Below are 55,877 nucleotides of genomic sequence, written 5' to 3'. Positions count from 1 at the left end.
CCGCTGCGCTCGCTCCGGGACGCCGGGGTGGAGCTCGCCTTCGGCTCCGATGCCCCCGTCGCCTCCCTGGACCCCTGGCTCGCCATCGAGGCTGCCGTCCGGCGCAGTGGCGACCGACGCGCGGCCTGGCACGCCGAACAGAAGCTGACCGTCTCCGAGGCGCTCCTGGCGTCCACCCGTGGGGTGAAGTCACTGGTGGTCGGGGCCGAGGCGGACATCGTGCTGCTGGACCGCAACCCCTTCGAGGTGAACGAGACCGAGTTGCGCCGGGTGCGTCCGGTGTTGACCATGGTCGGCGGGCACATCACCTGTGACAAGCTGTAGGGCATGAAGAAACTCGGCCTGGTGCTGCTGTCGGTCGTGCTGATGTTGGCGGGTTGCACGTCGGACGAGCCGCGCATCGACGGTTCCTGGGGAGCGGTGGAGATCACCTCGCAGCAGGCCGCGCCGCGAGTGGAGATGGTGGAGTTCAACATCCTGGGCAAGGAGCTCACGGGCAGCGACGGCTGTGGCCCGATCAAGGCTCGCGTGGAATTGCGCGATGGGAAGCTCCTCGTCGGACCCATCGCCACCGATGGCAACACGTGCTCAGGTGACGCCGCGCAGACCGCCCAGGTCGTGCAGGAGCTGCTCAGGGCCCAGCCGGAGGCGTCCGTGGTTGAGGGCGTGATGCGGCTGAAGGCGGGTGGCACCGAGTTGGTGCTGGAGAAGCGCTGAGCATGGAGCCGATGCTGGCGACCCACTCCCCCACCGGACGGATTCCCCCCGGGGAGCAGTGGGTGCACGAGGTCAAGTGGGACGGCATCCGGCTGATGGCAGATGTCCGTAGTGGTGAACTGCGTCTGACGAATCGGCGCGGGATCGACGTGACCGTGGCCTACCCCGAGCTTGGCTGGGCAGGTGGGATGCCCGAGGACGTGCTGCTGGACGGCGAGGTGGTGGCGGTCAACCCGGATGGGACCTCCAACCTCAAGGCGATTGCGCCCAGGATCCACCTGCGTGACCCCAAGCGCATCGCCCAGATCGCGGCAGCGCGTCCGGTGCAGTACATGGTCTTCGACGTGCTTCGGCTGGAGAGCCGGGACCTCACTCGTCTCCCCCTGGGCGAGCGCCGGGAGCTGGTGGAGGGCTTGGGGCTGGAGGCCAATGGCTCGTCCTGGCAGGTCCCTCCGCAGTACGACGACGGGGAGCTGCTCAGCCAGGTCACCCTCGATGCGGGCCTGGAGGGTGTGATCTCCAAGCGCCGCGACTCCCCCTACCTGCCCGGCACGCGGTCAACGAATTGGCTGAAGGTCCCCCACCGCACGGAGTTCGTGGGCGTGATTGGCGGCTGGGTTCCCGAGACCGATAACCCGAAACGCCTCGGCGCCCTGTGGATCGGGCATCCGCACGACGAGGAGTCCTTTCCGACAGACGGGCTCCTCTACCCGATCACGCGCGCCGGCTCGGGGCTCTCGAGCGCCGTGCGCGACGAACTGCTCGGCGTGCTGACGAGCATCGAGGTGGACGCCTGCCCGTTCGTGCCGCGCCCGACCGGCCCCGAGCTCAAGAGGGCGCACTGGGTCGAGCCCATCCTCTGCATCCAGGTCCGCTTCCTCGGCCAGCCCGGCTCCTTCAGCCTCGACAACGCCGCCAGTGCACCGGAGGCTGGACAGCTGCGCCAACCCGTGCTGAGGAGACTTCGCCCCGACGTGACGCCGCTGGAGGCGCCGTATGTGGAGGTCGAGGAGCCGGTCTAGGACTCGTTTCCGGCCAGGGGCCAGCTCGTCCCGGCCCCTGACCGACGGAGGGTTAGAAGCCCAAGCGATTCAGGAACTTCGGGTCCCGCTGCCATTCCTTCATGACCTTGACCTTCACGTCCAGGTGCACCGGGGTCCCCAGCAGCGCGCTGATCTGCATCCGCGCGTTCGTCCCGATCTCCTTGAGGCGGCTGCCCTGGTGGCCGATCACGATGCCCTTCTGCGAGTCCCGCTCCACGACCATGGACGCGAAGATGTCGAGCAGCGGCTTGTCCTCCGGGCGTCCCTCGCGCAGGCCCATCTCGTCGATCACGACCGTGATCGAGTGCGGCAGCTCATCGCGGACGCCCTCGAGCGCGGCCTCACGGATCAGTTCTGCCACCAGCGTCTCGGTGGGCTCGTCGGTGATCTGCCCCTCCGGGTACCAGGCCGGCCCTTCCGGCAGCAGGCTGACCAGGACGTCCTCGACGTCGTCGAGCTGGTCATTGCTGACCGCGCTGCAGGGGACGATGTGCTCCCAACGGATGCCGAGTTCCTCCTCGAGGCCGTGGATGGCCAGGAGGTGTTCACGGAGGCGTTCCTTGCTGATCAGGTCGGTCTTGGTGGCCAGTGCCACCAGCTTGGGCCGCTTGCGGAGCTTGGAGATCTCCCGGACCAGGAAGGTGTCACCCGGGCCGATGCGCTGGTCGCTGGGTAGGCAGACACCGATGATGTCGACCTCGTCCCAGGTGGAGCGAACCAGGTCATTGAGGCGCTCGCCGAGCAGGGTGCGCGGTTTGTGCAGGCCGGGGGTGTCGATGATCACCAGCTGGGCGTGCGGCCGGGTGACGACGCCGCGGATGGCGTGGCGTGTGGTCTGCGGCTTGGAGGAGGCGATCGCGATCTTCTCCCCCACCAGCGCGTTGGTCAGCGTCGACTTGCCGGCATTGGGGCGTCCGACGAAGCAGACGAAGCCCGAGCGGAACGGGACCTCCTCAGGCTGGCCCTGGTGGTCGTGGACGTCATTCTGCATCGGCCGTCTCCTCGGCGTCGGGGTCGAGCTCAGGTGCCGGACGGACCAGGCAGGTGTCGATCTGGTGTCGGCGTCCGGTGGCCTTCTCGGCGGTGATCTCCAGACCCTCCCAGATGATCTGGCTTCCGGGGATGGGGACGACCGACAGCAGCTTGGCCATCAGGCCTCCGACGGTTTCGACATCATCATCGTCGGCCTGCTTGCCGAAGAGTTCAGCCATGTCATCCACCGGCATCCGAGCACTGATCCGGTAGGTGCCCTCACCGAGGTCATCGGTGTGGGTGGGTTCGGCGTCATATTCGTCGACGATCTCGCCGACGATCTCCTCCAGGATGTCCTCGATGGTGGCGAGTCCTGCGGTGCCGCCGAACTCGTCCACGACCAGCACGATGTGGTTGCGGTCGCGCTGCATCTCCTTGAGGACCTCATCCACCGGCTTGGAATCAGGCACGAAGCTCACCGGACGCACCAGTTCACCAACCGTCTCGGAGGTGGCGGCCTGGGCGTTGTCGAAGATGCGGCGGGTGATGTCCTTGAGGTAGACGATGCCCTGCACCTCATCGAGACCGTCGGCCCCCACGACCGGAATGCGGCTGAATCCGGAGCGCAGCGCCAGCGACTGGGCCTGGCGCAAGGTCTTGTCGGAGCTGATGAACACCACATCGGTACGCGGGACCATGACCTCCTTGATCAAGGTGTCGCCCAGCTCGAAGACCGAGTGGATCATCTTCCGTTCGCCGGCCTCGATCAGGTCGGTCGCCTCGGCGATGTCGACCATCTCGCGTAGTTCGGCCTCCGACGAGAACGGTCCGTCGGCGAAACCTCGGCCCGGGGTGAGCGCATTGCCCAGCAAGATCATCAGCTGGGGGATGGGACCCAGGACTGCATTGAGCGCGGCCAGGGGGCCAGCAAGGGACAGGGCCACCCCGTCGGCTCGTTGGCGTCCCAGGGTGCGGGGGGCGACCCCCCACAGGATGAAGGAGACGATCACCAGCACACCGATCGCCACCAGCAACTCCACCCACAGGACGTCGAGGTGGTCGAAGACGACCATGCTGGTGAGCGCGATCGTGGTGGTCTCACAGACCGTGCGCATGAACATCGCGGTGTTCACATAGGGGGCGGGGTCCTCCGCGATACGGAGGACGCGCACAGCACCGCGCTTGCCCTCTTCGGCGAGCCGTTGGGCGCGGGAGCGGGACATCGACTGCAGCGCGGAGTCGGCCGCGGCGAACAGACTGGCGAGGATGGCGCTGACCAGTGCGATGGCCAGCAGGGTCCATTCCTGGACGGTCACTGGTCAGGCACCTGGCCTCTCGCGCTGCCAGGCAGCAATGATCTTGTCGTTGAGGCCGAACATGACCGCCTTCTCCTCCGGCTCGGCATGGTCGTGGCCGAGCAGGTGCAGCAGACCGTGGATCAGCAGGTACTCGGCTTCCTCCTCAGGGCGGCGTCCGTTTTCGGCGGCCTGGCGATGGGTGACCTGGGGGCAGATGACGATGTCGCCGAGCATGCCCAGGGCTGGGTCGGCGTCCGGATCGGGGCTGCGCAGCTCATCCATGGGGAAGCTCATCACGTCCGTGGGGCCCGGCAGGTCCATGAACCGCTCGTGGTAGTTCGCCATGGTCGCTTCGTCGACCAGCAGGATCGACAGGTCCGACTGCGGGTGGATGCGCAGCTGGTCCATCGCGAACCGTGCCAGCGCGACCAGCCCCTGCTCGTCGGCGACTTCACCGGACTCGTTGTTGATGTCGATCATCGGTGGCCCTCCTGACCGCGTCGCGCGCGGGGTTCGTGCGGGCGGGGGGTGGCGTCGATCTCGTAGTTGTCGTAGGCCTGGACGATGCGACTGACCAGCTTGTGGCGGACCACATCGTGGTTGGTCAGCTGGCAGAAGGCGATGTCGTCGAGCCCGTCGAGGATGCGCTGCACCTCGCGCAGGCCGGACTTCTGCCCACCGGGCAGATCGATCTGGGTGACGTCGCCGGTGACCACCATCTTCGCCCCGAAACCGAGACGGGTCAGGAACATCTTCATCTGTTCCATCGAGGTGTTCTGGGCCTCGTCGAGGATGATGAAGGCGTCGTTGAGCGTACGCCCGCGCATGTAGGCCAGCGGGGCGACCTCGATGGTGCCGCTGGTGAGCAGCTTGGGAACCGACTCCGGGTCGACCATGTCGTGCAGCGCGTCATAGAGGGGACGCAGGTAGGGGTCGATCTTGTCGTTCAGCGTGCCCGGCAGGAAGCCCAGCTTCTCCCCGGCCTCGATGGCCGGGCGCGTGAGGATGATCCGGTTGACCTGCTTGGCCTGCAAGGCCTGGACGGCCTTCGCCATGGCCAGGTAGGTCTTGCCGGTACCGGCCGGACCGATGCCGAAGACGACCGTGTGCAGGTCGATGGCGTCCACGTAGCGCTTCTGGTTCAGCGTCTTGGGGCGGATCGACTTGCCGCGGGTCGAAAGGATGTTCTGGGTCAGCACCTCGGCGGGGGCGATCTGCTCAGGTGTGCCGGTCATGGAGACGATGCGCTCGACCAGTTCTGCGGTCAGGCCCTGGCCCATGCGCAGGATGGTAACCATCTCGGTGAGCACGTCGACAGCGAAGCTGATCTCCTCCGCGCTGCCCTCGAGGGTGACGATGTTGCCGCGAACGTGGATGCTGGCGTCCAGTTGCTTCTCGAGCAGGCGCAGGAATTCATCGCGCGGGCCAAGGACGTTCACCATGGGGATCGAGGTCGGGATCTCGAATTGTCGGGTGCTCAGGGTGTCCTCCGTGTCTGGGTGTGCGTCCGATTCTATGCGACCTGTCGCACAGCCGGGTCGAGCAGGTAGCCTCGCGGGGTGCCCGCTCGCCTCCGATCGATTCTCGCCGACACCAGGCCACTCCAGCACCCCGATTTCCGGCGTCTGTGGTTCGCCTACATCATCACCACGATCGGCGCGCAGCTGACGGTGGTCTCGGTACCGGCGCAGATCTGGGCGATCACGCGGGATTCGGGCTATGTCGGGCTGACCGGACTGTTCGGGCTGGTGCCGCTGGTCGTGTTCGGCCTGTGGGGCGGTGCCATCGCGGACGCCTTCGACCGGCGGCTGGTGCTGCTCGTCTCGACACTCGGCCTGATCGTGCTGCAGTTCCTTTTTGCCGCGCAGGCCTTCTTCGAGTGGCACAACGTCTGGGTGATCCTGGGGCTGTTCGCCGTGCAGCAGGCCTTCTTCGGGCTCACCTCCCCTGCGCGGATGGCGATCCTGCCCGCCCTGGTACCGCGTGAGCTGCTACCCGCCGCGAACGCCCTCAACACGACGGTGATGACCTTTGGCGGGATCGCCGGCCCCCTGGTTGGGGGCATGCTCATCCCGGTGCTGGGCTTTGCGCTGCTCTACTTCGTGGATGGGCTCTTCCTGCTGGCAACCCTCTACGCCGTGATGAAGCTGCCACCCATGCCGCCGATGGCCTCCGACAGTGGGGCGAGGCGCTCGGTCGGGATGCGTTCGATCGCCGAAGGTCTGCGCTACACGCTGGCGAATCGGATCATCCTGATGAGCTTCGTGGTGGACCTGATCGCCATGATCTTCGGCATGCCGCGGATCCTGATCCCGCAGATGGCCGACGTCGACTTCGGGGGCCCGATCGAGGGTGGGTGGCGCCTGGCAGTGCTGTTCGCGGCGATGCCGGCCGGCGCCTTCCTGGGTGGCGTCCTGTCGGGATGGGTGTCGCGAGTCGAGCGCCAGGGCAGGGCCGTGACGGTCGCGATCGTCGTGTGGGGCTTGACCATGGTCGGCATGGGCTTCGCTGTCTGGCAGGCACAGGGACGCATCTGGCCCTGGCTGTGGGTGGCGGTCCTGTTCTTCGCGCTGGGTGGAGCGGCGGACATGGCCTCGGCCAGTTTCCGGCAGACGATGCTGCTGACTGCCGCGACCGATGAGGTGCGCGGACGCATCCAGGGCGTCTTCCTGGTGGTCGTGGTCGGCGGGCCGCGCATCGCGGACCTGATCCATGGACGCCCCGCAGCCAGCATCGGCGCGGGCCCCACCACGATGTGGGGCGGTGCGCTGGTCGTGGCGGGGACGATCCTCGCGGTGGCGCTGGTGCCGGCCTTCTGGCGCTACCGCACGAACAGTCCGGCGCGGGTCTCCCAGGACTGATCAGGCGCTGAGGAGTATTCGGGCCGATCAGTATTCGGGGTCGTCGCCGTCGACGTGGGTGTCGTCGATGATGTGCATCGCCGCTTCCTCAGCGCAGGCTGCGCCACCGTCGAGGCCGACGTCCCGGCCGATGGACTCCGGCTCGTGGTCGGGGCTGTCGTAGCCGTCCGCGTGGCCGATCAGGCGTCCCGCACGCTTGGCGCCGACCTCACGGCGCTCGCGGAGCGGGTTCCAGTCAGCGTCAGGGTCGGGGAGCTCACGGTCGGGTTGCTCCTGCTTGATGCGCATCTCGAGGGTCTCACCCTCCCGCATCTCACGAGGAGTGTTGCCGAAGCCCTGCAACGGCGAGTACTGGTCGGGGGGAATGATCCCCTCGTCCAGCAGGTCGTCGACGCCCCTGTCAACCAGGGTGTCGGACGCCTGGAGCTGGTCGACCTCGCGTTCACTGCCGAGGTCCGGGATCTCGAAGTCAGGTGCCATGCAGAGATTCTGCCACCCGCCCCGGCACCGTGGAAGAAGCCCCGCTGCTCAGCCCTCCGAAGGGGTGTCATAGGGTGGGTGCATCTGGGCCTGTTGACCCTGAGATCGGTCTGATGAGGCCTCGGCACGGGTGTCGGCCCTACACTGCTGCGGTGACCCAGACCGTTGAGGCCCCCCACCAGTCCCCCGCCTACGCCAGCCGCGGATCGTCCCATTTCGACATCCTCGTCGCGCTGATGGCGGTGGTCATCGTGCTGTCGAACATCGGCGCGTCCAAGGGTGTCGTCCTCGGCCCGATCATCACCGACGGCGGTTTCTTCCTGTTCCCGATCGCCTACATCGTCGGCGACGTGATCAGCGAGGTCTACGGCTTCAAGGCGGCGCGGCGGGCGACGCTGATGGGCTTCGGCGCAGCTCTGTTCGCGGTGGTCTGTTTCTGGATCATGATCAAGCTCCCCGGCTTCACCGATGACTACGGCGTCGCCAAGCAGGCCGCCCTGGAGGGCGCCCCCGGGCCTGTCTGGCAGATCGTGCTGGCCAGCGTGCTCGGCTTCGTGGCGGGCCAGCTCTCGAACGCCTGGGTGATGAGCCGCCTCAAGGCCCGCACGCACGAGCGCGGGCTGGTGCTGCGGCTCATGGGTTCGACCGGTGTCGGCGAGGCGCTGGACACGATCATCTTCTGCACCATCGCGGCCAGTGCGATCGGCATCACCAGCTTCGGGCAGTGGGCCAACTACACCTTCTTCGGTTTCCTGTGGAAGACGCTGGTGGAGTACGCCTTCGTGCCGGTGACCCGGCTGGTGATCGGCTGGCTGAAGCAGCACGAGCCGAGCTACCAAGAGGCCTTGGCCAGTGCCTGAGCTGCCCCCGTTGCCGGTGATGCTGCACGATGCGGATTGCGGCTTCTGCTCGCGGTGTGCGCGGCTGGTACCCCGGCTGGGCTGCCGGATTCGGGTGTCCTCGCTGCAGTCGGAGGACTTGCTGGCGCTGGGTGTTGACCCGGAGCGGGCGATCGTGGAGATGCCGGTGGTGCTGTCGACCGGGCGGGTGGCGTGGGGTCACCAGGCTTGGGCCGAGATCCTTCTCACCGGCACCCTGCCTTTGCGAGTGATTGGACGCGTGCTAGGTGCGCGGGTGATGCGGCGTCCCGCGGCGGCGGTGTACCGATGGGTGGCGGGCAATCGTCACCGGATGCCGGGCGGCTCGGCGGCGTGTGCGCTGCCGGTCGAGCGTCCGTGACTGCCCATCAACAGTCCTTGACTCGCAGCCGTACCCATCGGGAGTCGCCGCGCCGCTTCACGGTGAGCTCGCATCTGGGGTCCTCCCCCTTGACCTCGTGAATTGGCGCTCCGCGTGAGGCCACCGTGGACGAACCGTCAGGCCAACTTCCCCGCCAGATGGCAAAAGCCTTGTCCTGGATCGCCACGATGTCGCAGGTCACCTCACCCAATTTGGCACCGGGCGTCGGAGGCTCCTGCCCCTGTTCCCAGAAGTAGGTCCTTCCGCCCCAGTAGAGCAGTCCGCTGTAGCTGGCCAGAGTCTTCTCGCCATTGGGAGGAGGCGTGGGAGTCGGGCACACCACCCCTGAGGTCGACGTCCCCGATACCGCTGGCGATGTCGCCGGGGTGGCTGGGACGGCATCGGGCCGATTCACCCACCAGTAGCCAGTGGTGCCACCGACCACCACGGCGAGGGCAGCAGCCAGCCCGCCCTGGATGGCTGTTGCCCGGCGGCGTCGCCGGCGTCCCTCGCGCATCACCTCATCAAGGTCGACGGGGACGATGGGTGGAACGAGGTCATTCAGTGTCTTGGTCATCTCACTCCTCCAGGAGGTCAGCCAGGTCGGTGCGCAATCGCAGTCGCGCCAGCGCACGCGCGTCCTGGGTGGTGACGGTTTGCTCGCTGCAGCCGACGAGGTCGGCCACCTGCTTCACGGGGAGATCATCGATGTGGCGCAGGACGACGATCATGCGTTGCTGGTTGCTGAGTCCGGCGAGCGCCTCCAACAGGGCTGCACGCTCCAGATGAAGGTCATCACGATGTGGCGCATCATGGACCTGCGAGGTGAGGAGCTCGCGTCGCCCCCGCAGCTGGCTTCGCCACAGGTTCAGCAGGATGGTGCGCACGTAGGCCTCGGGGGAACGGGCACGCCCCACTCGGGAACGGTGTTGGTAGGCGCGGACCAGCGTTTCCTGCACGAGGTCTCGTGCGAGCTCGACCTCGCCGGACAGGCCCCAGGCGGTACGTGACAGTCGAGGCTGCAATTCCTCGGCCAGCGCGACGAAGGCTTCGTCATCCACGCCGTCACCCCCCTTCACCCAGACAAGACGCAGCGGGCCAGTGTTTCGTCAACAGCCTCCCGTATCCACATCTGGGCATGTCGATGGCCCGCCGGGGTGAGCGGCGGGTGCGGCAATGCAGTGTCAGGCGGCGGCCGCCATGCGTTGGGTACCGGAAGGTGTGACGACGTACTGGAAGCCGAGCGGCGAGGTCCAGAGGAAGACGCCCGGCTCAGGCTGGGCGACCTGCCAACCGCCATGGGTCTTCGCTCGATGCGCCTTTCGGGACAGCGGCCCGAGGTTGTCCGGTCTGGTCTGTTCCTTCACCCCGGGTTTGAACGCCCGGGTGTGGTCGAGGTCGAGCCGGCGACTTCGGCGGTTCGAGAAAGGGAAGACCTCGTACTCGTTACGCAGCGTGACCCACTCCCGCATTCGCGGCGGGCACTCGTAGGCGTCCGAGGGAACCAACTGCTCTGGGTCGAGGACGGGGCGGACCTGCACTCGGGTGTGACCGAGCAGGTCCTTCAGCCACCCCGCCAGCAGCGGCCCGATACCCTCGACCCGGGCGAGCCCACAGCCGCTGCCGACGGTCTCGTCGGTCAGGTGGACCACGAGGTCAGCGCGGGGCATGAGCTGGTCGGCAGGAACAGTCACCGAACCGCAGGTGTGGCCACGCAGGCCACGACTCGGGCACTCAGCGTCCTCGATCTCGGGCAGCTCGTCGAGCAGGGAAGCCTGTAACAGCTGCAATGCCCAGGCCGGGGAGGCCAGCACGCCCAGCGCCAGTGCCCGTCGGATCTCGAAGGTCTCGGTGTTGCCGCCCTGGCCGAGGATTCCGGCCAATCGGTTGAGCTGGGCGTTCAGGAAGATTGCATCGGCCGCGTCGAGTCGGGCGTCCACGTCGGTGATGCCGAGGTGGGAGTCGCCGATCCTGACACCGCGGGAGTTCCGCCTGCGCTCGTGCTCGTCCTGGGCTGCCTCGCCGTTCATCTCCATCACGCGGGCACGGATCAGTTGCTCAAGCCGCTTCCAGGACATGGTGTCGAGGACAGCATCCAGTTCGGCGTCCAACTCGCGACATTGCAGCAAGGTCAGGTCGAGAGTGAGTGCCGAGACCTCACGCGCCTGCCAGACCCGCATGTCAAGGTCGGCGACAGCTTGCCAGACGGACGGAAACCGGGAGCGGATTGCCAGCGCATCGCGCAAGAGCAGGCGGGCGCTCAGGTCGTCCATGCCCAGACCGGCCGCCAGTTCGAGGCTGCAGAACTCCGCGACCTGCGACGTTCCCTCGCCACCCCACTGGACCAGCCGCTCCGTGCCCTCAAGGACTGGCCCATCGTCAGGCACCCATCGGTACTCATCGGCCCAGTCAGCAACCATCGCGAACTGCTCCGCCTCGGCTTCGTGCTGCTTCAGTCGCGCGAGTCGCAGATTGATCATCTTGCCTCGCGCCGCAGCAATGCTGAATGTCATGCCCCCACCCCCGCGTCGAACACCTGTACCAATTCTATCGTGGGGACAGACTCATTCAAGGGCCAGCGCGAAGATTTTTGGGGTACTCCGAGGGCAGACTGCTCGGGATCCGTATCGATCTCGACGTCGACGAGGATTCGGGCGACGAGGAAGCCGAATCAGCCCCGCGAGGCGTAGAACCGACCCAGGAACTCCTCGCGGTAGGCGTCGAAGTCACCGGACTGCATCGACTCGCGGGTCCGGTCCACCAAGCGCACGGTGAACCGCTCGTTGTGGATCGTCGCCAGCGTGGAGGCCAGCATTTCCTTGGCCTTGAACAGGTGGTGCAGGTAGGCCCGCGTGTAGTGGGTGCAGGTGTAGCAGTCGCAGCCCTCCTCCAGCGGCACGAAGGCCCGCCGGTTGGCCGCGGTGTTCACGTTGTAGCGACCGTCCGCGGCATAGATAGCCGCATTGCGGGCCACGCGGGAGGGGTTGACGCAGTCGAAGGTGTCCGCGCCGGCCGCGCACGCCGCGAAGAGGTCGTCCGGCTCGGAGATCCCGAGCAGGTGTCGTGGCTTGTCGAAGGGTAGTTCCTCAGCAACCCAGCCGACAATGGTGCCGAGGTTCTCCTTCTCCAGCGCACCACCGATGCCGAAGCCGTCGAATGTCTGCCCGTTGACCTCCATCGACCCCAGGTCCCGGGCGGCCTTGCGGCGCAGGTCCTCGTATTGGGCACCCTGCAGGACGCCGAAGAGCGCCTGGTAGGGCTTCCCCACTCGCTCCTCGGTCAGCGTCCGGTGCGCGGCCAGACAGCGCTCGGCCCACAGCCGCGTCCGCTCCAGGGACTCCTCCTGGTAGGCGCGGGTGTTCATCAGCGTGGTCAGCTCGTCGAAGGCGAACATGATGTCGGCGCCCAACTCGTGCTGGACCCGCATCGACACCTCGGGAGTGAACCGGTGCCTGGTTCCGTCAAGGTGCGACTTGAAGGTCACGCCATCGTCATCGACATGAGCCAGGCGTTCCTTGCCCTCGGCGATGACCTGGTCATCAGTGACCCGCTCGGTCTCCATCGCCAGGACCTTCTTGAACCCGGCGCCCAGGCTCATGACCTGAAAACCGCCCGAGTCGGTGAAGGTGGGGCCCGACCAGTTCATGAAGCGTCCCAGACCACCGGCCTCATCGACCAGGTCGGAGCCCGGCTGCAGGTAGAGGTGGTAGGCATTGGCCAGCACCGCCTGCGCCCCCAACGCCGCGACATCATCGGGGAGGACGGCCTTCACCGTCGCCTTGGTGCCCACGACCACGAAGGCCGGGGTCTGGATCTCCCCATGCGGCGTCCGAATGGTCCCGGTTCGACCGAGCCCGTTGTCCAGGACGGCGCCGGGAGCGAAGCCGAACTCCTCACTCACCGGCTGGCCGCCTGCCCTGCCAACAGCTTCAGTTGCACCAGCGCCACCGCCCCAGCCGTGGACGCCCGCAGGACACCGTCGCTGATCAGTACCGGCACGGCGCCCAGTTCGCGCAGTTCGGTGATCTCCTCCGGCGAGATCCCGCCCTCAGGACCGACGAGCACCGTGACCGGGCCCTCGGAGGGTAGCTCGACCGACGCGATCGACTGCTCGGCCTCCTCATGGGCCACCAGCACCAGCCCGCCCACCCCGCGCAGGTAGTCGAGGACGGTCCTGGGCGTCAACACCGCCGGGTGCACGCGCGGCACGCTCAGTCGGCGCGACTGCTTGGCTGCCTCCCGCGCCGTCGACCGCCACTTGGCCAGCGCCTTGTCCGCCTTGGCATCCCACTTCACGATCGAGCGACGCGACTGCCAGGCCGCCACCTCGTCGACGCCCACCTCAGTCATCAGTTCCAGCGAGAGCTCGCTGCGATCGCCCTTGGCCAGGCCCTGCACCACATGCCACTGGTACCTCGACGAGCCCTGGGCACCCAGCACCTCCAGCACCGTCCCGGAGACCCGGGAGCCGACGACCTCGGTGACCTCCACCCGCACGCCCGCCCCCGCCCCGTCGGAGACCAGGATGGTCTCCCCCGGTCGGGTCCGCTTCACGGTCGCGGCATGGCGGGCCTCGTCGCCCTCGAGCAGGAACACCCCACCGACAGCGGCAGTGCGGACCCGCTCGGGGTCGCCGAGGTAGAGGGCATCGGTCATCAGCTGAAGGCTTCCTTCAAGCGGTCGAACATGCCCTTGTTGTGCTTATTGGTGCCGACGTTGGCCTCCACCGAGGTCTCGTGGCGAGACTCGGCGAGCTGGCGCAGCAGCTCACGCTGCCGATCGTCGAGCTTGGTGGGCGTCTGGACGATGAAGGTGATGCCCAGGTCGCCGCGTCCACCGCCACGAAGCCTGGGGACGCCCCGGCCGGACAGCGCCACGCGGGTCCCCGACTGGGTCCCAGCTGGCACCTCCACGCGGACGCTCCGGTCAGCAGGCTCGGAGTCCTCGCGCTCGGCCTCCAGGGTCTTCACGTCGATCGACGTGCCCAGGGCGGCAGCAGTCATCGGGATGGTGAGCACCATCTCCAGGTCGTCGCCCTCGCGGGTGAAGACCTCGTGCGGTGCCACGACCAGCTCGACGTACAGGTCGCCGGCAGGACCACCGCCCGGCCCGACCTCGCCCTGTGACTCCAGGTGGATGCGGTTGCCGGTGTTCACACCGGCAGGGATCTTCACCGAGATGTTGCGCTTGTGGCGCACCCGACCCTCGCCCGAGCACTCCCCACAGGGATGCGGGATGACCGTGCCGTAACCGCGGCAGGTCGGGCAGGGCTGGGAGGTACGAATGTCACCCAGGAAGGAGCGTTGCACCTGGGTGATGTCTCCGCGTCCATGACAGGTCTGGCAGGTGACCGGCTCGGAGCCCTCCTCCGCGCCGGTGCCCGAACACTTGGGGCAGAGCACGGCGGTGTCGACGGTCAGGGGCTTGGTGACGCCGAACGCCGCCTCGGCGAGGGTCAGCGGTTGCCGCACCAGGGCATCCTGGCCGCGTCGCGTCCGAGAGCGCGGGCCGCGCTGGGTCTGGGCGCCGAACATGGCGTCCACGAGGTTGGTGAAGTCGAAGCCGCCAGCGCTGCCGAAGCCGCCGAACCCGGCGAAGGGGTCACCGCCGCCACGACCGGTGGGGTCGCCGCCCCGGTCGTAGATGGCCCGCTTGTTGTCGTCGTGGAGGACCTCGTAGGCCTCCTGGACCTCCTTGAACTTCTCCGCGGAGTCCTCGCCCGGCGACACGTCGGGGTGGTACTTCATGGCCATCTTGCGGTAGGCCTTCTTGATCTGCTCAGCGCTGGCGTCACGGGCGACGCCCAGCACCTCGTAGTAGTCACGACTCATCAGAGTGTGCTCATCCTTCCGAGAGGAAACGGCCGACGTATCGTGCCACAGCACGCACGGAGGCGATGGTCGACGGGTAGTCCATGCGGGTGGGGCCGACGACGCCCAGATGGGCCCAGGTGTCGCCGGGGTCGCCGTAGGTGCTGGTCACCAGGGAGGTGGCGCGCAGCGGTTCGTAGGGGTTCTCCTGGCCGATGCGCACGGTGACGTCGTCCACCGCGCTCTCGCCCAGCAGGCGCAGCAGCACGACCTGTTCCTCGAGTGCCTCCACCACGGGCTGGATGGAGAGCTCGAAGTTCATGCCGTAGCGGGTCAGGTTCGGCACTCCCGCGACCACGATCCGGTTGCCGGGGTCGGTGGCCAGGATCTCCAGCAGCGTCGCCACCACCGTCGCGACCGGGCCACGCTGGTCGGGGGTGACGTCGTCAACAGCGTGCTGGAGCCGTTCGGCCGCGCTCGAGGGGGCGTGGTCCACGATCGCCGCGTTCACGCGCTGGCGCACCTGGGCCAGCTGCTCCTCGGTGTGGGCGGGGAGCTCGATGACGCGCTGCTCCACGCGTCCCGAACTGGTGATCAGCACCACCAGCGCCCGATCGACATTGAGGCTGACCAGCTCGACGTGCTTGACGACTGCAGCCGAACTGGTGGGGTACTGCACGATCGCCACCTGCTGGGTCAGCTGGGCCAGCAGCCGCACGGTGCGGGTCACGATGTCCTCGACGTCGATCGCGCCAGCCATGAAGGCCTGGATGGCGCGTTTCTCGGCTGCGGAGAGCGGTTTGACCTCGCCCAGCCGGTCGACGAAGAGACGATATCCCTTGTCAGTGGGGATGCGGCCGGCGCTGGTGTGCGGCTGGGTGATGTAGCCCTCCTCCTCCAGCACGGCCATGTCGTTGCGGATGGTGGCCGGCGAGACACCCAGCTGGTGTCGCTCCACGAGGGCCTTCGAGCCGACGGGCTCGCGGCTCGACACGTAGTCGGAGACGATGGCGCGCAGGACGTCCAGCTTGCGATCGTCCATGTCCCCTCCGTTCGTTGAATCCGCAGCCTCTTGGCACTCACGACAAACGAGTGCCAGTGTACTCGCACTTCATGGCAGGCTTGGGGTTGTGCAATTCTCCCTGGGAACCTGGACTCCTGTCACCGACAACGTGTGGGTCATGGCCTGTGACCCGGCAGGTGTCAACATCGGCCTGGTCGCCGGCAGCGACCAGGTGTTGCTCATCGACACCGGCTCCAGCCCGGAGCAGGGACGCCAGATCGCCGCGTCGGTACGCGATCTCCTCGGGCGCGGCGTTGACCACGTGGTCATCACCCACGCCCACTGGGACCACCTCTGGGGCCTGGCAGGTTTCGAGGGTGTCACCTCCCACGCCCACGAGAGCGTCGAATCCAGCGTCGAGGACGCCCGCGGCGAGGCAATGGCCGAGCTTCGCGCAAAGCTGAACGTGGACGCCGACGAACTGGTCGCCCCGTCGAATCCACTCTCCCTCGTGCGAGCGCTGGACCTGGGTGACCTGCGGGTCGAACTGCTGCATTTCGGGCCCGCGCATACCCAGGGCGACCTGCTGGTGTCGATCCCGAGCCGCAAGGTGTGGTTCACCGGCGACCTGCTCGAAACCTCCGGCGACCCCCAGTTCGACGAGACCTCGAGCATCGAGACCTGGCCGATGGCCCTGGACGGCATCCTCGGCGGAGCCACCGACGAGCACCGGTACGTCCCCGGGCACGGGCCTGTCGCCACGCGCATGGACGTCTTCGAGCAGCGCGCCAACATCTCGATGCTCTACGGCGCTGGCGAACAACTGGTGCGTCGCGGCGTCAAGCTCGATGCTGCTCTGAAGGCCATCGACAATCCACTGGACGAGAACGGCAACCCGCGCCCCTCCGCGTCCGAATGGGAATGGCCCTTCTCGACCGAGACCGTCAAGGCAGCCCTGCCCAAGGTCTACGCGGAGCTGGCCGCGCACGGGATGACCCCGCGCACCCAGCTGCCCCTGCTGGGACGGATGTGACCACGGGGTTCCTGCAACGCCTCTTCGGGCGCGAGAACGCCCAGCCCGCTGCAACCGAGCCTGCGACCGAGCCCGACCCGGAGCTGTTCGCCCGCACTCTGGAGCGCGCGGCGTACTACCGCTTTACGCCGCGACGCACTCCCGTTCCCCAGGACGTGTCGCAGTACGGGTACGGCTGGGAGAGCTTCGTCCAGGACCCACTCCCCCAGCTGCTCCAGCTGGAGGACTTCGACGGATACCTGTTCGACAAGGTCTTTGACTGGGACGCGGAGTTCGTCGAGGATGACGACTCCTACCCGACGCGGCTGGAGGAACTGGCACGAGCAGCCGGCACGTGGGACCAGGTCAGTGATGTCTTCTGCGAGCTGGACAACGACGCCGGCACCGGCATTTTCCGCTACCGGGTGGGCGGATGGCACAGAGAAGCGGAGTTCGACCTCGACGGTGACTGGGCTGATCCAAACCTGGCGATGGACATGCAGATCGACGTCTGCCCGGATGACCACGTGATCGTGTGGCACGAGGACACCGTCATCTTCTGGTTGCCGACTCACCTCGCTGACGAGTTCGAGCAGGAGATCAGGTCAGCGCCGCTTGGTCAGCGCGACCTGTAGACCTCTCGACGGTGCCCCACGCCAGGACGAGCACGACGAGAACCTGGTCGCGGATCTCGTACACGATGCGATAGTCCCCCGTCCGGACTCGCCACTCCCCGTCACCGCCGACCAGCTTCTTGGCCCCCGGTGGCCGGGGGTCGTCAGCCAGCAGCTCTACTGCTGCCTGGACCCGGCGGCGAGCCGCGGGGTCCAGCTTCCGCAACTGCCGCGCGGCCTGCGGGCTGACCCCAATCTGAGAATTCACGCGAGACCCAGGTCACGCTTGACCTGCTCCCAGGGGATGGTCCCGCTGGTTTCGATCTCGGCGCGCGCCGCGCTCGCTGCCTCAATGTCGGCGAGGTCCTCGGCAGCCTCGATCAAGCGATCCAGGTCATTGGCGTCGATGACCGCCGCCACGCGCTGACCACGACGAGTCAGATAGACGGGGCGGTGATGCACGCGCGCCTCGTCCACAACATCCGCGAGACGGGCACGAGCATCAGTGACAGTCAGTTCGGTCATGCACACACTGTACGCCTGAATGTCTGAAATGTACATTTCGTTACACTCGCGGGCTACTCCCAGTCAGCCAGCAATTGGCGCTGCTGTTCCACCTCGCCAGCGGCGTCCGAGAGTTCCGCGGCGGCCAGGTCGGCGGCCTCGGTCGTCTCCGTCAGCTTGTCATCGGCGGCCTTGAGCGCCGCGAGCGCTTCGTCGACCACCGACTGTGCTCGGTCGCGGGCTTCGGCGGCGCGTTCCTGTGCCGAGACTGCCTTGGCGTGGCGCTGCTCGGCTCGCTCCTGTGAACGTTCGAGGTTGGCCAGCAGTCGCTCGGCTCGCTCTCGTTCAGCTCGGCGCTTCTCCTCCCCCCGGCGGCGTTCCTCTTCGGGATCCGGCTCGGCTTCGGGCGGCAGGTCGGGCACCACCGACAAGTGCGAACGGTCACGCTTCCCCTTCACTGGGGCGATCGAGGCCGGGTCGGCGGCCAGTGCGCGGTCGAGGTCGACCGGTCCGAACCCGGCATAGCTGAGGGCGCGTGCCAGGGTCCCGGAGCGCACAGCCTGTTCGGCGTCCGGGTCAGCGAGGGCAGCGGTCAACGTTGAGCGGACTTCGTCCAGACTGGCCGGGCTCGCAGTCACGCCTTCCTCCGCCAGCATGGCGGACAGCTCGCGGACCACGGCCTCCTCGAGGGCACGTCGCTGCTGGCCGAACTCGGCCAGTTCGCCCACGCTCAGCGCGGCTTGCGCCTCGCGCATGGGTTCGCCGAGGTCGAGGAATTCCTCCAGTGCCGGCAAGGGTTTGCGGATTGCGCGGTTGAGGTAGCTGGCAGCCACCGTCGGACGCCGCAGCGCCTGGATCTGGGCAGCTTCTTCCTTGCGTTTGAGGGTTCTCGCCTGCTTCACCCACGCGTCGCGGCGGCCGGTGAACTCACTGGGGTCGAGCGAGTAGAGCTCGTCGGCGATCGCGTGCAGCGGCGGCAGGACGGGTGCGCCCGACATCAGCCGATGGTGGGCCACTGGGTGCGGACGCGCTCGGCCAGTGCCTGGGTGGAAGCACAGAACAGACCCGGCCCGGAGTAGCCAGCGGTGTAGGGCTCACCGGTACGGGTCAGCACCGCTCCCCCGATCTCGGCCAGCAGGAGCGAGCCGGGAGCGTGGTCCCAGGGCTTGACGTTCACATACACGAGGTAGTCGGCGATGCCGTCAACCACGTTTGGGTAGTCGACCCCGCAGCACCAGGCGCTGCGGCTGACCGTGCCGAGGAAGGGGTCCTCCATCCCCCACCACCTGCTCCGGGAGGTGCGGCCGTCTGGCGCATCGACGATCTCCCCGGGGTCGCGCCGTGGGATCAGCTGCCCGTTCCTGGTGGCGCCGGCGCCGCGCTCGGCGACATAGGCCCGGTGGTGCTGGGGCTGCCAGATCCAACCGCGCGTGGTCTCTCCCCTGCGCAGCTCGGAGACCATCACGGCATGGTCAACGCTGCCCCGCGCAAAGTTCCGCGTCCCATCAACCGGGTCGACCAGGAAGACATGGTCGTGCTGTTCGATGCCTTCCAGCAGGGCTGGGGTGGCGAAGACGGCCTCCTCGCCGATCACCACGGCGTCCGGGTGCGCGGCGGCGAGCTCGCGGGTGAGGATCGCCTCGGATTCCTGGTCGGCGATGGTGACCAGGTCCCCGGGCCGCTTCTCGACGATGTCCTGCTCGGCCAGGGCACGGAACCGGGGGTTGATGACCTCTGCTGCCACCTCCTGGATGAGTTCCAGTACCGCCTCGGTGTCCATGCCCGCTCCTCAGTCCTCGTGGATGTGGTCCGCGGTGACGAAGTCGATCAGCTTCTCGACCTCGGTCACCAGATGCCCATCAAGATCACGGTAGCTGGTCACCCGCCCCAGGAGGGCCTTCCAAAAGTTCGCCACATCGGTCTGGGTTTCGTGGGGTTGCTTCAGGGCGGCCAGCGTCCCCTTCTTGAAGTCGACGTCACGCGGGATCTCAGGCCACTTCTTCAGCCCCACAGTCGCAGGCTTGATGGCATTCCAGATGTCGATGTAGTCATGCCCGGTCACCATCACCACGTCACGGTAGCCGGCATCAGCGACCTGCTTGGCGATGCGGGACTCCTTGGACCCGAGCACGAGATGGTCCACCAGGACGCCCAGCCGGCGTCCCGGGGCAGGGTCGAACTCGGCCACGATCGCCGGCAGCTCGTCGATGCCGCCCATGTACTCCACGACCACCCCGACGTGGCGCAGGTCATCACCCCACACCTTCTCCACCAGTTCGGCATCGTGGCGTCCTTCGACGTAGATGCGGCTGGGCAGGGCGACCTTGGGGCGTGTCGGTGCCACATCGGCCCTCGAACCGGAGGCCGTGTAGCTGGGCTTGGCGCTGCCCTGGCGCAGCGGCACCCGGAGGGTCACGGGCTTGCCCTCCACCCAGAATCCGGGGCCGATCGGGAAGCCGCGCTTCGTGCCCTTGCGATCCTCCAGCAGGACGATGCCGTTCTCCCAGCCGATCACCGCGCCCACGAAGCCGCTGGTGGGTTCCTCGACGACCAGGCCCTTCTCCATCGGGACATCCCTGGACTGGGGACGGCCCTCCTTGCGCCAACCCTGCCTGAGCACGTCACCGGAGTATCGATCCACGGTCGTCGAGGCTACCCCCACTCGCGCGCCCCGAGGTGGACGCCCCGCCGCCATCGCCTCCTTGCCGGTCAGAGGGTGATGCCGACGTACTTCGTCTCGAGGTATTCCTCGATGCCCTCGTGGCTGCCCTCACGGCCCAGACCGGACTGCTTGACCCCGCCGAAGGGCGCTGCGGGGTTGGAGACCACGCCGGTGTTGAGCCCGACCATTCCGGATTCGAGGGCTTCGACCGCGCGGATGCCACGTCCAAGCTCGCGGGAGTAGACATAGGCCATCAACCCGAACTCGGTGTCGTTGGCCTTCTGGATGGCCTCCTCATCGGAGTCGACGACCACGATGGGGGCGACGGGTCCGAAGATCTCCTCCTTCAGCAGTCGGGCGTTGTCGGGGACATCGGCGAGGACGGTGGGGGCATAGAAGTACCCGTCCCTGTCGAGGCGAGCGGCGCCGGTGAGAACCTTGGCGCCCTTGGCGACGGCGTCCTGGACGAGTTCGTCGACCTTGTCGAGGGTCTTCTGGTCGACCAGCGGGCCAAGCGTCGTGTCGGGCTCGATGCCGGGGCCGACGATGAGCTTCTCGGTGGCCTCGACCAGCGTGGTCTGGAATTCCTCGACCACGTCGCGGTGGACGTAGAAGCGGTTGGCGGCGGTGCAGGCCTCCCCGTTGTTGCGGAACTTGGCGGGCATGGCACCGGCGACCGCAGCCTCCACGTCGGCGTCCTGCAGCACCAGGAAGGGGGCGTTGCCGCCGAGCTCCATCGACGTGCGCAGGATGTGGGGTGCCGCCTGCTCCAGCAACGAACGGCCCACCTCGGTGGAGCCGGTGAAGGTGATCTTCCGCAGGCGTGGATCCTTCAGGATCGGTGTGGAGACGTCGCTGGACTTCGAGCTGACCACGCAGTTCACCACCCCGTCGGGGAGCCCGGCGTCCTGGAGCACCTGCATGAAGTAGAGCATCGTCAGCGGCGTAGCCGAGGCGGGCTTGATCACAACCGTGCACCCTGCAGCGAGCGCCGGCGCGATCTTGCGGGTGCCCATGGCGAGCGGGAAGTTCCACGGGGTGATCGCGTAGACGGGCCCGACCGGCTGCTTCATGGTGAGGATGCGGGTGCCGCCCGAGGGCGCGACACTCCAGCGCCCCTCCACTCGGCAGGCCTCCTCGCTGAACCAGCGCAGGAACTCCGCACCGTAGGTGACTTCGCCGCGGGACTCCGCCAGGGGCTTGCCCATCTCGAGGGTCATCAACGCCGCGAAGGTGTCGGCGCGCTCGATGACCAACTCGAAGGCGCGCCGCAGCACCTCGGCACGCTCGCGCGGCTCCGTGGACGCCCAGCTGTCGGCTGCGTGGCAAGCGGCGTCGAGCGCGGCTGCCGCGTCCTCGGGGGTGGCGTCGCAGACCTCGGTGAGTGGCCTGCCCGTCGCCGGATCCTCGACCGCAAAGGTGGCGTCACTGACCACCCATTGCCCGCCGATGAACTGCCCCCGGGGGACGCTGCCGATGACCTGGTCACTATCCACTGCGCTCATGCATCGACCCTACGCCGCAGACCCTCACGATGTGCTGCCGCTGCGGCAGCACATCGCGAGGGTGTAGAACTACTGGCTCCTCAGCCGGCCGACGTCCACTGCGGGTCACGCCCGATGAGCGCGGCCAAGCGGTCCTCGTCCTCCAGGAGCTTCTGGACGTTGGCGGAGTGCTGGGCGAAGGCTGCGGCCGGGTCATCGCCAGGGACGACCTCCTCGAGCGCAACGCCGTAGCCGTGGAGCATGTTCGGAAGCCAGTCGCACAGGTGGGATCGACGATATCGGGGCGGTCCCAACGCGAACTGAGGGCGGGTTCACCCCGCCAGCAGGTCGAGCACGATCCCGTCTGCGAGCAGGCGTCCGTCGAGCGTGAGCCGGACCCGGCCATCCCGCAGCACCGCATGCCCCGACGCGATCCAGCGGTCCAGGCGACCCCGCTCCTCCGGGAGCAGGACCTCGACAGGAAGACCGTCGGCGATCCGCAACTCCAGCAGCACTCGCTCCTCACGCCGTTGTTCGGAGGTGAGCAGCTCCCGACCAGCCCCCGGCGAACGAGCATCGCCGAGCGCAGCGGCATAGGGACGCGGGTGCTTCACATTCCACCAGCGCACCCCGTCCACGTGCGAGTGGGCTCCGGGCCCGAACCCCCACCAGTCCTGCCCACGCCAATAGGCCAGGTTGTGCCGGCTGCGGTGCGGCTGCCCCTCTCGGGGACGCGCCCAGTTGCTCACCTCGTAGTTCTCGAACCCGGCTCCGGTCAGCACATCGTCGGCCAGGAGGTACTTGTCGGCGTGGTCATCATCGGAGGGCATCGGGATCTCGCCGCGCTTGACCTTGGCCGCGAAGCGCGTCCCCTCCTCCACGATCAGGGAGTAGGCGGAGATGTGGTCAGGGTCGGCCGACAGCGCCGCCTCCAGTGAGGCACGGAAATCGTCGGCGGACTCCCCCGGCGTCCCCATGATCAGGTCGAGGCTGACGTCGTCGAACCCTGCCGCGCGGGCCCAGCCGACGACCTCGAGGGCACGTCCGGGGGTGTGGCGTCGCTCAAGCAAGTGCAGGACGTGCGGGCGGGCGGACTGCATACCCAGGCTGACGCGGTTGAAGCCACCTGCTCGAAGCCCTTGGAGCCACTCGGGGCTGACCGATTCCGGGTTCGCTTCGGTCGTCACCTCGGCATCACCCTCGAGGCCGAAGGCCGACTCGAGGTGGGTCAGCAGCCCGACCAGATCGTTCGCGGGCACCAGGCTGGGCGTCCCCCCACCGACGAAAACCGTGGCCAGCGGTCGGGCGGGACCATCGGCGAGCACCCGCGCGGCCAGGTCGATCTCCCGGTGCATCGCCTCGACCCAGGTGTCCATGCCCATCCCGCCCAGCTCGTTGGCGGTGTAGGTGTTGAAGTCGCAGTAGCCGCAGCGGGTCGTGCAGAAGGGGACGTGCAGGTACGCGGAGAACTCGACCCCTGCTCGCGGCAGGCGTCCCTCGGGGAGCAGGCCGTTGGCGGGCATCGGTTCGCCGTCGGGCAGCTGGGATCCCATGGGCAAGGATCGTACCCACGCCCCGTGGGGGCACAGGAATGCGGTTCCGCCCACAGCGAAGTCAGATCGCGAATTGATATCGACAGCGGGTCCAGTGCGCTGTTGGCGACAGCCTGTCTCCTATGATCGGGATCATGAACCTGAACCGTCGTCATCTCCTGACCGCCGCCAGCGGTCTCGCCGCCACCGCAACCCTTGCCGCCTGCGGCTCGAACAAGGGTGACCTCGGTGGTTCCACCTCAGCCACGACCGGGTCCACCGGCAGCAGCGGGGGCGCCAAGCCCGTGCTCAACCAGTGGTACCACGAATACGGCGAGCCCGGCGTCAAGGAGGCCGTGCAGAAGTACGCCGCCGACTACGCCGACGCCTCGGTCAAGGTGACCTGGAACCCGGGTGACTACGGCAAGAAGCTCGGCTCCGCGCTCCTGACCAAGGATGCCCCTGACGTCTTCGAGGTCGAGCAGGGCGGCACCCTGGACATGATCCAGCAGGGCCAGATCGCTGACCTGACCGACATCGTCAAGCCGGTCGAGAGCCAGTTCAACCCGGCCGTGATGAAGCGTTTCCAGTTCAACGGCAAGTACCACTCGATCCCCCAGGTCGTGGACATGCAGCTGCTCTACTACCGCAAGTCGGTGCTGGAGAAGGCGGGCGTGCAGCCTCCCAAGACCTTCGCCGAGCTGACCGCTGCCGCGAACAAGGTCGCGACCGGTGACATGGGCGGCTTCTTCGCGGGCAACGACGGTGGCGTCGGCGTGCTGGGCACCCTGTTCATCTGGGCGTCCGGGCTGGACCAGTTCGACGAGGCCCGCACCAAGGCCACCTTCACCCAGCAGCAGTTCTACGACGCGCTGACGGCCTACCGCGACTTCTCCAAGACCAAGGGCCTGTTGCAGTCGGCTTCCAAGGAGTGGTACGACGGCTCCCCCATCGCCAATGGCGAAACCGCGATGCAGTGGGGCGGACTGTGGTCGATGCCCGACATCCAGAAGGCGCTGGGCGACGACTTCGGCGTCCTGCCGTTCCCGGCGATCGGCGCGAAGGGACGCGTGGCCGTGCCCTTCGGCGCCTTCGGTGCCTGCGTGAACGCCAAGGGCAAGAACGTCGAAGCAGCCAAGAAGTTCGTCTCGTGGCTGTGGATCGACCAGGAGGACAAGCAGGTCGAGTTCGCTGACGCGTTCGGGACCCACATCCCCTCCAAGACCGCCCTGGTGCAGAAGGCCTCCAAGCTGAAGGAGGGCCCCGGTGCCGACGCTGCCAAGTTCGTCAGCGAGAACGGGTTCACCAACGACATCATGTGGACCGGCCCGCTGGGCGACGCCTTCGGCGCCGCGGTCACCAACGTGATCAAGAAGAATGCCGATCCCGCCCAGGAGTTCAAGAAGGTCGAGACCCTGGCCGCTGCCGAGCTCAAGCGCGTCAAGGGCTGATGAGTCCAGCCACCCCGTCGGCGGAGCCCGCCACCCCGAAAGCTTCGTGGTGGCGGGTTTTCCGCGGTCACCAGGGCCGCAACCTCTGGTACATCGGCTTCTTCCTGCCCTTCCTGGTCGGGCTGGTCACCTTCGTCTACATCCCGATGGTGTGGTCGACGTACCTGTCGTTCTTCGACGCCCGCAACACGATCCAGCCGACGCGATTCGTTGGCCTGGACAACTACCGCTACCTGCTCAACGACCAGATGTTCCGCAACTCGCTGGGCGTCTTCGTCGTCTTCGCTCTCTTGATCGTCCCTCTGACCTACGTGTGTTCGCTGGGGCTGGCGCTCCTGCTGCAGGGGGCGAAGTGGGGGCAGGCCTTCTTCCGATCGGTCTTCTTCCTGCCGACAGCAGTCTCCTACGTGATCGCCGCGATGGTCTGGCGATTGAGCCTGTTCAACGGCGCCCGCTTCGGCATGGCGAACTCGATCCTGCGGCAGCTCGGCGGGGAGAACATCAACTGGCTCGGCGGCACCACCTGGTGGTACTGGCCGGTGGTGATCAGCCTGCGGCTGTGGCTGCAGGTGGGCTTCTACATGATCCTGCTGATCGCTGGCCTGAACCGCATCCCCCAGGACACCTACGAGGCCGCCGCACTCGATGGCGCCACGGGATGGCGCACGCTGCGCTACATCACGCTGCCCCAGCTGCGCACCTCCACCGTTGCGGTGATGATGCTGCTGCTCATCGGCGCGTTCCAAGCCTTCGATGAGTTCTACAACCTGTTCGGCTCCATCGGCAGCTACCCGCCCTACGCCCGCCCGCCGTTGGTCCACATGTACCTGATCAGTCTGGGCGGCACCCAGCAGGACCTCGGCCTCGGCGGCGCGGCGACCGTGATCATCACCACCATCATCGTGCTCTTCGGCCTGGGCCAGAACTGGCTGTTGGGGCGCTCCGAGCGCAAGGAAAGGGGCTGATCCCCATGGTGGGTGGACGCAGTTCGCGTGCCTTGCAGGTCCTTCGCTACGTGGCGCTGGTCATCCTGGCGATCCTGTTCCTGATCCCGTTCTACGTCATCGTCCGCAACGCGTTCAGCACGAACCAGACGATCGTGGCGGCCAGATGGCAGTGGATTCCCAAGGAATGGGACTTCGGCGTCATCCCCAGCATGTTCGAGGACAAGCAGCTCAACCTGGTCAACGCGCTGGTGAACTCCGCGGTGATCTCGGTGGTCCAGACCGTGGCGACGATCGTGCTCTCGCTGCTCGCCGGCTACGCGCTGGCTCGGCTGGACAACTGGGTCGGCAAGCTGTTCTCGGCCCTGACGGTGTTCACGCTGATGGTGCCGATGGCGGTGGTGTTCGTGCCGATGTTCGTGATGACGGCCCAGTTCGGCTGGATCGACAGCTACCGGGGCCTCATCATCCCGGTGATGTTCTCCGCCTTCGCCACCTTCATGTTCCGGGCGACCTTCGCCACCTTCCCCTCCGAATTGGAGGAAGCAGCGTTGATCGACGGGGCCAACCCGTTCACCGCCTTCTGGCGGATCGTAGTCCCCAACACCCTGGGCATCGTCGCCGCCGTGGGGACGATCACCTTCATCGGCGCCTGGAACGCCTTCCTCTGGCCGCTGCTGGTGACCCGCAGCGAGACCACCACCGTGCAGCTGGCGCTCAGCCAGTACATGACCTCCCAGGGGGTCCGCTACCCCGAGCTGTTCGCCGGCGGCCTGGTGGCGATCGTGCCGGTGGTGGTCGTCTTCCTGGTGCTGCAGCGCTGGCTGGTCCAGGGCGTGGAGACCTCGGGCATCCGCTAGGAACGGCGTGGGCGGATCGTCCTGAGCGCCAGCCCGATGCGGAGGTAGCGCACCGTGCCACCAGGCCGACGACCGGAGAGAACAGGTAGGAGCCGGTAGAGCTCCGCGAACATGCTCCGGGCCAGCATCGTCATCAGCGCCACCGCGAAGAAGAGCAGCGCACGCTAGCGTTGGCCCATGACTGAGGCCACCACCAACGTTCTGGACCAGCTCAGCGAGTTGCTCACCATCGTGCAGAAGCACTCCCCGAACACCGGCCGCGAGCTCCTGATCGATCGGCTGAGTGCACATCTTGGCCTGCGCGCAGACCAGATCGGCGTCCTCACCGAGGACGTCCCCGGGCACCGCTTCGTGGACTTCGACATCGCTGTGCAGCTGGTGGCTGATCGTGATCCCGACAACGCCATGATCGGCATCGGCGGTGGTGACATGCGCTACCACTCGGCGATGTCAGACTTGATCCAGAACGAATGGAGCGCGAAGATCCCGGTGAGCCAGCCGGACCTCACCGTGCTCCCCGACTCGGCCACCACCGAACGCCAGTGCCTCGGTTTCGGTGTTCGCCTCTTCCGCTACGAGGACCAGCCCGTGGCGGTGCTCCAACGAGAGGCCAACCCGCGGCGTGGTCAGGACACCGCCACGCTGGAGGTGATGTGCCCCGACCAGGCCGTCTCGGGACGCCTGCTGGCGGAGGTCCGGGACCTCGCCACCCAGCACAGCGTGCTGAGGGGACAGGTGATCTCCCTCAAGCAGACCGGCTATGAGCCCAATGCTCGAGGTGTCACCTTCCTGGCCCGGCCCGACGTTGCCGCCGAGGACGTCATCCTGCCTGCCGGAACGCTGGACCGCATCACCCAGCACGTCCTGGGCATCGCCGAGCACGCGGATGAACTGCGCGCTCGCGGGCAGCACCTCAAGCGCGGCATCCTGCTCTACGGACCTCCCGGGACCGGCAAGACGCACACCCTGCGGCATTTGATCAGCAGGGCAACAGACCACACTGTGGTGCTGCTCAGCGGGGTGACGATGCAGTTCGTCGGCCTCGCCGCGCAGATCGCCCGCACCATGCAGCCCGCCATCGTCGTCCTCGAGGATGTCGACCTGGTCGCTGGTGACCGGGATTTCGCCGTCGGGCCGCAGCCGCTGCTGTTCGAGGTGATGGACGCCATGGACGGCCTCGATGGTGACGCCGATGTGACCTTCCTGCTGACCACCAACCGCGTGGAGGAAATGGAGCACGCGCTGACCCAACGTCCGGGGCGCGTGGACCTGGCCGCAGAAATCCCTCTGCCCGACCTGCAGGGACGCATGGCGCTACTGCACCTGTACTCCCCCGACGAAGCGTTCAGCGAGTCGGTGATTGAGCAGACGGCCGCCCGCCTGGAGGACACCACCGCTTCGCTGGCGAAGGAACTGGTGCGTCGCGCCGTGCTGCTGGCGACCATCGCGGGCGTCGAGGTGGGCGATGAGCACCTGGCGCAGGCAACGGACCAGATGCTGGACGACTCCGAGGAGTTGTCGCGCGTGTTGTTGGGGGGTCGGCGTCCCCAGGATGAGCGCCGGCTGGTGGAATCAGACTGGTCCGAGGTCTGCGACGTCGATTCCTGAGCAGCCCGCCCCGCACCCTTTCACCTCAGCTGCGCGTTCCTAGCAGCTGGCGGTGTGTCAGGCCGGACGCTGGCAGATGGCCAGGGGCACGCCGATCCCCGCGTCCCACGCTGCACCGGCGAGCACGGAGCCGCCAAACAGGCCCAGCGTCCTACCGCCCTTGTCGGTCGTGGCGCCGAGGAAGGGCCGGATCCCCTCAGCTGTCGCGAGGCGCTCGGGCTGACCAGCAGTGAGCTTCTCCAGCCTCATCAGGCCACTGTCATGGTCCATTCGGTGCAATACCGCTGACTTCGAGTCGGACTCGTCGACCCAGACCACGGCATCTGCACTGCCGACCGCGCCGTCACGCTGCAGGGTGCTGTGGATGGTCAGCGTTTCCTGGTCCAAAGCTCCCCCGGTGCCGTACACGAAGCGGCCCGAAGGAGAGAAAGCCGTGTTGCCCCAGGTCATGGCTGCTGCGGGGGCGAGGTCCTTGCTGCGCGTCACCGGACGCACCTGGCCCTTCCATGTGTGGAAGTACTCCTTGAGCACGGCCGCATCCATCACGTAGATGCCTGCCGGGCAGGTCGCCCACAGTGGACCGATTTCATCCCCCAGGGACAGCGCGGCGACCTTCTTGCGGTCAATCCACAGCGAGGAGTCACGCCCCAGCCAGGCCGTCTGCCCAGCCGCGGCATTGGCACCGATCAGCTGCCCGTGTCCGGTGACCTGTTTCCAGGAGGAGCCAACCAGCGTGGCGCCCTGGTCTGGGTGCATGGACATCGCGATCGGGTTGTTGCCCGCTTGCAGGATGAATCCCTCCCGGGGTGGCTTGCCTCGCCAGACCTCCTTGACCCCGGACGCTGAGAGCTGCACGACCATGAACTCCTCGGCGTCATGCTGCCAGGCGTACAGGTTCTTGGACTGGTCGATGGTGACCAGATCGCGAGAGGTGCCCTCGGAGTGGGGCAACTTCTCGGAGACGATCGGCTTGCCGGGGTTGGCGAGGTCAACGCCCACGATCCAACACGGCCAGTCCCCACCGGGTGCAGGGGTCGCGCCGTCGACGTAGACCTTCTGGGTGGCGATGAACCAGAGTCGGCCATGGGTCTGGACGACCGGTCCGCCCATCCAGCCGAACTCAGCGGTTGACCAACTGGGCGTGGTCTCGAACCCATCGGGCAGCTTGTCGAGCTTCGGCGCCGAACTGGACGCGGAGGGGCTCGGGGCGTCCGAGTTCTTGGTGCACCCGCTCAGGACCAGGCCGGCGCCCGCTGCGCCGAGAAGTGTGCGTCGTGCCAGCCCCATGGCGTCCCCCCGGCGGCTACTTGCCGCCCTTGCCTTCCTTGTCCTTGCCGCCCTCGCCGGTCTGCAGCGCCGCAACGAACGCCTCCTGGGGGACTTCCACGCGTCCGACCATCTTCATGCGCTTCTTGCCCTCCTTCTGCTTCTCCAGCAGCTTGCGCTTGCGGCTGATGTCGCCGCCGTAGCACTTGGCGAGGACGTCCTTGCGCATGGCGCGAATGGTCTCGCGGGCGATGACGCGTGAGCCGATCGCAGCCTGGATCGGCACCTCGAACTGTTGCCGCGGGATGAGCTCCTTGAGCTTGCCGGCCATCGCGACACCGTAGGCGTAGGCCTTGTCCTTGTGGACGATCGAGCTGAAGGCGTCCACCGGGTCGCCGTGCAGGAGGATGTCGACCTTCACCAGGTCAGCGGCCTCCTCACCGGCCTCGTCGTAGTCGAGGGAGGCGTAGCCCTTGGTGCGGGACTTGAGGGCATCGAAGAAGTCGAAGACGATCTCGGCCAGCGGCAGCAGGTAGCGGATCTCGACGCGGTCCTCGGACAGGTAGTCAAGGCCCTGCTGGATGCCACGGCGGTTCTGGCAGAGCTCCAGGATGGTGCCGATGTACTCACTGGGCGCGAGGATGGTGGCCTTGACCATCGGCTCGTGCACCTCGTTGATCTTGCCATCGGGGTACTCCGAGGGGTTGGTGACGACGTGCTCGGTGCCGTCCTCCATGACGACGCGGTAGACCACGTTGGGCGCGGTGGAGATCAGGTCCAGGTTGAACTCCTGTTCCAGGCGTTCGCGGGTGATCTCCATGTGCAGCAGGCCCAGGAAGCCGACACGGAAGCCGAAGCCCAGGGCCGCGGAGGTTTCGGGTTCGTAGGTGAGGGCGGCGTCGTTGAGCTGCAGCTTTTCGAGGGCCTCGCGCAGTTCGCCGAAGTCGTCGCCGTCGATCGGGTAGAGGCCGGCGAAGACCATCGGGACCGGGTTCTTGTAACCACCCAGGTCCTTCTCCGCTGGGCGCGTCGCGGTGGTGACGGTGTCACCGACCCGGGACTGCCGGACGTCCTTCACACCGGTGATCACATAGCCCACCTCCCCCACGCCAATGGCGCCGGACTTGATGGGCTCGGGTGAGATGACGCCGACCTCCAGCACCTCGTGGGTGGCCTTGGTGGACATCATCAGGATGCGCTCACGGTGGGAGAGCTCGCCGTCGACCACACGCACGTAGGTGACCACGCCGCGGTAGGTGTCGTAGACGGAGTCGAAGATCATCGCGCGGGCGGGCGCGTCCTTGTCACCGACCGGGGCAGGGATCTGCCCCACGATCTCGTTGAGCAGTTCGGTGACACCGACGCCGGTCTTGGCCGAGACGCGCAGGACCTCGGAGGGGTCACAGCCGATGATGCCCGCCAGCTCGGCAGCGAACTTGTCGGGGTTGGCGCTGGGCAGGTCGATCTTGTTGAGCACCGGGATGATGTGCAGGTCTGCCTCGAGCGCGAGGTAGAGGTTGGCGAGGGTCTGGGCCTCGATGCCCTGGGCTGCGTCCACCAACAGGATCGCGCCCTCGCAGGCGGCCAGGGAGCGGGAGACCTCGTAGGTGAAGTCGACGTGCCCGGGGGTGTCGATCATGTTGAGGATGTGGGTGGTGCCCTCGACCTCCCAGGGCATGCGGACGGCCTGGGACTTGATGGTGATGCCGCGCTCGCGCTCGATGTCCATGCGGTCCAGGTACTGGGCGCGGGCAGCGCGCTCATCAACGACCCCGGTGAGCTGAAGCATGCGGTCGGCCAGGGTGGACTTGCCGTGGTCGATGTGGGCAATGATGCAGAAGTTCCGGATGATCTCCGGCGGGGTCGATCCGGGCTGCGGAACGGCTGGCGTCGTGGCGGGCATGCAGTCTTTCCAGAGGAGCGGGAGGGCGGAGGGCCGCGGGTGCGCGGCCTGACGCGCCATTGTCTCATGCGCGGCCACGTTGGCCACAACGTCACCAGTGCGTCGCAGGGACGATCCATGGACCTCGCCCGCTCCTCCCCGGGTGTGCTGGCCGCGGATAGGATGGTGTGATGCCCACGCCCGACCCTCGCCCCGAACTCCACGCCAAGGCGGACGCCCTGCGTGCCCAGCTCGCCGACCTCACGCGTCCCGCGGAGGGCGGCGCGACCATTGGCTTTGGCAAGCGCATCGGCGAGGGCACCATCCAGGCGATCCAGCAGATGGAGGACGCCTCCGCCGCCCAGGCGATCCACACCACGCTCCTCGAGGTCGAGCACGCTCTGGAGAAGCTGGACGCCGGCACCTACGGCCTATGCGACGTCTGCCACCAACCCATCGGTGAGGCGCGGCTGGAGTTCAGGCCATGGTCGACCCGCTGCGTCCTTCACGCCCGCTGATCCCCAGGGCACCGCTCTTCAAGGACGACCTAGCCCCGCTCACCTCACGACGAGCGGTGTCCCGGTGACCGGATCGAACAGGATTCGCGCCTTCAGCCCGAAGGTGTCCGAGACGGACTCCTCGGTGAGCACGTCGGCTGGCGCCCCCACAGCACGCACGTGTCCATCGCGCATCATGACGAGGTGGTCGGCGTAGCGGGCGGCCTGGCCGAGGTCGTGCATCACGGCGATCAGCGTGCGTCCCTCGTCACGGAGCTGGGCGAACAGCTCGAGCATGTCGTACTGGTGGGCGATGTCGAGGAAGGTCGTCGGCTCGTCCAGCAGGATGACGTCGGTGTCCTGGGCCAGCGCCAGCGCGAGCCAGACCCGCTGGCGCTGGCCACCGGACAGCTCGCTGACGACGGTGTTGGAGATCGACTCCGTCGACGTGGCCTGCAGGGCGCGACCCACCGCGCGACGATCCCCCGGGGAAGAACGCCGGAACAGCGAATGGTGGGGGTAGCGTCCCCGTGCCACCAGTTCTCGCACCGTGATCTGCTCAGGCACGACGGGGTTCTGCGGTAGCAGCGAGACCGAACGGGCGGCTTCACGAGCCGAGTACTCCCCCAGGGGGCGCCCGTTGAGGCTGATCTGCCCACTGGTCGGGGTCAATGACCCGCCCAGAGCCTTCAACAGGGTGGACTTGCCGCATCCGTTCGGGCCCAGAATCGCCGTGAAGGCGCCGTCGGGGAAGGTCAGCGTGACCTCGCGACAGACGGTCTTGCTGCCGTAACCCAGCACCAGGTTGCGGCAGGCCAACCGCGGTTGCACGGGGGACGCCGGGGGGTTCATGCCGATTCCTTTCGCCACAGGCTGTACAGCAACGCTGCGAGGTAGGTGCCGCCCAGGCCGGCTGTGATGACCCCTACCGGCAGGGCGTTCAGGCCGGGGACCTGCTGGGCCGCCAGATCAGAAGTCGCCAACAGCACCGCGCCGACGAGTGCGGACGCCACCAGTTGGGTGCCTCCCGAGCCCACCAGTCGGCGAGCCAGGTGCGGCGCGGTGAGAGCAATGAAGGCAATGGGACCAGCTGCGGCGACGCAGGCGGCGGACAGGATGACCACCAGCACCAGGGCCAGCGAACGGGTCTGCTGGGCGCGTCCCCCCAAGGCATCACAGAGCTCCTCGCCGACCTCGAGCAGGTTGAGGCGCTCGTTCAGCAACCAGAGCAGGGGTGCGACCACGACCAGAGTCACGGCGACGATCACGGCGTGGGACCAGGAGCGGGAGTTGAGGGTGCCGGCGAGGTAGCCGGCGAGCCCTGTGGCGTGGTCGCGCAGGCTCATCGCCACGATGTACTGCGTGAAGGCGCCTGACATGGCCGCCACGCCGATGCCGGCCAACACCATCGGGATCGCCTGGCGGAAGCCGGTCCCGGTAGAGGACCAGACCACGGCCATCGCGACCAGTGCTCCGGCCAGCGCCCCGACGCCCAGCGGCAGGGTGGGCCACTGCAGGGCTGCCAGGGCAGCGCCTGCCCCGGCGCCTGCCGTCACACCGATGATGTCGGGGCTACCCAGGGCATTGCCGGTCGCGGTCTGGGACAGGGACCCCGCCAGGCCGAAGGCCGCACCGACCAGGACGGCCACCACGACTCGGGGGCCACGCAGGCTGTGGAAGACGAGGCGGTCGCGGCCCCTCAGGTCCCGGGTGACAATCTTCGGCAGGTCGGAGAGGTCCAGGCCGAGCCGTCCCATGGTCAGGGTCGCCACCACCAGGCCGGTGAGGACCAGGGCCAGCCCGAGGCAGACCACCACGCGGCGGGTCATCGCAGCCTGCCCATCCGCACCAGGCCGAGTAGGGCGGGGGCGCCGGCGAAAGCGACCACCACGCCCACGGGCAGCTCTTCGGGACGGACCAGAACCCTGCCTGACACATCAGCCAGCAGCAGCAGGGAGGGGCCGAGCAGGGCCACTGCAGCCAGCTGCCAGCGGTGGTCAGCCCCTGTCAGGGCCCGCGCAATGTGCGGCGCGGCCAACCCCAGGAACGCAACGGGGCCGATCATCGTGGTCGCGGCGGCCGACATCAGGGCCGCCGACAACAGCCCCATCAGACGGCTGGACGAGGGCTTCTGGCCCAGGGCTGCAGCAGTGTCATCTCCGAGCGCCAGGGCGTTGAGCCGCCGCGCCAGGGAAAGGGCACCCAGCAGCGCCACCAGCCCCACGGCTGCGCTGGCAGGATCCAGCCGAGCGCCCGAGAGCGATCCGACTGCCCAGAGCCGATAGGTCTCAAAGGCACGGGGGTCGGACAGGGTGATTCCCTGGATCATGGCGGTGAGTGCTGCCGTCACGGCAGCACCCGCGAGCACTACTCGCACCGGCACCAGCCCGCGGCGTCCCCATGACAGGGCTGTCACCAGAGCCATCGTGAGCATGGCTCCCGGCATCGCAGCCAGAATCGCAGCCCCGGGAGTGAGGACCGCGGCGGTTGCGACGACAGCGGCCGCAGCACCGGCATTGACGCCCAACAGCCCCGGGTCGGCGAGGGGGTTGCGCGTCAGCGATTGCATCAACAGGCCACCGACCCCCAGGAAGGTACCCACGAACAGGCCCACGACCGTGCGGGGGACGCGACTGGCCAGGACGTCGCGGACGATCGGATCGCCCTCACCCTGCAGCGCTTGCAGCAGCTCGGGCACGCTGATCGGACGCGAACCCAGGGCCAGGCTGAGCACCACGGCCAGCAGGAGGCAGACGGTCAGGGCGATCACCACCGGCAGCCTGGTGCTGCTCGGGCCTTCAGGCACTTTTCGCTATGGCTGCGTCCACGCCGCTGAGGAACTTCGTCATGACCCACGGGACCGTCAGCGGGGTGATGATCGAGGCCGCGGTCACCACCTGGTTGTCGGTGAAGGCAACCACTGCACCCCGCTTGACGGCAGGAATCGCCGCGTAGAGGGGCTGGGCCTCGATCTTCTTCCGCGAGGCGGCATCCGTGTAGAACGTGAAGACGAGATCGGAGTTCTTCAGCTTGTCGGCGTTCTCGAGGCCGAGAACCGCTGAGGCCGTGCCGGCAACCTCCTTCTCCTTCGTCACGAAGGGGTCGACCGTGAGGCCGCAGCTGCTGACGAACTCCACGCGCTGCTCGTGCGGCATGAAGACGCCCAACGTTCCGGGCCCGGTGTTGTAGATGTAACTGAACGTCTTGCCCTTGTAGGCGGGACGCGAGGAGGTGGCCTTGGCGAACTCCTTGCTGATGCCCTCGATCAGCTTCGTGGCCTCGGCCGAACGACCCAGGGCGGTGCACACCGTGGTGATCTGCTCCTTCCAGCCGATCGTCCAGGGCGTCTTCGGGTAGGCGACGGTGGGGGCGATGTCGGAGAGCTTGCCGTACTGCTCGGCAGTGATGCCCGACCACGGGGCAAGGATGAGGTCGGGTTCCAGCTCGATGATCTTCTCGATGTCCAGCTCGGTCATGCCGGCGAAGGTCGGCGGCAGTGGCTTGCCAAGCTTGGTGATGGCCTCGCTGACCCAGGGCAGGTGGCCGTTCTTGTCGGCGGCCCAGTCGTACTTCTCCACGCCGACCGGAACAATGCCCAGCGCGACCACAGTCTCGGTGGATCCCTGACCCAGGGTGACGATGCGCTGCGGTTCGGACTCGATGGTCGCCTTGCCGAGGGCATGGGTGATGGTGACCGGGAAGGAATCAGTCGCCCCCTCTCCGGCGCCACCCGTCGCGCTGGCGGGAGTGGACGAGGAGGGGTCGGCATCCCCCTGACCACAGGCAGACAGGGTCGCGAGGGCACCGAACGAGAGGACGAGCGAACGGCGGCTGAAGAGGGTCATGGTTGTCCTTGAGTGCATGGTTGTCCTTGAGTGATCTTTCAGAGATGGAGTAGAGAAGGAGGGGTCAGGCTTCGGAGTGGCCCGAACGCCAGTAGCCCATGAAGGCGACGTGCTGCCTGTCCCAGCCATTCGCCACGAGGTGGCGGCGGATGGCACGCACCGCGGCGGCCTCTCCGGCCACCCAGGCGAACCGTCCGCCCCGTCCGGCCTGGACCTCCCAGAGCACATCCTCGGAGGTGACCTCGGGTGGCACCGCCGACCCGGTGACGGCTTCGACCAGAGCCTCACCGTGCGGTCGATCGCCGCGCACCACCCAGTGCACCCGGATCCCGGTCGGGTTGGGCAGCGGCAGGCGGTCCTCGGCCAGTGGCACCTCAAGGTAGGCGTCCCCGAGGAGCTCGGGATTGGAGCGTTCCAGGATGGACGCGATGGCGGGGACGGCGGTTTCGTCGCCTGCCAGGAGGACCTGGGTCGCCGGCCCGGGGCGCCACTCGATGCCGTCCACGCTGGATTCGGCGACTCGGGCGTCCGGCCCGATCAGGACCACTTCGTCATTGGCTGCGCAGGTGCTGGCCCACCGGCTCAGCGGGCCGAGGTCTCCATGCAGGGCAATGTCGATGTCGACCTCGCACTGCTCAGGGCGCACATCACGCACGGTGATGGTCCGGAAGGGATTGCGCTGGCCCTCCGGAAGACCTCGCCACTGGCCATACCAGTCGTCGCCCCGCGGGAAGTGGGCGAATCCCACTCCCTCGGGGAGCGGCATCACCACTTTGGCCCGCTGGTCGAGGCAGACGCCCCCAAAGTCGGCCAGCTCCGGGCCCTCAAGGGTGACGCGGGTGAAGGTGGGGCTCAATGCTTCCCGGCGGCGCACTCGAGCGTGGAAGCTTCGATAACTAGCTGTGGGCACGACGACCAAAGTAAGGCAAGCCTCACCTAATGGCAAGCCCATCGTTGCCTAATTGGTTCGGGAGGTTCGCAACTTCTCCTGATGCCACCCCCGTGAGCCGGGGGCCTGCCAGTGTGGACCCATGGCCGACACCAGCACCCTCACCTTCCTCGGCGCCTCGGGCACCGTCACCGGTTCGAAGTACCTGCTGACTTTCAACGATCGCCGCGTCCTGGTCGACGCCGGCATGTTCCAGGGCGAGAAGGCCTGGCGTGACATGAACTGGGCGCCCTTCCCCGTGGACCCCGCCAGCATCAGCGACTTGATCCTCACCCACGCCCACACCGATCACGTCGCCTACCTGCCCGCCCTGGTCCGACAGGGTTTCCAGGGCACCGTGTGGGCCACCGAAGGCAGCGTCCGGCTGGCCGAGATCGTGCTGCGGGACGCCGGCAAGCTGCAGGAGCTTGAGACCCAGGAGGCCATCGAGGGCGGCTACTCCAAGCACGAGAACCCCCAGCCGTTGTTCACCTCCGCCGACGTGGACCGGTCCCTGAGCCTGTTCCGCAGCGTCTCCTTCGACACCGATGTCGACCTGGGTGATGGTCTGATCGCGCGCTGGACCCGCGCCGCCCACATCCTCGGGTCCGCCTCGGTCAACGTGCGGTGGAAGGATGCGGTCGACGTCCTGTTCTCCGGTGACCTCGGACGACACGACCACCCGATCCTCAAATCCCGCGGCACCCCGGCCGGAGCCCAGTACGTGCTGATGGAGTCCACCTACGGCGACCGCGAGCACCCCGAGCCGACCGTGCCCCACCAGGACTTCGCCGACGTCATCAACCGTGTCATCGATCGCGGGGGGCGGGTGATCGTGCCAGCCTTCGCGATCGACCGCACGGAAACGGTGCTGATGGCACTGTCGGAGATGTACCGCGAGGGCCGTATCCCCGACGTTCCGGTCCATGTCGACGGGCCGATGGCGATGGCCGCCCTCAACGTCTACCGCGACGAGTCCCTCGACGAGATGCGCGAGGACGTCTCGGTCGACGACTGGATGGGCATGCCCCGCATCGGTGAGGCTCGCACCAGCCAGGAGTCCAAGCGGATCAACCGCGCCAACGGTCCAGCGATCATCATCAGCTCCTCGGGCATGCTGGAGGGCGGACGCGTCCTGCACCACCTCTCCCGTGCCCTGCCCGACCCACGCAATGCCGTCGTGCTGACCGGCTACCAGGCCGAGGGCACCCGTGGCCGCGCCTTGGAAGAGGGCGCGCGCCAGGTCAAGATCCACGGACGCTACGTGAGGGTGCGCGCAGAAGTCATCCGAGACCGGGAGTTCAGCGTCCATGGCGACGCCAGCGATCTGCTCGACTGGCTCAAGGACCTCGACCGCGAACCCGAGACCCTGTTCCTGGTCCACGGCGAACGGCAGGTCCAGGATGTCTTCAAGGCACGGATCGAGGACGAGCTGGACTGGAATGTCGCCATCCCGAAGTACGGCGAGGTGGTCTCGCTGATCCCGAACACCCCCGACCCGGAGGACCTGGAACTCTCCACTCCCCCGCCCGCGGCACCGGGCAGCGAGTTCCACGAGTAACGACACGGCATAACAGCGTCAGTGGTCCACGCTCTGTGAGCCACTGCGCCCCTACTGTGCTGCCATGAAGCGACGCAGCATGCTCGCAGTGGCCCTTGCGGCGACCGCAAGCGCCGCCTGTTCCCGCGGGCAGGACTCCGTGGATCCGAGTTCCTCGGCCGGACCGACAACCAGGAACGCCCCCTCGGGATGGACTGCCACCCGCAGCGAGAAGGGGCTAACACCGCCGGAGGTCACCGACAAGAAGACCTTCGCCATGTACTCCCCCCATCTGGACCTGACGATCACCTCGGGAACAACGAACCAGCTGAAACACGACGAGGCGCGGAAGCTGGGGTACGGGACCGACGCCTCGTCGGCTCCGCTCACTGCCCCCGATGGCGAGGAGTTCCTGGTCATCCACGTGAGAGCCAAGGCCAACTGGCCGTGGCGGGAGGGGCGGCCGGTGCCGACCCTGACCTTGATCACGGACGCCGGACATCTGGTCTCGGCCACCTGGGGGGTGCCGGACGACGACTACGGGAAGCTGGGCACGCTGCTCGTCGCCTCCCTGCCCATCGGAGGCGAAGCTGTACTGCGGCTGAACGACGCGTCCAAAATGGCCCAGGCGGATGCGCGCACCGGGGAGCTGGGCAACGACTCGAACACGGCCATGATGGTGGCCTCTGTACGCCAGGTGGGGCGGCTGTCCTGGAAGGAGGAAACCGCCCATTGGCTGGGTTCCTGGCGGGACAGCAGCAACAGCGACACCCTGGCCCTGGAGTTGACCTGGAAGGAGTCCTACTACACGAACTTCATCCCTGATCTGGGCTGGGCGCCGGAGGGGAAGCGCTGGTTGACACTCAACTTCGACCCAAAGTTCACCTCACGCTGGAACACGAAGCTGAGCTTCCAGGCCAGCGAGCGGTGCGTGGTCACCAGCGACGACGGGCCAGGCTACTTCTACGCCCGCGCGGCGGTGATCAAGCTCGAGGACTGGCGCTATGCAGAGCGCGGCACCCTGCACTTCCTGGCCGATGAGGGCCTGGACGCCTGTACCTTCACGCTGACCATGCCCACCACCTACACGGTGCAGTACGCGACGGGCACGGTCACCGACGTGCCCATCACCAGCGACGGTCCGCTCAGGGCGCCATTCACGATCACGTAGAACTCGCCCGGCTGGCCAGCCCACTCGGCTACCTCATCTACTCCTCTGGCGGAGTGAAGGGCAGCGGCTCCGGGACGTCACCCGGCTGCATGCTGACCTTCGTGTTCACGGCTCGCCCCAGCTCATCGAAGGTGATCTCCGCGAGACTGCCGTGCGGATAGTGCATACGCATCGCTGATTCCGCGTGCTCAGCCCGTAGGCCTCGCCACCGGGCATAGGTGTCCACTGCATGCCGGTGCCGGACGCCATCCTGGCCCGCCGTGGGCGACATCGCAGCGGCTTCCCAGGCCATTGCCGAGAAGCGCATGAACTTGACCGGGTCGGCTTGGGCCGGCGGCGCATCCAGCACCGCGACGAAGGCGCACCCGCCGTCATAGCTCGCGGCATGGAAGGCCTGCCCGCCCAACAGAGAGGTGGCCACGGTGACCAGCCCCATGGCCGGATGCCAATCCAGGTCGTTGATGCCTTCGGTCGGGAAGGTGGGCACCTCGAGCTCGTGGAGGCCGAGCTCCCGCGCTCTGTCGCGCAGCCCCTTCACCACGGGAACGACCACCGGGTCGGTTTCCTGTCGACTCGGATTGGCCCATCCCCACATCCAGGTTCGCGTGATCTCACTCCACGTGCCCAGGAAGGCGACGCGGAACACCTGCCCACCGAGCTCGAGCTGGGAGGTCATCAGGTCGAGCTGGAAGGCGCCTGCGCCGGTACGGTGGTTGAAGGTCTCCTGGTTCTCATAGGTCAACAGCGCGAAGTCGGCGATGGCCCGGTTGAGCGGGACATGGTTGATGGGCGCATCACTCATGGCCCTCATCCTTGTGCAGCAGTGGTCCAATTTGGGCGATGCGGGCGGCACTGGTAAAGTCATGCCCTGCGTCTGGTGGTCCTTCGGCCCGGGCGCGCCACCCAGAATCACAGTTTGGAGACACCGCCCCATGGCAAACATCAAGTCGCAGATGAAGCGCATCAAGACCAACGAGAAGGCCCGCCAGCGCAACAAGGCTGTCAAGTCCGCTCTGCGTACCCACGTCCGCCACTTCCGCGAGGCTGTGGAGGCCGGCGACACCGAGAAGGCACAGGAGTACGCCAAGGTCGCCAACCGCGCCCTCGACAAGGCCGTCTCGAAGGGCGTCATCCACGCCAACCAGGCTGCCAACCGCAAGTCGGCCATCGCCTCCAAGGCTGCCGCACTCTGATTTTTCCGACGCCTGCGTAGCGGGCGTCAACTGAACCAGCGTCTCGATCCTCTGGGTGATCGAGACGCTGGTTTTGTCGTGCAGCAGCTCCGGGACGCCCAGAGTTGAGCATTCGTAGCTCCTCAGCGGCCTCCGGCACGGGCCGCACCCAGGGCGGCCACCATTTGTTCCAGCGCGAACGCGGGGTCGTGGGCGGCACCCTTAACCGCAGCATCGGCCTTCGCCACGGCGCGAACGCCCTGGGCAATCGCCGTGGGCGTCCATGAGCGGGACTGCTGGGCGACCTGTTTGACCTTGAACGGAGGGACGCCCATCTGCCGCGCCAGCTCGGGCTCCGGCATGCGTTGCGAGCGCAGGTCGTGGTATTTGCCGAGCGCACGCAGTGAGCCGGCGATGGCGGAAGTGATCAGCACGGGCGCCACGCCGGTGTCCAGGGCCCAGCGCAGCTTGAGCAGCGCCTCCCCGGTCTGGCCCCCCATGATGTCGTCGGCGATGGAGAAGCTGGAGACCTCGGCGCGTCCGGCGAAGTACTGCGCCACGTGATCCGGCCCCAGGCGTCCCTCGGGCAGGTCGACGGCCAACTGCTCCAGGGCGCTGGCGAGGGCGCGCGCGTCGGTGCCGATGGCCTGGATGAGCGCGGCTTCCGCTCCTGGTTCGAGTTGCAGTCGAACGCGGCGAGCTTCGGCAGTGACGAACTCCGGCAGCTTCCAGGGCTTGATGGCGGCAGCTTCGGTCGTGGGCACCTTGCCCTTCTTCAGCTTGTCCACCAGGCCCTTGCCCTTGACACCACCGGGATGAACCAGGACGAGCGCCAGGTCCTCCGGGGTGGTGATGGCGGTGGCGGCGACCAGATCGAACAGCGACTGGTCGAGCCGGGAGATGTCGTCGATGATGACGACCTGCGATTCGGAGAACAGCGACCCTCCGGTGACCTCGCTGAACGTGCCGGAATCGAGGCCCTCGGCGTCCAGGTGGGTCACCTCGACCCCAGGACGCTCCCGCCGGGCGGCGAGGACCTGATGGCGAACCGCCCGTTCGGCAAGGAGGGCCTCAGGGCCTTGGACGAACAGCGTCGCCCCGAAGATGGCTTTGGTCACGCCCCACAGTCTGCCAGCCGGTTCCGACAGCAAGCTCTCAGCCCCCCAAGCGCGCTGCCCGCACGTGCAGTTGGCCGCCGCGTACCCAGACCGTGAACGACTCACCCTCGTTCGTCCGTACGACCTCCATCCCCAGTCTCTGGGCCAGTGTGAGCGCCCTGCCGGAGGGGTGGCCATGGACGTTCCGCTCCCCTGCGGAGGCCACCGCCAAGCGAGCGCCGCTGGCCTTCCAGAAGTCCTCCTCCTGCCTGCTGGAGCCGTGGTGGGGCATCTTGATGACGTGAGCTCTGAGTTCGGGCGTCGACTTTCCGATGGACGCCAGCACCGCCTGCTGCCCCGCCGGTTCCACATCGCCGGGGAGCAGGACGCGCGTCTCCCCCACCGTCGCCAGCAGCACGATGGACGAGTCGTTCTCAGCCGAACTCTCCCCCGCCGACGACTCCTGGCTGCGCCCGACACGACCGGCGTGCAGCACCTCCAGGGAGACACGTCCCAGGATGATGGTCGAGCCGGGCACGGCCAGCCCCTCTCGAACCCCCAGGGCGTTCATGGCGGACGCCACCCCCACCCGCGCCCAGGCCGGTTCCGCGTAGGGGTTCACCAGGAGGGCCTGGACCCGAACACTCCTCGCCACTCCTGACAGGCCGCCGATGTGGTCGGCATGGTAGTGGGTGAGCACCACCAACACCACGGTGTGGACGCCCAGGCTGCTCAGACACCTGGTGACGGGTCCCGGTTCAGGGCCCGTGTCCACCAGGACCGCAGTCCCCGACCCCGCGTTGAGCACTGTGGCGTCTCCCTGGCCCACCGCGCAGAATGCCACGTCCCACTGGCCGGGCCACCCGGCGGGAGGTGGCTGCCGGAACATGGCCGCGATGAGCACGAGGGAAAGGAGCAGGCTTGCCCAGCGCCGCTCGAGGATCGACCCAGTCAAGGCCCCACTGAGCAGAGTGAGTGCGACCAGGACTGCCAGGGCGGGGCCGGAGGCCGGCCACGGCCACGTGGCTGCTGGCAAACCCGCCCCGGCGTGCGCGATGAGGATCACCGGTTGCACACTCCACCCGGCCATGAATCCCACGGGCAGGGCCAGCGGTGGCCACACGAGCGCCAACAGGGCGGCGACCATCCCCAGCACGGTGGTCGGCCCCACGAACGGTCCGGTGAGCACATTGGCCAGCAGGCCCGTCGTGGAGATGCTGCCCGACAGTGCGGTGACCAGGGGTTGGGTGGCCAATTGCGCAGCCAACGGGATCGCCAGGGATTCAGCCAGCCAGCCCGGCATCCAGGTGAGCAGCTTGGCTCGCCACGGCGGGCCCCACCACAGGATGCCGGCCGAGGCGGTTGCGGACAGTGCAAAGCCCCAGGAGCGGGCTAACCACGGGTCGACGAGCATCAGCACCAGGATCGCCGCACTCAGGTGCCGCAGCCCCCGTCGTGCATCGCCGGCAGCCCCCACCGCCGCCATGCCCACCAGCCCCATGGCGGCAGCGCGTACCACGCTGGGCTCGCTGCGACAGACCACGACGAAGACCACGACCCCGCAGGCGCCCACCAGATGCAACCACCGGCCCCGGACGCCCACCGCTCGGGCCACCACGAGCATTGTTGCCAAGAGCAGGGTGAGGTTCGTCCCCGAGACGGCCGTCAGATGGGTCAGGCCAGTGGCCTGGAAGGCCTCATGGGTCTCCTCCAACAGGCCGCTGGTATCGCCCACCACCAGGGAAGGGGTCAGACCTGCTTGCTCACGACTCGACCACCCCATGGACGACACCAGCCCGGCGCGGGTGCGGTTCACCTGCCGCAGCCACCAGCCCGGCCCCGAGACCAACTCGGGAGCAGCACGAAGCCTGAGGACCGCAGCCTCCGGGCGTCCCGGATCGGGCAGCGCGGGAATCGCCACGATTCTGACGACCGACCCCACCGTCAGACCCTGGAGGTCGGCCATGCGTTCACCGCTGCCGCTCAGGACGACCGGAGACGCCGAACGCCATCGGATTCCTCGCGCCTCGACCCACCGCGTGGTCGCAGGGACCATGGCACGTTCACGACCCGGCTGGCCGACGATCCGCACATCGCTCGTGAGCCTGACCTCCGCCACCACCACAGCGCCCTCACCAGCGGCCACCGCGACGGGGGAACGCGCCAGCTGCCCAGCCCGAAGCGACGCACACACCATGCACAGCAGGACCAGCAGCACCGTCATCGCCGACTGCCATCTCCTGGCGGTGCAGCAGGTTGCCAGCCCCAGGCCGAGCGACACGGCAAGGACGACCGCGGCCCTCGGTGACGCAGTGAGTGTCCACCCGGTCGCCAGCCACGCTGCCCCCGCGGGAAGGGCTAGCCGGAGGTCCGGTCGGTTCACACCGTGACCAGGGGCTTGAGTCGCTCGAAGGTCTTTGCGCCCACACCGCTGACCTCCTGCAGTTCCTCCACCCGCGTGAACTGCCCGTGCTTCTGTCGCCAGGCCAGGATCTTGCCCGCCATCACCGGTCCAACCCCGGGAAGGGTCTCCAGCTGCGCCTGGGTTGCCGTGTTGAGGTTCACCAGGTCACCACTGGCCGGCTCGTCAGTCCCCGACCCCCCTCCCGCTGCTTGGCCGGGATTCGTGCCCTGACCAGCATTCGTGCCCGCAGTGGAAGCTGCCGACGGAAGGCTCGGTGGATTGACCGTCGACGTCGCCCCCGGCCCGGCCACGACCACCTGCATCCCGTCGGTGACCGGTGAGGCCAGGTTCAACAGCCCCGGCTTGGCCTTCGCCGTGAATCCGCCAGCGGCATCAATCGCGTCCTGAATCCGAGCACCCTCACGCAGGGTCACCACTCCGGGTCGGCGCACCTCTCCGACAACGTGGACCTTCACCACCGTCGAGGAGGGGCGGGAACTCGGCACGGCAGCAGCGGGGGCCCGCGCACCCGCAGGGGCACTTGCGGAGGCGGCGGGTAGCGAGGGCGCCTGCAGGGGCACCTGGCTCGGCCTCGCCCGCAGCAGGTGCATGGCCACGAAGACCAGCACCACCACCGCCAGGATCGCCAGGCCCTGCAGGTGTTGGGGACCTACCCGACGGATCTTCGGCGTCGGCTCCTCCGCCACCGACAGGAGCTCGTCGAGCTCTCCCGGCGGCGCGCCGGGCTCTGGGCTGAGCTGGACGGTGCCCTCCGGTTCTGCAGCTCGCCGAGGCCCCCGTCGCAAGGCCGGTGCCTGCTCCAGGACACGACGGAGCCGCACTCCGGCATCTGTCTCCACTCTCATGCAATGGTTATGCACCCGAATCCCTAGGCTGGGATAAACGGACAACACTTCGGCCCACAAGGACAACACCCTGTGAATCCCCATGCCCCGGTTCAGCCCGAATACCTCACCGCCCGCCTCAACAGCGACCACGGTTTCCGAGGTGGTCCGACGGCGAAGCTCCATGAGGTGCCGGGGACCGGGATCGACCTGGCGCTCACCGAGGGCGAGTCGGTGGACCTGTGGACCAACAGTCTCCGTGTCGAGCTCACTGCCCTGGGTCAGCCCGAGATCGACCCGGGCCTCACGGTCGCCGTGCGTTGCCTGCCAGGTTCGGCAGGCCACCTGCAGGGCTTCTACATGGGCCAGAACTTCCAGGCCCCCAGTCAGCGCGTGCTGACCCCGGTACTGCGGGGAGTCTTCACCGCACCGGCCACGGGCACCTACCGCTGCGCGCTCTGGATGAGTGGTTACGGCGCCGGTAAGCCCTATGACTACGTCCTTCGCACCGGCGCCAGTCTAAATGCCGCCCGGATCGGTCCTGAGCGCACCACCCGTTGTGCCCACCAGTGGACCGATCCGCAACCGACGCAGGATCGCGTCCTGCACGGCGCCGAATCGGCCCGCGTCCTCACCCGGGACATGAGGCTCGATGAAGGCATCGACACCGCGACCGTGCTGATGCACCTGAACGTCACCACCTGCGCCCCCTATGACATCTACCCGGGTTGCGGCAGCACCTCCGGGAGTGGCAGCAAGCTGGGCACCCACATCGAGGTCGAGCCGCTGGATGCCCGGGGCCGTCCCGCGGGAACGCTGATCTCGAGCCCGGTGCGCGAGACCACCGTGCACTGGAACCAGCACCACATGACCATCGAACAGACCCTCGAGGTTCGCGCCGACCAGCTGCGCGGGCGCCGCCTCCGCACCAGCCTCGTGATCGAGAAGCGGCATGATGTGGTCTATTCCAATGACCTGCGTCTGCACTCCATCTGGGGACGCATCAACGGCAGCGCGAAGGACCTCTGGGCACCGAGCTACGGCGTCCTCTACCAGTACTGAGCCCACCGTGCAGGACGCCGGGAGCGCGCGGGCCCCGGCGTCCTTCATGTCGCGTCGAGTCCTCGCGTGGGCGCTACTTGCCCGGGACGATGCTGACCATCTTGGGCAGGCGGCAGATCACCTTGACAACCTCACGGCCGGCCAACGCGCGCTGGACCCCGGCGTCGGCGAGGGCCAGCTCGGTGGCCTCCTCCTCGGTGATGTCCGGGGAGACCTCGAGCTTGCCGCGAACCTTGCCCTGCACCTGGACGACCATGGTGACCTGGTCGGCGACCAGCAGCGCCGGGTCGGCAGTGGGCCAGCGGGACTGGGCAACCGAGGGCGGGTTGCCCAGGACCTCCCACATCTCCTCGGCGACGTAGGGAGCCACCAGCGACAGGGACTGGGCGACGAACTCCGCTGCCTCGCGCACGGCGGGGTCCGCGGCGCCGGCACCGGAGTCAATGGTGCGGCGGGTTGCGTTGACCAGCTCCATCACGCGGGCGACGACCACATTGAACCGGCCAGAATCGAGCAGTTCGGTGATCTCGGCAATCGTCTTGTGGGTCACCTGGCGCAGCGCACGATCCCCGGCCGAGGTGTCGGCACCGGGCTCGCTGGTGACATCGGTGGCCACCCGGTAGGCGCGCTGGAGGAACTTCAGTGTCGAACCGGGCGAGACGTCGGCCCAGTCAATGTCCTCCTCCGGGGGACCGGCGAAGATGACGGTGGTGCGGACAGCGTCCACGCCGAACTCGTTGATCTGCTGGCCCAGGTCCACGCCATTGCCCAGCGACTTGCTCATCGACTTGCCCTGGTTGATGACCTGCCCCTGGTTCATCAGGCGCAGGAAGGGCTCGTCGAAGTCGACCATGCCCATGTCGCGCAGCACCTTGTTGAAGAAACGCGCGTAGAGCAGGTGCATGGTGGCGTGCTCCACACCGCCGACGTACTGGGCCACCGGCATCCACTGCCGCACGGCTTCGACGTCGAAGGGACCTTCGGTGTAGTGCGGGGACACGTAGCGGTAGAAGTACCACGAGGAGTCCACGAAGGTGTCCATGGTGTCGGTGTCACGCTCGGCGGGGCCACCACAGCTCGGGCAGTTGACCATCTTCCACTCGGTGGCTGCCGCCAGCGGGCTGGTGCCCTTGGGTGCGAGCTGTTCCCCGCGCAGGTGGGGCAGCGTCACCGGAAGTTGGTCCTCCGGCACCGGAACCTCGCCGCAACGGGGGCAATGGATGATCGGGATCGGGCAGCCCCAGTAGCGCTGGCGGCTCAGCAGCCAGTCGCGCAGGCGGTAGGTGATTGCCGCCGTGCCCAGGCCGTCGGCTTCCAGCTGCTCGGTGATGCGGGCGATGCCCTCCGCCTTGTTGGTCAGGCCATCCAGCACGCCGGAGTTGACATAGGTGCCGTCACCAGCGGTGGCGATGCCCGTCTTGGCGGGGTCACCCTCCCCGGTGTCGATGACCATGCGGACGGGCAGGTCGAAGGTCCGCGCGAACTCCAGGTCACGCTGGTCATGGGCGGGGACGGCCATGATCGCGCCGGTGCCGTACTCGGCCAGCACGTAGTCAGCTGCCCAGACCGGGATCTTCTCTCCGTTGACGGGGTTGGTGGCGTGGACGCCCAGGAAGACGCCGGTCTTCGTGTGCTCGGTGGACTGGCGCTCGATCTCGGTCTGCTTCTTGACCTCCTCCAGGTACGCCTCGAAGGCGGCTCGCTGATCGTTGGAGACGATGTCGGCCGCCAGGGCCGCGTCGGGGGCCACCACCATGAAGGTGGCGCCGAACAGGGTGTCCGGGCGCGTGGTGAACACGGTCACCGGTTCCTCGCGGCCCTCGATCTGGAAGTTGACGTGGGCACCCTGGGAGCGTCCGATCCAGTTGCGCTGCATGGCCAGGATGCGCTCGGGCCAGCCGTCCTTCAGCTGCTCCATGTCGTCCAGCAGCTGCTGGGCATAGTCGGTGGTCTTGAAGTACCACTGGTTCAACTGTCGCTTGGTGACGATGGCATTGCACCGCTCGCAGCGCCCATCCTTGACCTGCTCGTTGGCCAGCACGGTCATGTCCTGGGGGCACCAGTTGACGTAGGAGTCCTTGCGGTAGGCCAGGCCCTTCTCGAAGAACTTCAGGAAGAGCCACTGGGTCCAGCGGTAGTACTCCTCGTCAGAGGTGTGCAGGCGGTGCGACCAGTCGAAACCGATGCCGTAGCGCTTGAAGGACGACGCCTGGGTCTCGATGTTCTTGTAGGTCCACTCGGCAGGGTTCTGGTTGTTCCTGATCGCCGCGTTCTCAGCAGGCAGGCCGAAGGAGTCCCAGCCGACCGGGTGCAGGACGTTGTGGCCCTGCATCTTCCAGTAGCGCCCCACCACGTCGGCGATGGCCCAGGCCTCGGCGTGGCCCATGTGCAGGTCGCCGGAAGGGTAGGGGAACATGTCGAGGAGGTAGCGCTTCTCCAGCGAGTCGTCCTCGCTCACCGCGAAGGTGTGGTTGTCCTGCCAGTACTGCGCCCACTTCTCCTGCGCGGCCGCCGCGTCGTACCCGCTGCGCTCTGCCGAGTGCTCGCCCACGATTCCTCTTTCTGCCGGTCGATTCAGCCCCCAACGCTACCGCTGTCCTCCCCCATCCTCCGAACCGATTTCGTCAGGCGCACAAACGACGAGTCACACCGCGTCACGGATATCAGCCCACAGCTCCGGCGGTGCCGCCGAATGGTGCACCCGGCGCAGGAGCTGGAACATGCCGTAGTCGGCATCGAGGCCCTCCACGCGAGCCAAGCAGCAGCCCATCAGTGCCCCATTGCCGTCGAGCCACGCAGCCGCAGCCATCAGGCACAGCGCCGGGACGGCATGGCGATCCGGCATCACCCGCACCACCTGCTGCCACAGCCGCAGGTGGTGCTTCGCCCCTGCGCGTGACATCTCCAGCCAGGCGGCGTCCCGCGCCGGGATGCCTTTGGCCAGGAGCCCGAGTTCCATGCAGACCGCGTCGTCGACATCCTCCTCCCCCAGATGGTCAGCGAGCAGGCGCTTCGTGCGCTGGACGCGCGCACGCGGCGTGCGGCGGGCAATGCGTTCCTCCACCCCGACCAGCTCGGCAAGGAGGCAGCCCTGGTCGACCAGTGAAGGGCCCTCCACCAGGGTCATCAGGTCCTTGCGGGAAGCCAACGCCGTGGAGCCTGCCACCACGGCGGCTGCCACCGCCGGCGAGGACGGGTCACACGGGTGCCCCTCGGCAGGGCAGCAGTCCCCGACGCAGAGCCTGGACCACCAGCGGACGCCATCGGTTCGCACCGAGTCAACGACCTGCCCGGGCTCCACGAAGGTCTCCAACTTCCCCAACACCTCCTCGGCCTTGTCGCGATCCTGGCTGTAGGCGATGAAGAAGACCTTCGCTGACTCGTAGCGTCCCATCATCTCGGTGAGCTGGGCGTTGACCATGGCCGGGGCATCAAACATCCAGTAGTCCATCCGCATGGCCACCTCCACGGTGTGCCGCGAGAGGAGCAGGATGACCACGTCGTCGTCGACGTGGTACCCCAGCAGGTAGGGGACGAGGGAGAGCATGTCGGTGGTGCTGGTTGCCTTGATGGTCGTCGTCATGCCTGGTTTGTGCCTGGGATCGGGGGGCAGGGGCTCGCTGTCCACAGCCGGGCTCCCCGCCGCTGGGTTGTCCACAGCCGCTCGGTCGACGTCTGAGGCGCAGGTACCATGGCCACACCATGACCAACCAGCCACGGGGCCCGCACCAGCCGCCTCCCGCACCCCCCTGGGGCAACCAACCCCAGTGGGACCCTCGGCGCCCGATGGGCGAGCCGCAGTACCAGCCCGTGTCGATCGAACAGTACGAGCTGCCGAAATCCAACGCTGGACGGTGGCTGGGAGCGATTGCAGCGCTCGTGATCCTCGGCCTGGCCGTGGCAGCCTTCCTGACCAGCCGTCGACCCACGCCCGAGTTGCCGATGGCACCCTCTGCGCCGATCAGTGCACCGTCCTCCCGGCAGGTGCCCACGGCTGCGGCTTCGGGCAATTCCGTGCCCTTCCACTCACCGATGGACAATGCCGACGGGGTGTGGAGCATTGATTCCACGCGCTGGACCGACCGTGGGCTCGAGGTGACCGTCACCATCAAGGTCACCCGCGGCACCCTGCGTTATTCCTTCTTCGCCCTGGACAACAAGACCGTGGAGGACTACGACCCGATCCCGATCAGCGACCACAACGCGCTGACCCAGGGCACAGTGCACGAGGGCGAGAAGATCACGGGTCTGGTCGTCTTCGAGAAGGATCGTGGGGACACCACCGTCTACCTCGCCAACGCGCTGGGGCGCCAAATCTCCGCGCTCACCGCGCAGGGCTGAGCAAGCCCGCCAGCGGGTGGCTCAGCGGTGGACGACGACCTTGTCGCCCTCCCGTGCCTGCCCGAACAGCCAGCTCACTGCGTCCTTGTCGCGAACGTTCACACAACCGTGGGAGGCACCGTTGTACCCGCGCGCCGCGAAGTCGGCCGAGTAGTGCACGGCCTGCCCGCCGGAGAAGAACATCGCATACGGCATGGCCGTGTGGTAGAGCGTCGACACATGGTCGCGTGACTTCCAGTAGAGGGTGAACACACCCTCACGGGTCGGGGTCAGTTCGGAGCCGAACCTGACGTCCATCGTGCGCAGGACCTTGCCGTCGACCACCCACGCGAGCTGGTTGGTGGACTTACTGATGCAGAGGACCCGCCCGGTCATGCAGCGCTGGTCGATCGCCGGCGGGGCGGGCTTCCTGGGCGGCTTGTTGGACAGCTCTTCGGCGGTGGGCGTGGAGGTCATCTCGCCGAGTTGGTCCAGGGTGCGCTGGTCGACCTCTCCGGTGACCGGGATCTGGCGCTTGGCCTGGAAGTCGCGCACGGCCTTGACCGTGGTGGCGTCGTAGGTGCCGGTCACCGGGCCCGCGTACCACTCGATCTGCTTGAGGCGAGCCTGGAGGTCCTTGACCTTGTCGCCCTTGTCCCCGCTCTTGAGCAGTGCCGGGCCGGCCTTCAGGACGTTGTGCATCTCGTCCCGGGTGGGCTGGCGCGTCATGGCGGCCAGCGCATCCCAGGTCTTCTGGTCCACCTCACCGGTGGTCGGCAGGTTGCGCTTGCCCTGGAAACCCTGCACGGCAGCTTCGGTGCTGGAGCCGAAGTGGGGGGTGATCTTGCCCGCATACCAGTCGAGCTGCAGGAGGCGGTGCTGCAGCTCACGCACCTTCTCGCCCTCGTCGCCCGACTTCAGGATCGCGGGCAGAGTCACCGGGTCCGGCGTCGGGGTGCTCGACGGGGTGCTCGACGGGGTACTCGACGGGGTAGGTGTCGGCGATGGCGTCGGGGTCTGGCTGGTGGACGCCGCACTGCTGGCGGGAGCCGGGCTCTCCACCGAGGGCGTGGGGGTCGCCTGGGGCGCGCTGGGCGCCAGCGTGGTTTCGGGCTGCCGACTCGCTGTCGCCATCTCCGAGGGCTTGGGCACGCCGCGAACGGTGTGCGAGGTCTGCTGCGGAGGGACGCCGGCGAGCGAGGCGTCCCGTGCGCATCCGGCCATGCCGAGGCAGAGGACGGCGCCGAGGACGGAGAACGTGCGCGAGCGGGACATGGGACCTCCGGGGGAAGAAATCACCGAAACTGTAGTTCAGCGCACCGTGGGCACCAAGTTGGCTCGCCGTTCTGGCGACATCCGACTGCGGTCTGATCCGGGTGGCGAGGTCCGTGTCACCCTCGTCCACGGACTGGAGCCGCTGGTCCCGCGGTGGCCGCTGGAGGGGGTTTCGTAGCCCTGCGCTGTCACAGGATCAGGACATGACCCACGCACAGCCCACTCCCCTGCGTCCCCTGCCCTCAGCCCACCACGCCACCGGACTCGCACGGTCCGCCCACCCGGGACGGATGACGACTCCCGTGACGACGAGGATCGGAGATGAGGAGCGCACCCACACCTGCGACCAGCTGGCACACCACTACGCCGCTGGCCGACTGGACCGGGCAGAACTGGAGGAGCGCATGTCCCAGGCCGTGAACGCACGCACGCGAATGGACCTGTTCCTGCTGCTTGACGACCTTCCCCCGGTGGAACCGCTGGCGGCTGCTCCGGGGCAGTGCCAGGGGTCGGGTTTCCCCCGAGCGCAGGTTGCGCCCGTTGCGCCAGCGGCCAGCGACAGCCAGGCGGTTGCCCACGCATTCGCGATGGGTCTCTTCGGGTTCCTGACCGTGGCGGCGCTGGGATGCACCCTGTTGCTCCTGCTGATCGTCGGGATGTCGCCCTACGGCAGCGTGGTCTGGCTGGGCGCCTTCGGATCGGCTGTGGCGTCCAGTGGCATCACCTATTTCGCCACGAAGTGGAACCAGAGACCGTCAGTCTCGAAGTGCTGACGCCCCCGCCAGTTCTGTGGTCTGGTCGATGACGTCGAGCAGTCGTCGGCGGAGCACCTGCCCGCGCTCGGAGAAACCGCGCTGCATCCGCACATAGGTGGCCTTGCCCTCCGGGGTCTCCACCGCCACGGGCTCATACCCCCAGCCGCTCAGGTCGTAGGCACTGGCCCGCATGTCGAGCTCACGGATCTCGAGGGCAAGGTCGTAGCAGTCGAGCAGGAGCTCCGAGCTGGTCAGCGGCAGCAGCTTGCCCGCGTACTTGTAGAGGTCCATGGTGGCGTGCAGGCAGCCGGGCTGGTCGAAGCGGACCTGGTCGGCGCGAGTGAGCTGATGGGCATTCTGCGGGGCGGCGTCCTCGGTGAAGAAGCGGAAGGCGTCGTAGTGGGTGCAGCGCAGGCCGTTCTCGTTGACCACCTCGCGGATCCGGTCTGGGGCGAAGCGCAGCGGTAGCCCGGAGTGGCGGGTCTGGTCGGGGGTGAGACCGTAGACCATCGCCCACTCGTGCATGCCAAAGCAGTTGAACTGGCCCTGCCGGGCGCCGGTGGCCACCAGCAGTTCGCGGGTGAACCTCAGCGTCGAGCCCCGGGACGCGACGAAGGCGGGGGCGTCCACCCCAGTCAGGCCATCCTCTTCGCGGTAGTAGCGATGTGCTGCCGCAGAGGCAGCACATCGCAAGCGCACGCCAACACCGGGGTGCCACTCGACCAACTGGCCCGGACGCAGCCGGTAGTAGTCGAACATGAAGTCCTCCACCGGGTGCCGTTCGCCGCGGGCCCGGCGAGCGATCACATCGGCCAGGAGCGTCCGGGCGCGACGCTCGTGCGCCTCGGCCAGGGGCTGCCATTGTTCGGGGCCCAGCACTGGCCGGGCGTCCACGACGCTCACCTGGTCGCCCCCACCGGGACGTCGGAGGGCTCGCGCCCCGGGGACAGGACCCAGGCCAGCCCGGCCACCAGCAGACCGGCGGCGCAGACGCAGAGCAGCCCCCAGCGGACCGCGGAGGCGTCCGCGATGAGACCGACGAGCGGGGGCGCGACCAAAAAGCCGACCCGCAGGACCAGCAAGGTGACGGTCAGCGCGGTGCCCGGCTTGAACCCCGGCAGGGCATCGGCAGCCTCGAAGACCGACGGAATGACGGTGGCCACGCCATAGCCCGCGCTGGCATAGCCGAAAACGGTCGTCAGGGGGCTGGGGAAGGCGACGGCGACTCCCACTGCCACCAGAAGGCCTCCGAACAGGGCCATGCGGCGCTGCCCGAAACGGTTGACCAGCGCGTCGCCGCTGACGCGCCCCAGGAAGTGGAAGGCCATCGCGGTGATGTAGCCCGAAGCCGCCAGCGAGCCGCTGACATGCAGTTCACTGCGCATGTAGAGAGTGCCCCAGGTGCCAGCGTTCTCTTCGATGACCGCACCAACGAGGGCCAGGACCGAGCGAGAAGCGCGAGGCGGTGTGTGTGCTCATGAGGGCCTCCGGTGCGGGACGCCCGCACCAGGCAGGCAATGACGAGGCTGATTCTAGCCCGCGCACGGGGGCTGGCGCGTGGCACGTTCTTGTCGAGACCGTGCCCTAGGCTGAGACCAAAGCCACCGTTACCCCCACGTCGAGGTACCCAGATGCCCCTGCCAGAACTCGATCGGCAGAATGATTGGCCCACCGTCGAGGCCGTCTCCGAGCTCGTGAGTCAATGGCTCGCCGAGGCTGCCACCCTTCCCCCGGACCCGGCCGGGCAGCAGTTGGCCGATGTGCTGGGGGACCCCGCTGGTCTGGCTTTCACCGTCGGGTTCGTCGACCGGGTGGTGCGCCCCGATGACAACCGCACCGCGGCGCGCAACCTGTCAGAGTTGGCCAAGGGGACGCCGACGTTCCTGCCCGCCCACCTTCGTGCTGCGGTTCGGCTGGGTGGGCTGACCGCCCCGCTGGCCCCGACTCCGGTGACCGCCACCGCGCGTGCCGCGCTGCGTCGCCTGGTGGGTCACCTGGTCCTCGATTCGCGTCCCGACAAGCTGGGGCCTGCGCTGGCCCGGGTGCGTGCGCAGGGCATGCGGTGCAATGTGAACCTGCTGGGTGAGGCCGTCCTCGGACGCCGGGAGGCTGATCGACGACTGTCGGGCACCCGTGCCCTGGTCGCCCGTGATGACGTCGATTATGTCTCGATCAAGGTGTCGGCGACCACCGCCCCCCACCAGCCCTTCGCTTTCGAGGAGACCGTGACCCAGGTCGTGGACCGGCTGCGTCCGCTGTACCTGGAGGCTGCGCGCACCGGCACCTTCATCAACCTGGACATGGAGGAGTACCGCGACCTGGAGATGACCATGGCGGTCTTCGAACGCCTGCTCGCCGAGCCGGCGCTGACCGGGCTGCGTGCCGGGATCGTGCTGCAGGCCTACCTGCCCGATGCGCTGGGGGCTCTCCAACGTCTGGGGGCATGGGCGGGCGAGCGCGTGGATGGTGGTGGCGCCCCGATCAAGGTGCGTCTGGTCAAGGGCGCCAACCTCCCGATGGAGACGATTGAGGCCGAACGCCACGGCTGGCCGCTGGCGACGTGGGGTTCCAAGGTGGAGACCGACGCCAACTACAAGCGCTGCCTGGACTGGGCACTGCGTCCCGACCACGCCGGGCACCTGCATGTGGGCATCGCCGGGCACAACCTGTTCGACGTGGTCTGGTCATGGCTGCTGGCGAACCAGCGTGGCGTCACCGAGGCGGTGGAGTACGAGATGCTGCTCGGCATGGCCACCACCCAGGCCGAGGTGGTCCGTCGCCATGTGGGTGGGCTGTTGCTCTACACCCCGATCGTCTCCCCCGCTGAGTTCGACGTCGCCATCGCCTACCTGGTCCGCCGACTGGAGGAGGGCGCCTCCCCGGAGAACTTCATGTCGGCGGTCTTCGACCTGGGCACCGACGCCGCCGCGTTCGCGCGGGAGCGGGACCGGTTCGCAGCCTCGCTGGAGGTGCGGGCCAGCACCCCGGCCCCGGTGGCCCATCGCAACCAGGACCGCACCGCCCAGCCGGCCCAGGCGCCGTGCGGACCGTTCCGCAACGCTCCTGACACCGACCCGGCGATTCCCGCGAACCAGCGTTGGGCCGAGTCGATCCGCAGGCGTCCAGATCGCGGCACCCTGGGTGCCGACCTGGTGGAAGCCGCTCGAGTGGCCTCCGAACCTGAACTCGACCAGGTCATGGGACGCTTGGCAGCCAGCGACTGGCCCAGCCTCTCTCCTGCCGCACGGGCCGACGTGCTCGATCGGGCAGGGCTTGAACTCGAGGGGCGCCGCGCCGAGCTGATGGCGGTGGCTGCCGATGAGACCGGCAAGACGCTGGACCAGTCCGACCCCGAAGTGTCCGAGGCGGTCGACTTCGCCCACTGGTACGCCCACCTGGCGCGCGAGCTGGAGACGGTGGACGGTGCCGTGGCCGAGGCTCCCGGCGTGGTCGCCGTCACCCCGCCGTGGAACTTTCCCATCGCCATCCCGGCTGGGATGATCATGTCGGCGCTGGCCGCGGGTGCGACGGTGGCGGTCAAGCCGGCCCCGGAATCCCCTCGCACGGCGGCAGTGGTCGTCGAGGCGCTGTGGGCTGCTGGCATCCCGCGCGACGCGTTGGCGCTGCTCACCCTCGACGAGGACACCCTGGGGCGCCAGTTCATCGGCCACCCCACGGTGACCCGCGTCATGCTGACGGGCAGTTGGGAGACCGCCGAGCTGTT

Annotated in this window: 56 protein-coding genes (2 of these 56 cut by a window edge); 20 read left to right on the top strand and 36 right to left on the bottom strand. The window is 67.7% G+C overall.

What is annotated here, in order from left to right:
- The 3 genes in view from M3G03_RS06925 to M3G03_RS06915 are tightly spaced (at most 3 nt apart) and all read left to right on the top strand, a layout consistent with a single transcriptional unit that may run on beyond the window.
- Positions 1-324: the final stretch of an amidohydrolase gene (locus tag M3G03_RS06925; protein ID WP_259808958.1), read on the top strand. Its footprint begins 1,122 nt before the window's first position; the window shows 324 of its 1,446 coding nt (coding positions 1,123-1,446); its start codon lies off the left edge, out of view; its stop codon occupies positions 322-324.
- Positions 325-327: 3 nt separating this feature from the next.
- A complete protein-coding gene (locus tag M3G03_RS06920) occupies positions 328-717 on the top strand; it encodes an META domain-containing protein (protein WP_259808957.1) in 390 nt (129 codons plus the stop codon).
- A gap of 2 nt (positions 718-719) precedes the next feature.
- On the top strand, positions 720-1,739 hold the full coding sequence (locus M3G03_RS06915; protein ID WP_259808956.1) for a DNA ligase: 1,020 nt from the start codon (positions 720-722) through the stop codon (positions 1,737-1,739).
- 52 nt (positions 1,740-1,791) lie between these two features.
- On the opposite strand, the gene era is transcribed toward M3G03_RS06915, so the two are convergent.
- The 4 genes from era to M3G03_RS06895 are packed head-to-tail and all read right to left on the bottom strand — an operon-like array spanning position 1,792 to position 5,472.
- The gene (gene era / locus M3G03_RS06910) at positions 1,792-2,751 is read right to left on the bottom strand and encodes a GTPase Era (RefSeq protein ID WP_259808955.1); all 960 of its coding nucleotides are present in this window, start codon (positions 2,749-2,751) and stop codon (positions 1,792-1,794) included.
- Positions 2,741-4,048, bottom strand: coding sequence for a hemolysin family protein (locus M3G03_RS06905; RefSeq protein ID WP_259808954.1), 1,308 nt, complete (start codon positions 4,046-4,048; stop codon positions 2,741-2,743). The genes era and M3G03_RS06905 overlap by 11 nt, the downstream gene beginning before the upstream one ends.
- Positions 4,049-4,051: 3 nt before the next feature.
- Complete coding sequence (ybeY, locus tag M3G03_RS06900) at positions 4,052-4,510, bottom strand: rRNA maturation RNase YbeY (protein WP_259808953.1); 459 nt, start codon at positions 4,508-4,510, stop codon at positions 4,052-4,054.
- Entirely contained in the window at positions 4,507-5,472 is a 966-nt protein-coding gene (locus M3G03_RS06895) for a PhoH family protein (RefSeq protein ID WP_259808952.1), read from the bottom strand. The genes ybeY and M3G03_RS06895 overlap by 4 nt, the downstream gene beginning before the upstream one ends.
- 117 nt (positions 5,473-5,589) lie before the next feature.
- On the opposite strand from M3G03_RS06895, the gene M3G03_RS06890 reads away from it, so the two are divergent.
- Entirely contained in the window at positions 5,590-6,891 is a 1,302-nt protein-coding gene (locus M3G03_RS06890) for an MFS transporter (RefSeq protein ID WP_259808951.1), read from the top strand.
- A gap of 27 nt (positions 6,892-6,918) precedes the next feature.
- On the opposite strand, the gene M3G03_RS06885 is transcribed toward M3G03_RS06890, so the two are convergent.
- Positions 6,919-7,371: a DUF5709 domain-containing protein gene (locus M3G03_RS06885; RefSeq protein ID WP_259808950.1), complete on the bottom strand. Its 453-nt coding sequence runs from the start codon at positions 7,369-7,371 to the stop codon at positions 6,919-6,921.
- Between the two features lie 152 nt (positions 7,372-7,523).
- On the opposite strand from M3G03_RS06885, the gene M3G03_RS06880 reads away from it, so the two are divergent.
- Positions 7,524-8,231 carry a queuosine precursor transporter gene (locus tag M3G03_RS06880; RefSeq protein WP_259808949.1) on the top strand — a complete coding sequence of 236 codons (708 nt, stop codon included), beginning with the start codon at positions 7,524-7,526 and terminating at the stop codon, positions 8,229-8,231.
- Positions 8,224-8,610 carry a thiol-disulfide oxidoreductase DCC family protein gene (locus M3G03_RS06875; protein ID WP_259808948.1) on the top strand — a complete coding sequence of 129 codons (387 nt, stop codon included), beginning with the start codon at positions 8,224-8,226 and terminating at the stop codon, positions 8,608-8,610. Before M3G03_RS06880 ends, M3G03_RS06875 begins: the two co-directional genes overlap by 8 nt.
- Before the next feature lie 7 nt (positions 8,611-8,617).
- Here the strand turns inward: M3G03_RS06875 and M3G03_RS06870 are convergent, their stop codons facing one another.
- The 7 genes from M3G03_RS06870 to hrcA all read right to left on the bottom strand — a co-directional run bounded on the left by M3G03_RS06870 (position 8,618) and on the right by hrcA (position 15,462).
- The gene (locus M3G03_RS06870; protein ID WP_259808947.1) at positions 8,618-9,187 is read right to left on the bottom strand and encodes a hypothetical protein; all 570 of its coding nucleotides are present in this window, start codon (positions 9,185-9,187) and stop codon (positions 8,618-8,620) included.
- 1 nt (position 9,188) lies between these two features.
- Positions 9,189-9,671 (bottom strand): sigma-70 family RNA polymerase sigma factor, encoded by a 483-nt coding sequence (locus tag M3G03_RS06865; RefSeq protein ID WP_259808946.1) that lies wholly within the window; start codon positions 9,669-9,671, stop codon positions 9,189-9,191.
- A gap of 123 nt (positions 9,672-9,794) precedes the next feature.
- Positions 9,795-11,123, bottom strand: a complete 1,329-nt coding sequence (locus M3G03_RS06860; RefSeq protein ID WP_259808945.1) for a DUF222 domain-containing protein — start codon at positions 11,121-11,123, stop codon at positions 9,795-9,797.
- Between the two features lie 158 nt (positions 11,124-11,281).
- Positions 11,282-12,511 carry a tRNA guanosine(34) transglycosylase Tgt gene (tgt, locus tag M3G03_RS06855; RefSeq protein ID WP_259808944.1) on the bottom strand — a complete coding sequence of 410 codons (1,230 nt, stop codon included), beginning with the start codon at positions 12,509-12,511 and terminating at the stop codon, positions 11,282-11,284.
- Positions 12,508-13,266 (bottom strand): 16S rRNA (uracil(1498)-N(3))-methyltransferase, encoded by a 759-nt coding sequence (locus M3G03_RS06850; protein WP_259808943.1) that lies wholly within the window; start codon positions 13,264-13,266, stop codon positions 12,508-12,510. Before M3G03_RS06850 ends, tgt begins: the two co-directional genes overlap by 4 nt.
- Positions 13,266-14,441 carry a molecular chaperone DnaJ gene (gene dnaJ, locus M3G03_RS06845; protein WP_259808942.1) on the bottom strand — a complete coding sequence of 392 codons (1,176 nt, stop codon included), beginning with the start codon at positions 14,439-14,441 and terminating at the stop codon, positions 13,266-13,268. The genes M3G03_RS06850 and dnaJ overlap by 1 nt, the downstream gene beginning before the upstream one ends.
- A gap of 10 nt (positions 14,442-14,451) precedes the next feature.
- Entirely contained in the window at positions 14,452-15,462 is a 1,011-nt protein-coding gene (gene hrcA, locus M3G03_RS06840) for a heat-inducible transcriptional repressor HrcA (RefSeq protein ID WP_259808941.1), read from the bottom strand.
- A gap of 88 nt (positions 15,463-15,550) precedes the next feature.
- Between hrcA and M3G03_RS06835 the strand changes: the two genes are divergently transcribed.
- Positions 15,551-16,456 carry an MBL fold metallo-hydrolase gene (locus M3G03_RS06835; RefSeq protein WP_259808940.1) on the top strand — a complete coding sequence of 302 codons (906 nt, stop codon included), beginning with the start codon at positions 15,551-15,553 and terminating at the stop codon, positions 16,454-16,456.
- Entirely contained in the window at positions 16,453-17,070 is a 618-nt protein-coding gene (locus M3G03_RS06830) for a hypothetical protein (protein ID WP_259808939.1), read from the top strand. The genes M3G03_RS06835 and M3G03_RS06830 overlap by 4 nt, the downstream gene beginning before the upstream one ends.
- On the opposite strand, the gene M3G03_RS06825 is transcribed toward M3G03_RS06830, so the two are convergent.
- From M3G03_RS06825 to hemW, 8 genes are all read right to left on the bottom strand, one after another.
- Positions 17,036-17,317: a type II toxin-antitoxin system RelE/ParE family toxin gene (locus M3G03_RS06825; protein WP_259808938.1), complete on the bottom strand. Its 282-nt coding sequence runs from the start codon at positions 17,315-17,317 to the stop codon at positions 17,036-17,038. The genes M3G03_RS06830 and M3G03_RS06825 overlap by 35 nt on opposite strands.
- Positions 17,314-17,574, bottom strand: coding sequence for a type II toxin-antitoxin system Phd/YefM family antitoxin (locus M3G03_RS06820; RefSeq protein WP_259808937.1), 261 nt, complete (start codon positions 17,572-17,574; stop codon positions 17,314-17,316). Before M3G03_RS06820 ends, M3G03_RS06825 begins: the two co-directional genes overlap by 4 nt.
- Before the next feature lie 53 nt (positions 17,575-17,627).
- The gene (locus M3G03_RS06815; RefSeq protein ID WP_259808936.1) at positions 17,628-18,551 is read right to left on the bottom strand and encodes a hypothetical protein; all 924 of its coding nucleotides are present in this window, start codon (positions 18,549-18,551) and stop codon (positions 17,628-17,630) included.
- Complete coding sequence (locus M3G03_RS06810; RefSeq protein WP_259808935.1) at positions 18,551-19,333, bottom strand: inositol monophosphatase; 783 nt, start codon at positions 19,331-19,333, stop codon at positions 18,551-18,553. The genes M3G03_RS06815 and M3G03_RS06810 overlap by 1 nt, the downstream gene beginning before the upstream one ends.
- Before the next feature lie 9 nt (positions 19,334-19,342).
- Positions 19,343-20,248 carry a DUF3097 domain-containing protein gene (locus M3G03_RS06805; protein ID WP_259808934.1) on the bottom strand — a complete coding sequence of 302 codons (906 nt, stop codon included), beginning with the start codon at positions 20,246-20,248 and terminating at the stop codon, positions 19,343-19,345.
- Positions 20,249-20,262: 14 nt separating this feature from the next.
- On the bottom strand, positions 20,263-21,720 hold the full coding sequence (locus M3G03_RS06800) for an NAD-dependent succinate-semialdehyde dehydrogenase (RefSeq protein ID WP_259808933.1): 1,458 nt from the start codon (positions 21,718-21,720) through the stop codon (positions 20,263-20,265).
- 80 nt (positions 21,721-21,800) lie between these two features.
- On the bottom strand, positions 21,801-21,962 hold the full coding sequence (locus M3G03_RS06795; protein ID WP_259808932.1) for a hypothetical protein: 162 nt from the start codon (positions 21,960-21,962) through the stop codon (positions 21,801-21,803).
- Positions 21,963-22,031: 69 nt separating this feature from the next.
- Positions 22,032-23,252 (bottom strand): radical SAM family heme chaperone HemW, encoded by a 1,221-nt coding sequence (gene hemW, locus M3G03_RS06790; protein WP_396121911.1) that lies wholly within the window; start codon positions 23,250-23,252, stop codon positions 22,032-22,034.
- Positions 23,253-23,386: 134 nt separating this feature from the next.
- On the opposite strand from hemW, the gene M3G03_RS06785 reads away from it, so the two are divergent.
- The 4 genes from M3G03_RS06785 (at position 23,387) to M3G03_RS06770 (ending at position 28,094) form a co-directional block, all read left to right on the top strand.
- Positions 23,387-24,682 carry an ABC transporter substrate-binding protein gene (locus M3G03_RS06785; protein ID WP_259808931.1) on the top strand — a complete coding sequence of 432 codons (1,296 nt, stop codon included), beginning with the start codon at positions 23,387-23,389 and terminating at the stop codon, positions 24,680-24,682.
- Positions 24,682-25,647, top strand: coding sequence for a carbohydrate ABC transporter permease (locus M3G03_RS06780; RefSeq protein ID WP_259808930.1), 966 nt, complete (start codon positions 24,682-24,684; stop codon positions 25,645-25,647). Before M3G03_RS06785 ends, M3G03_RS06780 begins: the two co-directional genes overlap by 1 nt.
- A 32-nt stretch (positions 25,648-25,679) precedes the next feature.
- Complete coding sequence (locus M3G03_RS06775; RefSeq protein WP_396121910.1) at positions 25,680-26,486, top strand: carbohydrate ABC transporter permease; 807 nt, start codon at positions 25,680-25,682, stop codon at positions 26,484-26,486.
- A 177-nt stretch (positions 26,487-26,663) separates the two neighbouring features.
- On the top strand, positions 26,664-28,094 hold the full coding sequence (locus M3G03_RS06770; RefSeq protein ID WP_259808928.1) for an ATP-binding protein: 1,431 nt from the start codon (positions 26,664-26,666) through the stop codon (positions 28,092-28,094).
- Positions 28,095-28,151: 57 nt separating this feature from the next.
- Here the strand turns inward: M3G03_RS06770 and M3G03_RS06765 are convergent, their stop codons facing one another.
- Positions 28,152-29,381 carry a hypothetical protein gene (locus M3G03_RS06765; RefSeq protein WP_259808927.1) on the bottom strand — a complete coding sequence of 410 codons (1,230 nt, stop codon included), beginning with the start codon at positions 29,379-29,381 and terminating at the stop codon, positions 28,152-28,154.
- Between the two features lie 16 nt (positions 29,382-29,397).
- A complete protein-coding gene (gene lepA, locus M3G03_RS06760; RefSeq protein ID WP_259808926.1) occupies positions 29,398-31,263 on the bottom strand; it encodes a translation elongation factor 4 in 1,866 nt (621 codons plus the stop codon).
- 170 nt (positions 31,264-31,433) lie between these two features.
- Between lepA and M3G03_RS06755 the strand changes: the two genes are divergently transcribed.
- Positions 31,434-31,760 (top strand): TraR/DksA C4-type zinc finger protein, encoded by a 327-nt coding sequence (locus M3G03_RS06755; RefSeq protein WP_259808925.1) that lies wholly within the window; start codon positions 31,434-31,436, stop codon positions 31,758-31,760.
- A gap of 39 nt (positions 31,761-31,799) precedes the next feature.
- On the opposite strand, the gene M3G03_RS06750 is transcribed toward M3G03_RS06755, so the two are convergent.
- From M3G03_RS06750 to M3G03_RS06730, 5 genes are all read right to left on the bottom strand, one after another.
- On the bottom strand, positions 31,800-32,591 hold the full coding sequence (locus M3G03_RS06750) for an ABC transporter ATP-binding protein (RefSeq protein ID WP_259808924.1): 792 nt from the start codon (positions 32,589-32,591) through the stop codon (positions 31,800-31,802).
- Positions 32,588-33,568: an iron chelate uptake ABC transporter family permease subunit gene (locus tag M3G03_RS06745; protein WP_259808923.1), complete on the bottom strand. Its 981-nt coding sequence runs from the start codon at positions 33,566-33,568 to the stop codon at positions 32,588-32,590. Before M3G03_RS06745 ends, M3G03_RS06750 begins: the two co-directional genes overlap by 4 nt.
- A complete protein-coding gene (locus M3G03_RS06740; protein WP_259808922.1) occupies positions 33,565-34,509 on the bottom strand; it encodes an iron ABC transporter permease in 945 nt (314 codons plus the stop codon). Before M3G03_RS06740 ends, M3G03_RS06745 begins: the two co-directional genes overlap by 4 nt.
- 28 nt (positions 34,510-34,537) lie before the next feature.
- Positions 34,538-35,584 carry an iron-siderophore ABC transporter substrate-binding protein gene (locus M3G03_RS06735; protein WP_259808921.1) on the bottom strand — a complete coding sequence of 349 codons (1,047 nt, stop codon included), beginning with the start codon at positions 35,582-35,584 and terminating at the stop codon, positions 34,538-34,540.
- A gap of 64 nt (positions 35,585-35,648) precedes the next feature.
- Positions 35,649-36,494, bottom strand: coding sequence for a siderophore-interacting protein (locus tag M3G03_RS06730; RefSeq protein WP_259808920.1), 846 nt, complete (start codon positions 36,492-36,494; stop codon positions 35,649-35,651).
- Between the two features lie 121 nt (positions 36,495-36,615).
- On the opposite strand from M3G03_RS06730, the gene M3G03_RS06725 reads away from it, so the two are divergent.
- Both M3G03_RS06725 and M3G03_RS06720 read left to right on the top strand, forming a co-directional pair.
- Positions 36,616-38,073 carry an MBL fold metallo-hydrolase RNA specificity domain-containing protein gene (locus M3G03_RS06725; RefSeq protein WP_259808919.1) on the top strand — a complete coding sequence of 486 codons (1,458 nt, stop codon included), beginning with the start codon at positions 36,616-36,618 and terminating at the stop codon, positions 38,071-38,073.
- Positions 38,074-38,137: 64 nt separating this feature from the next.
- The gene (locus M3G03_RS06720) at positions 38,138-39,223 is read left to right on the top strand and encodes a hypothetical protein (RefSeq protein ID WP_259808918.1); all 1,086 of its coding nucleotides are present in this window, start codon (positions 38,138-38,140) and stop codon (positions 39,221-39,223) included.
- A gap of 37 nt (positions 39,224-39,260) precedes the next feature.
- Here M3G03_RS06720 and M3G03_RS06715 read toward each other — a convergent pair whose 3' ends face one another.
- Entirely contained in the window at positions 39,261-40,025 is a 765-nt protein-coding gene (locus M3G03_RS06715) for a DUF6882 domain-containing protein (protein ID WP_259808917.1), read from the bottom strand.
- A 130-nt stretch (positions 40,026-40,155) separates the two neighbouring features.
- Here M3G03_RS06715 and rpsT point away from each other — a divergent pair, with 130 nt between their 5' ends.
- Complete coding sequence (gene rpsT / locus M3G03_RS06710; protein ID WP_259808916.1) at positions 40,156-40,416, top strand: 30S ribosomal protein S20; 261 nt, start codon at positions 40,156-40,158, stop codon at positions 40,414-40,416.
- A 122-nt stretch (positions 40,417-40,538) separates the two neighbouring features.
- Here rpsT and holA read toward each other — a convergent pair whose 3' ends face one another.
- The 3 genes from holA to M3G03_RS06695 all read right to left on the bottom strand — a co-directional run bounded on the left by holA (position 40,539) and on the right by M3G03_RS06695 (position 44,762).
- Positions 40,539-41,513: a DNA polymerase III subunit delta gene (gene holA / locus M3G03_RS06705; protein ID WP_259808915.1), complete on the bottom strand. Its 975-nt coding sequence runs from the start codon at positions 41,511-41,513 to the stop codon at positions 40,539-40,541.
- Positions 41,514-41,550: 37 nt separating this feature from the next.
- The gene (locus M3G03_RS06700) at positions 41,551-43,716 is read right to left on the bottom strand and encodes a ComEC/Rec2 family competence protein (protein WP_259808914.1); all 2,166 of its coding nucleotides are present in this window, start codon (positions 43,714-43,716) and stop codon (positions 41,551-41,553) included.
- Positions 43,717-43,871: 155 nt separating this feature from the next.
- On the bottom strand, positions 43,872-44,762 hold the full coding sequence (locus M3G03_RS06695; RefSeq protein WP_259808913.1) for a ComEA family DNA-binding protein: 891 nt from the start codon (positions 44,760-44,762) through the stop codon (positions 43,872-43,874).
- A gap of 72 nt (positions 44,763-44,834) precedes the next feature.
- Here M3G03_RS06695 and M3G03_RS06690 point away from each other — a divergent pair, with 72 nt between their 5' ends.
- Entirely contained in the window at positions 44,835-45,803 is a 969-nt protein-coding gene (locus tag M3G03_RS06690; RefSeq protein WP_259808912.1) for a hypothetical protein, read from the top strand.
- Positions 45,804-45,876: 73 nt separating this feature from the next.
- Here M3G03_RS06690 and leuS read toward each other — a convergent pair whose 3' ends face one another.
- Both leuS and M3G03_RS06680 read right to left on the bottom strand, forming a co-directional pair.
- Complete coding sequence (gene leuS, locus M3G03_RS06685) at positions 45,877-48,354, bottom strand: leucine--tRNA ligase (RefSeq protein WP_259808911.1); 2,478 nt, start codon at positions 48,352-48,354, stop codon at positions 45,877-45,879.
- A gap of 93 nt (positions 48,355-48,447) precedes the next feature.
- Positions 48,448-49,386 carry a DUF4192 domain-containing protein gene (locus tag M3G03_RS06680; protein WP_259808910.1) on the bottom strand — a complete coding sequence of 313 codons (939 nt, stop codon included), beginning with the start codon at positions 49,384-49,386 and terminating at the stop codon, positions 48,448-48,450.
- A gap of 227 nt (positions 49,387-49,613) precedes the next feature.
- Between M3G03_RS06680 and M3G03_RS06675 the strand changes: the two genes are divergently transcribed.
- The gene (locus M3G03_RS06675) at positions 49,614-50,144 is read left to right on the top strand and encodes a hypothetical protein (RefSeq protein ID WP_259808909.1); all 531 of its coding nucleotides are present in this window, start codon (positions 49,614-49,616) and stop codon (positions 50,142-50,144) included.
- Positions 50,145-50,165: 21 nt separating this feature from the next.
- Here M3G03_RS06675 and M3G03_RS06670 read toward each other — a convergent pair whose 3' ends face one another.
- Positions 50,166-51,398 (bottom strand): peptidoglycan-binding protein, encoded by a 1,233-nt coding sequence (locus M3G03_RS06670; RefSeq protein ID WP_259808908.1) that lies wholly within the window; start codon positions 51,396-51,398, stop codon positions 50,166-50,168.
- Positions 51,399-51,601: 203 nt separating this feature from the next.
- Here M3G03_RS06670 and M3G03_RS06665 point away from each other — a divergent pair, with 203 nt between their 5' ends.
- Complete coding sequence (locus tag M3G03_RS06665; RefSeq protein ID WP_259808907.1) at positions 51,602-52,171, top strand: DUF1707 domain-containing protein; 570 nt, start codon at positions 51,602-51,604, stop codon at positions 52,169-52,171.
- Here the strand turns inward: M3G03_RS06665 and M3G03_RS06660 are convergent.
- Both M3G03_RS06660 and M3G03_RS06655 read right to left on the bottom strand, forming a co-directional pair.
- Positions 52,154-53,056 (bottom strand): 3-methyladenine DNA glycosylase, encoded by a 903-nt coding sequence (locus M3G03_RS06660; protein WP_259808906.1) that lies wholly within the window; start codon positions 53,054-53,056, stop codon positions 52,154-52,156. The genes M3G03_RS06665 and M3G03_RS06660 overlap by 18 nt on opposite strands.
- Positions 53,053-53,538, bottom strand: a complete 486-nt coding sequence (locus M3G03_RS06655) for an MFS transporter (protein ID WP_396121909.1) — start codon at positions 53,536-53,538, stop codon at positions 53,053-53,055. Before M3G03_RS06655 ends, M3G03_RS06660 begins: the two co-directional genes overlap by 4 nt.
- A gap of 246 nt (positions 53,539-53,784) precedes the next feature.
- On the opposite strand from M3G03_RS06655, the gene M3G03_RS06650 reads away from it, so the two are divergent.
- Positions 53,785-55,877 carry the 5' portion of a bifunctional proline dehydrogenase/L-glutamate gamma-semialdehyde dehydrogenase gene (locus M3G03_RS06650; protein WP_259808905.1) on the top strand. It continues 1,309 nt past the right edge of the window, so 2,093 of the gene's 3,402 nt are visible here — the first part of the coding sequence; it begins with the start codon at positions 53,785-53,787; its stop codon lies off the right edge, out of view.

Source organism: Aestuariimicrobium sp. p3-SID1156 (assembly GCF_025144225.1).
Classification (GTDB): domain Bacteria; phylum Actinomycetota; class Actinomycetes; order Propionibacteriales; family Propionibacteriaceae; genus Aestuariimicrobium.
Note: the sequence above shows the minus strand (reverse complement) of the source record. Positions and strands in the feature narration are given on the sequence as shown.

Coding starts and splice junctions, on each gene's coding strand:
- M3G03_RS06785 (WP_259808931.1), top strand. CDS start 23,387: ATGAACCTGAACCGTCGTCATCTCCTGACCGCCGCCAGCGGTCTCGCC.
- M3G03_RS06795 (WP_259808932.1), bottom strand. CDS start 21,962: ATGCTCCACGGCTACGGCGTTGCGCTCGAGGAGGTCGTCCCTGGCGAT.
- M3G03_RS06745 (WP_259808923.1), bottom strand. CDS start 33,568: ATGACCCGCCGCGTGGTGGTCTGCCTCGGGCTGGCCCTGGTCCTCACC.
- M3G03_RS06695 (WP_259808913.1), bottom strand. CDS start 44,762: ATGAGAGTGGAGACAGATGCCGGAGTGCGGCTCCGTCGTGTCCTGGAG.
- M3G03_RS06725 (WP_259808919.1), top strand. CDS start 36,616: ATGGCCGACACCAGCACCCTCACCTTCCTCGGCGCCTCGGGCACCGTC.
- ybeY (WP_259808953.1), bottom strand. CDS start 4,510: ATGATCGACATCAACAACGAGTCCGGTGAAGTCGCCGACGAGCAGGGG.
- hemW (WP_396121911.1), bottom strand. CDS start 23,252: ATGGGATCCCAGCTGCCCGACGGCGAACCGATGCCCGCCAACGGCCTG.
- M3G03_RS06805 (WP_259808934.1), bottom strand. CDS start 20,248: ATGGCGGCGGGGCGTCCACCTCGGGGCGCGCGAGTGGGGGTAGCCTCG.
- M3G03_RS06820 (WP_259808937.1), bottom strand. CDS start 17,574: ATGACCGAACTGACTGTCACTGATGCTCGTGCCCGTCTCGCGGATGTT.
- M3G03_RS06765 (WP_259808927.1), bottom strand. CDS start 29,381: ATGGGGCTGGCACGACGCACACTTCTCGGCGCAGCGGGCGCCGGCCTG.
- M3G03_RS06895 (WP_259808952.1), bottom strand. CDS start 5,472: ATGGTGAACGTCCTTGGCCCGCGCGATGAATTCCTGCGCCTGCTCGAG.
- M3G03_RS06860 (WP_259808945.1), bottom strand. CDS start 11,123: ATGACATTCAGCATTGCTGCGGCGCGAGGCAAGATGATCAATCTGCGA.
- M3G03_RS06850 (WP_259808943.1), bottom strand. CDS start 13,266: ATGACCGATGCCCTCTACCTCGGCGACCCCGAGCGGGTCCGCACTGCC.
- M3G03_RS06920 (WP_259808957.1), top strand. CDS start 328: ATGAAGAAACTCGGCCTGGTGCTGCTGTCGGTCGTGCTGATGTTGGCG.
- rpsT (WP_259808916.1), top strand. CDS start 40,156: ATGGCAAACATCAAGTCGCAGATGAAGCGCATCAAGACCAACGAGAAG.
- M3G03_RS06810 (WP_259808935.1), bottom strand. CDS start 19,333: ATGGACACCGAGGCGGTACTGGAACTCATCCAGGAGGTGGCAGCAGAG.
- M3G03_RS06915 (WP_259808956.1), top strand. CDS start 720: ATGGAGCCGATGCTGGCGACCCACTCCCCCACCGGACGGATTCCCCCC.
- hrcA (WP_259808941.1), bottom strand. CDS start 15,462: ATGGACGATCGCAAGCTGGACGTCCTGCGCGCCATCGTCTCCGACTAC.
- M3G03_RS06720 (WP_259808918.1), top strand. CDS start 38,138: ATGAAGCGACGCAGCATGCTCGCAGTGGCCCTTGCGGCGACCGCAAGC.
- M3G03_RS06815 (WP_259808936.1), bottom strand. CDS start 18,551: ATGTCGGGCGCACCCGTCCTGCCGCCGCTGCACGCGATCGCCGACGAG.
- M3G03_RS06755 (WP_259808925.1), top strand. CDS start 31,434: ATGCCCACGCCCGACCCTCGCCCCGAACTCCACGCCAAGGCGGACGCC.
- M3G03_RS06735 (WP_259808921.1), bottom strand. CDS start 35,584: ATGACCCTCTTCAGCCGCCGTTCGCTCGTCCTCTCGTTCGGTGCCCTC.
- era (WP_259808955.1), bottom strand. CDS start 2,751: ATGCAGAATGACGTCCACGACCACCAGGGCCAGCCTGAGGAGGTCCCG.
- M3G03_RS06780 (WP_259808930.1), top strand. CDS start 24,682: ATGAGTCCAGCCACCCCGTCGGCGGAGCCCGCCACCCCGAAAGCTTCG.
- dnaJ (WP_259808942.1), bottom strand. CDS start 14,441: ATGAGTCGTGACTACTACGAGGTGCTGGGCGTCGCCCGTGACGCCAGC.
- M3G03_RS06655 (WP_396121909.1), bottom strand. CDS start 53,538: ATGCGCAGTGAACTGCATGTCAGCGGCTCGCTGGCGGCTTCGGGCTAC.
- lepA (WP_259808926.1), bottom strand. CDS start 31,263: ATGCCCGCCACGACGCCAGCCGTTCCGCAGCCCGGATCGACCCCGCCG.
- M3G03_RS06885 (WP_259808950.1), bottom strand. CDS start 7,371: ATGGCACCTGACTTCGAGATCCCGGACCTCGGCAGTGAACGCGAGGTC.
- M3G03_RS06770 (WP_259808928.1), top strand. CDS start 26,664: ATGACTGAGGCCACCACCAACGTTCTGGACCAGCTCAGCGAGTTGCTC.
- M3G03_RS06680 (WP_259808910.1), bottom strand. CDS start 49,386: ATGACGACGACCATCAAGGCAACCAGCACCACCGACATGCTCTCCCTC.
- M3G03_RS06700 (WP_259808914.1), bottom strand. CDS start 43,716: ATGACGGTGCTGCTGGTCCTGCTGTGCATGGTGTGTGCGTCGCTTCGG.
- M3G03_RS06870 (WP_259808947.1), bottom strand. CDS start 9,187: ATGACCAAGACACTGAATGACCTCGTTCCACCCATCGTCCCCGTCGAC.
- M3G03_RS06670 (WP_259808908.1), bottom strand. CDS start 51,398: ATGTCCCGCTCGCGCACGTTCTCCGTCCTCGGCGCCGTCCTCTGCCTC.
- M3G03_RS06715 (WP_259808917.1), bottom strand. CDS start 40,025: ATGAGTGATGCGCCCATCAACCATGTCCCGCTCAACCGGGCCATCGCC.
- M3G03_RS06800 (WP_259808933.1), bottom strand. CDS start 21,720: ATGAGCGCAGTGGATAGTGACCAGGTCATCGGCAGCGTCCCCCGGGGG.
- M3G03_RS06665 (WP_259808907.1), top strand. CDS start 51,602: ATGACCCACGCACAGCCCACTCCCCTGCGTCCCCTGCCCTCAGCCCAC.
- M3G03_RS06750 (WP_259808924.1), bottom strand. CDS start 32,591: ATGAACCCCCCGGCGTCCCCCGTGCAACCGCGGTTGGCCTGCCGCAAC.